The 57671-nt window shown below is 72.2% G+C and carries 44 protein-coding genes (2 of these 44 running past the window's edge); 27 read left to right on the forward strand and 17 right to left on the reverse strand.

Features of this window, described 5'->3' with window-relative positions:
- The 5 genes from ACI2K4_RS02790 to ACI2K4_RS02810 form a co-directional block, all read right to left on the reverse strand.
- Positions 1-169 carry the 5' end (the start) of a glycosyl hydrolase family 95 catalytic domain-containing protein gene (locus tag ACI2K4_RS02790; RefSeq protein ID WP_404508202.1) on the reverse strand. It extends 2618 nt beyond the left edge of the window, so only the first 169 of its 2787 coding nucleotides appear in the window; it begins with the start codon at positions 167-169; its stop codon lies off the left edge, out of view.
- Positions 170-243: 74 nt separating this feature from the next.
- The gene (locus tag ACI2K4_RS02795; protein WP_404508203.1) at positions 244-2976 is read right to left on the reverse strand and encodes a hypothetical protein; all 2733 of its coding nucleotides are present in this window, start codon (positions 2974-2976) and stop codon (positions 244-246) included.
- Positions 2973-3809: a carbohydrate ABC transporter permease gene (locus tag ACI2K4_RS02800; protein ID WP_404508204.1), complete on the reverse strand. Its 837-nt coding sequence runs from the start codon at positions 3807-3809 to the stop codon at positions 2973-2975. Before ACI2K4_RS02800 ends, ACI2K4_RS02795 begins: the two co-directional genes overlap by 4 nt.
- The gene (locus tag ACI2K4_RS02805; RefSeq protein WP_404508205.1) at positions 3806-4699 is read right to left on the reverse strand and encodes a carbohydrate ABC transporter permease; all 894 of its coding nucleotides are present in this window, start codon (positions 4697-4699) and stop codon (positions 3806-3808) included. The genes ACI2K4_RS02800 and ACI2K4_RS02805 overlap by 4 nt, the downstream gene beginning before the upstream one ends.
- Positions 4700-4787: 88 nt before the next feature.
- Positions 4788-6056, reverse strand: a complete 1269-nt coding sequence (locus ACI2K4_RS02810; RefSeq protein ID WP_404508206.1) for an ABC transporter substrate-binding protein — start codon at positions 6054-6056, stop codon at positions 4788-4790.
- Between the two features lie 207 nt (positions 6057-6263).
- On the opposite strand from ACI2K4_RS02810, the gene ACI2K4_RS02815 reads away from it, so the two are divergent.
- Complete coding sequence (locus ACI2K4_RS02815) at positions 6264-7292, forward strand: LacI family DNA-binding transcriptional regulator (RefSeq protein ID WP_404508208.1); 1029 nt, start codon at positions 6264-6266, stop codon at positions 7290-7292.
- 130 nt (positions 7293-7422) lie between these two features.
- Positions 7423-9108: a CocE/NonD family hydrolase gene (locus ACI2K4_RS02820; RefSeq protein WP_404508209.1), complete on the forward strand. Its 1686-nt coding sequence runs from the start codon at positions 7423-7425 to the stop codon at positions 9106-9108.
- Between the two features lie 52 nt (positions 9109-9160).
- Here ACI2K4_RS02820 and ACI2K4_RS02825 read toward each other — a convergent pair whose 3' ends face one another.
- Both ACI2K4_RS02825 and ACI2K4_RS02830 read right to left on the reverse strand, forming a co-directional pair.
- Positions 9161-10366, reverse strand: a complete 1206-nt coding sequence (locus ACI2K4_RS02825) for a monooxygenase (RefSeq protein WP_404508210.1) — start codon at positions 10364-10366, stop codon at positions 9161-9163.
- A gap of 218 nt (positions 10367-10584) precedes the next feature.
- A complete protein-coding gene (locus ACI2K4_RS02830; RefSeq protein WP_404508211.1) occupies positions 10585-11895 on the reverse strand; it encodes a D-arabinono-1,4-lactone oxidase in 1311 nt (436 codons plus the stop codon).
- A 251-nt stretch (positions 11896-12146) separates the two neighbouring features.
- Between ACI2K4_RS02830 and ACI2K4_RS02835 the strand changes: the two genes are divergently transcribed.
- From ACI2K4_RS02835 to ACI2K4_RS02890, 12 genes are all read left to right on the forward strand, one after another.
- On the forward strand, positions 12147-12713 hold the full coding sequence (locus tag ACI2K4_RS02835; RefSeq protein ID WP_404508212.1) for a general stress protein: 567 nt from the start codon (positions 12147-12149) through the stop codon (positions 12711-12713).
- 229 nt (positions 12714-12942) lie between these two features.
- Positions 12943-14031, forward strand: a complete 1089-nt coding sequence (locus tag ACI2K4_RS02840) for a sugar transferase (RefSeq protein WP_404508213.1) — start codon at positions 12943-12945, stop codon at positions 14029-14031.
- The gene (locus tag ACI2K4_RS02845) at positions 14024-15589 is read left to right on the forward strand and encodes an oligosaccharide flippase family protein (protein ID WP_404508214.1); all 1566 of its coding nucleotides are present in this window, start codon (positions 14024-14026) and stop codon (positions 15587-15589) included. Before ACI2K4_RS02840 ends, ACI2K4_RS02845 begins: the two co-directional genes overlap by 8 nt.
- Positions 15586-16506: a methyltransferase domain-containing protein gene (locus ACI2K4_RS02850; RefSeq protein WP_404508215.1), complete on the forward strand. Its 921-nt coding sequence runs from the start codon at positions 15586-15588 to the stop codon at positions 16504-16506. The genes ACI2K4_RS02845 and ACI2K4_RS02850 overlap by 4 nt, the downstream gene beginning before the upstream one ends.
- Complete coding sequence (locus ACI2K4_RS02855) at positions 16503-17357, forward strand: class I SAM-dependent methyltransferase (RefSeq protein ID WP_404508216.1); 855 nt, start codon at positions 16503-16505, stop codon at positions 17355-17357. The genes ACI2K4_RS02850 and ACI2K4_RS02855 overlap by 4 nt, the downstream gene beginning before the upstream one ends.
- Positions 17354-18697, forward strand: a complete 1344-nt coding sequence (locus tag ACI2K4_RS02860; RefSeq protein ID WP_404508218.1) for a glycosyltransferase family 2 protein — start codon at positions 17354-17356, stop codon at positions 18695-18697. The genes ACI2K4_RS02855 and ACI2K4_RS02860 overlap by 4 nt, the downstream gene beginning before the upstream one ends.
- Entirely contained in the window at positions 18690-19967 is a 1278-nt protein-coding gene (locus tag ACI2K4_RS02865; protein WP_404508219.1) for a glycosyltransferase, read from the forward strand. Before ACI2K4_RS02860 ends, ACI2K4_RS02865 begins: the two co-directional genes overlap by 8 nt.
- Positions 19964-21409, forward strand: a complete 1446-nt coding sequence (locus tag ACI2K4_RS02870) for an O-antigen ligase family protein (protein WP_404508221.1) — start codon at positions 19964-19966, stop codon at positions 21407-21409. Before ACI2K4_RS02865 ends, ACI2K4_RS02870 begins: the two co-directional genes overlap by 4 nt.
- Positions 21406-22557 (forward strand): glycosyltransferase family 2 protein, encoded by a 1152-nt coding sequence (locus ACI2K4_RS02875; protein WP_404508222.1) that lies wholly within the window; start codon positions 21406-21408, stop codon positions 22555-22557. The genes ACI2K4_RS02870 and ACI2K4_RS02875 overlap by 4 nt, the downstream gene beginning before the upstream one ends.
- Entirely contained in the window at positions 22545-23867 is a 1323-nt protein-coding gene (locus ACI2K4_RS02880) for a glycosyltransferase family 4 protein (protein WP_404508223.1), read from the forward strand. The genes ACI2K4_RS02875 and ACI2K4_RS02880 overlap by 13 nt, the downstream gene beginning before the upstream one ends.
- Entirely contained in the window at positions 23864-25444 is a 1581-nt protein-coding gene (locus tag ACI2K4_RS02885) for a hypothetical protein (RefSeq protein WP_404508224.1), read from the forward strand. Before ACI2K4_RS02880 ends, ACI2K4_RS02885 begins: the two co-directional genes overlap by 4 nt.
- A 61-nt stretch (positions 25445-25505) precedes the next feature.
- Positions 25506-26369 carry a TylF/MycF family methyltransferase gene (locus ACI2K4_RS02890; protein ID WP_404508226.1) on the forward strand — a complete coding sequence of 288 codons (864 nt, stop codon included), beginning with the start codon at positions 25506-25508 and terminating at the stop codon, positions 26367-26369.
- On the opposite strand, the gene ACI2K4_RS02895 is transcribed toward ACI2K4_RS02890, so the two are convergent.
- The 5 genes from ACI2K4_RS02895 to ACI2K4_RS02915 all read right to left on the reverse strand — a co-directional run bounded on the left by ACI2K4_RS02895 (position 26366) and on the right by ACI2K4_RS02915 (position 37863).
- Positions 26366-26629 carry an acyl carrier protein gene (locus ACI2K4_RS02895; RefSeq protein ID WP_404508227.1) on the reverse strand — a complete coding sequence of 88 codons (264 nt, stop codon included), beginning with the start codon at positions 26627-26629 and terminating at the stop codon, positions 26366-26368. The two genes, ACI2K4_RS02890 and ACI2K4_RS02895, sit on opposite strands and share 4 nt — an antisense overlap.
- Positions 26626-29811 (reverse strand): amino acid adenylation domain-containing protein, encoded by a 3186-nt coding sequence (locus ACI2K4_RS02900; protein ID WP_404508229.1) that lies wholly within the window; start codon positions 29809-29811, stop codon positions 26626-26628. Before ACI2K4_RS02900 ends, ACI2K4_RS02895 begins: the two co-directional genes overlap by 4 nt.
- Entirely contained in the window at positions 29808-31352 is a 1545-nt protein-coding gene (locus tag ACI2K4_RS02905) for a class I adenylate-forming enzyme family protein (RefSeq protein ID WP_404508230.1), read from the reverse strand. The genes ACI2K4_RS02900 and ACI2K4_RS02905 overlap by 4 nt, the downstream gene beginning before the upstream one ends.
- Positions 31342-36885 carry an amino acid adenylation domain-containing protein gene (locus ACI2K4_RS02910; RefSeq protein ID WP_404508232.1) on the reverse strand — a complete coding sequence of 1848 codons (5544 nt, stop codon included), beginning with the start codon at positions 36883-36885 and terminating at the stop codon, positions 31342-31344. Before ACI2K4_RS02910 ends, ACI2K4_RS02905 begins: the two co-directional genes overlap by 11 nt.
- A 516-nt stretch (positions 36886-37401) precedes the next feature.
- Positions 37402-37863, reverse strand: coding sequence for a DUF1348 family protein (locus ACI2K4_RS02915; RefSeq protein ID WP_404508234.1), 462 nt, complete (start codon positions 37861-37863; stop codon positions 37402-37404).
- A gap of 156 nt (positions 37864-38019) precedes the next feature.
- Here ACI2K4_RS02915 and ACI2K4_RS02920 point away from each other — a divergent pair, with 156 nt between their 5' ends.
- The 5 genes from ACI2K4_RS02920 to ACI2K4_RS02940 all read left to right on the forward strand — a co-directional run bounded on the left by ACI2K4_RS02920 (position 38020) and on the right by ACI2K4_RS02940 (position 43453).
- A complete protein-coding gene (locus tag ACI2K4_RS02920; RefSeq protein ID WP_404508235.1) occupies positions 38020-39273 on the forward strand; it encodes an MFS transporter in 1254 nt (417 codons plus the stop codon).
- A gap of 172 nt (positions 39274-39445) precedes the next feature.
- Positions 39446-39997, forward strand: a complete 552-nt coding sequence (locus tag ACI2K4_RS02925) for a hypothetical protein (RefSeq protein WP_404508237.1) — start codon at positions 39446-39448, stop codon at positions 39995-39997.
- Positions 39998-40046: 49 nt separating this feature from the next.
- Positions 40047-41102, forward strand: coding sequence for a zinc-dependent alcohol dehydrogenase family protein (locus tag ACI2K4_RS02930; protein WP_404508238.1), 1056 nt, complete (start codon positions 40047-40049; stop codon positions 41100-41102).
- A 55-nt stretch (positions 41103-41157) separates the two neighbouring features.
- The gene (locus ACI2K4_RS02935; protein WP_404508240.1) at positions 41158-41631 is read left to right on the forward strand and encodes a GNAT family N-acetyltransferase; all 474 of its coding nucleotides are present in this window, start codon (positions 41158-41160) and stop codon (positions 41629-41631) included.
- Positions 41632-41827: 196 nt separating this feature from the next.
- Entirely contained in the window at positions 41828-43453 is a 1626-nt protein-coding gene (locus ACI2K4_RS02940) for an amidase family protein (RefSeq protein ID WP_404508242.1), read from the forward strand.
- Positions 43454-43729: 276 nt separating this feature from the next.
- Here ACI2K4_RS02940 and ACI2K4_RS02945 read toward each other — a convergent pair whose 3' ends face one another.
- Positions 43730-44341, reverse strand: a complete 612-nt coding sequence (locus tag ACI2K4_RS02945; RefSeq protein WP_404508243.1) for a TetR/AcrR family transcriptional regulator — start codon at positions 44339-44341, stop codon at positions 43730-43732.
- 126 nt (positions 44342-44467) lie between these two features.
- On the opposite strand from ACI2K4_RS02945, the gene ACI2K4_RS02950 reads away from it, so the two are divergent.
- Both ACI2K4_RS02950 and ACI2K4_RS02955 read left to right on the forward strand, forming a co-directional pair.
- Positions 44468-46303: an MFS transporter gene (locus ACI2K4_RS02950; protein ID WP_404508244.1), complete on the forward strand. Its 1836-nt coding sequence runs from the start codon at positions 44468-44470 to the stop codon at positions 46301-46303.
- A 671-nt stretch (positions 46304-46974) separates the two neighbouring features.
- Positions 46975-48828 carry a discoidin domain-containing protein gene (locus ACI2K4_RS02955; protein ID WP_404508245.1) on the forward strand — a complete coding sequence of 618 codons (1854 nt, stop codon included), beginning with the start codon at positions 46975-46977 and terminating at the stop codon, positions 48826-48828.
- A gap of 68 nt (positions 48829-48896) precedes the next feature.
- Here ACI2K4_RS02955 and ACI2K4_RS02960 read toward each other — a convergent pair whose 3' ends face one another.
- Positions 48897-49871, reverse strand: a complete 975-nt coding sequence (locus ACI2K4_RS02960; RefSeq protein WP_404508246.1) for an acetylxylan esterase — start codon at positions 49869-49871, stop codon at positions 48897-48899.
- A 272-nt stretch (positions 49872-50143) separates the two neighbouring features.
- On the opposite strand from ACI2K4_RS02960, the gene ACI2K4_RS02965 reads away from it, so the two are divergent.
- Positions 50144-50935: a putative protein N(5)-glutamine methyltransferase gene (locus tag ACI2K4_RS02965; RefSeq protein ID WP_404508247.1), complete on the forward strand. Its 792-nt coding sequence runs from the start codon at positions 50144-50146 to the stop codon at positions 50933-50935.
- Between the two features lie 30 nt (positions 50936-50965).
- On the opposite strand, the gene ACI2K4_RS02970 is transcribed toward ACI2K4_RS02965, so the two are convergent.
- Positions 50966-51898, reverse strand: a complete 933-nt coding sequence (locus ACI2K4_RS02970) for an FAD:protein FMN transferase (protein ID WP_404508248.1) — start codon at positions 51896-51898, stop codon at positions 50966-50968.
- Positions 51899-52125: 227 nt separating this feature from the next.
- Between ACI2K4_RS02970 and ACI2K4_RS02975 the strand changes: the two genes are divergently transcribed.
- Both ACI2K4_RS02975 and ACI2K4_RS02980 read left to right on the forward strand, forming a co-directional pair.
- Positions 52126-52872 (forward strand): response regulator transcription factor, encoded by a 747-nt coding sequence (locus ACI2K4_RS02975; protein ID WP_404508250.1) that lies wholly within the window; start codon positions 52126-52128, stop codon positions 52870-52872.
- Positions 52850-54346, forward strand: a complete 1497-nt coding sequence (locus ACI2K4_RS02980) for a sensor histidine kinase (RefSeq protein ID WP_404508251.1) — start codon at positions 52850-52852, stop codon at positions 54344-54346. Before ACI2K4_RS02975 ends, ACI2K4_RS02980 begins: the two co-directional genes overlap by 23 nt.
- Here the strand turns inward: ACI2K4_RS02980 and ACI2K4_RS02985 are convergent.
- A complete protein-coding gene (locus ACI2K4_RS02985; RefSeq protein ID WP_404508252.1) occupies positions 54343-54777 on the reverse strand; it encodes a hypothetical protein in 435 nt (144 codons plus the stop codon). The genes ACI2K4_RS02980 and ACI2K4_RS02985 overlap by 4 nt on opposite strands.
- Here ACI2K4_RS02985 and ACI2K4_RS02990 point away from each other — a divergent pair.
- The 3 genes from ACI2K4_RS02990 (at position 54764) to ACI2K4_RS03000 (ending at position 56753) form a co-directional block, all read left to right on the forward strand.
- Entirely contained in the window at positions 54764-55339 is a 576-nt protein-coding gene (locus ACI2K4_RS02990; protein ID WP_404508253.1) for an alpha/beta hydrolase-fold protein, read from the forward strand. The two genes, ACI2K4_RS02985 and ACI2K4_RS02990, sit on opposite strands and share 14 nt — an antisense overlap.
- Positions 55340-55856: 517 nt before the next feature.
- The gene (locus ACI2K4_RS02995; RefSeq protein ID WP_404508254.1) at positions 55857-56177 is read left to right on the forward strand and encodes a hypothetical protein; all 321 of its coding nucleotides are present in this window, start codon (positions 55857-55859) and stop codon (positions 56175-56177) included.
- A gap of 105 nt (positions 56178-56282) precedes the next feature.
- Positions 56283-56753, forward strand: a complete 471-nt coding sequence (locus ACI2K4_RS03000; protein WP_404508255.1) for a hypothetical protein — start codon at positions 56283-56285, stop codon at positions 56751-56753.
- Positions 56754-56878: 125 nt separating this feature from the next.
- Here ACI2K4_RS03000 and ACI2K4_RS03005 read toward each other — a convergent pair whose 3' ends face one another.
- A protein-coding gene (locus ACI2K4_RS03005) for an ABC transporter ATP-binding protein (RefSeq protein ID WP_404508257.1) crosses the window boundary here: on the reverse strand, positions 56879-57671 show its 3' portion. 227 nt of this gene lie beyond the right edge of the window; only the last 793 of its 1020 coding nucleotides appear in the window; its start codon lies beyond the right edge, outside the window; its stop codon occupies positions 56879-56881.

Raw genomic sequence — 57671 nt, forward strand, 5'->3', positions numbered from 1 at the left:
GCCCCTTGACCCCGGCCAGCAACTGCTGGATCGCGGCCCACTGCTGTTCCGGGGTGGGCGGTGCCGCCTGCGCCGGCGCGGGCACCACCACGCCGATCGTGCCGGCGACGGTGAGGATCAGGGCCGTGGAGAGGGACCTTCGGTACTGCTGTTGCCGTTTGCTGGTCACGGAATGTCCTTTCTGGGACGGGCGGGTCTTCCGTGCCCACCGGGCCGACGCGGGGGCGCCGGACCGGTGAGGTCTTAGTGGTACGGCTCCGTCGCCGGCCGTACCGGTGCGACGTTCAGGTGCGAGAGCACGCCGACGCCGGGGCGGCGGACGACGCCCGGCCCGACCACGGCACCGCCGAGGTCGGCGAAGGTCGGGTTGACGTCGAACAGGGCGGAGAGGACCGCCTCGGCGGTGGCGGCACCGGCGATCGAGTCGCGGTTGGAGACACCCCGCTCGGCGACCCGGACCCGGATGTTCGCGGGGTCTCGTCGGTCCGGCCGTCCGGACCGGTCCGGATCCCGGTCGACGATCTCCATCGCCTGTCCCCAGAGCCCGCCGGAGGCCGCGTCCGGGGTCGCCCGCAGCACCGCCACGGCCAGGTCCGGGCGGCCGAGTTTGGCCAGCCCGTGCGCGGTCACCCCGGGCCAGGCACCGAACGCCCCGCCGGCACCGTGGTCCGGCCGGTCGGAACTCGCCGCGACCGGGTCGTCCAGGGACAGGGCACGCATCCAGGCGCCGGTGAGCAGGTGCTCGCTGACGAAGTCGACCATCTCCGCGCGCTGGGTGGGGGAGAGGTCCGCGTGCATGGCCGAGGCGACCAGGCCGAAGTCGAGCACGTGCCCGATGGTGTCGGTGTGCTCCGGGTGCCGTACCGACCAGCGCCCGCCGGGGACGTAGAGACCGAGCACGCCGGCCGCCAGCGCCCCCGCCTGCTCCAGTGCCCGATCCGCCTCCTCCTCCCGGCCTCGCAGCCGGAACAACTCGGCCAGGGAGCGCATCATCGCCACGTACCCGGCGTTGAGCGAGGCGATCACGTTCAGGTAGTTCGGCACGCACTCCAGCACCCGCCAGGCGTCGTCGCCGAAGTCGGCCAGCACCCCGCCGGTGGCGGCCCGACGCCGGTCCCGCCAGCCGTGGGCGAGCCGCTCCAGGTGGCCGCCGACCGTGTCCGTACCGGCCGGCTCGTCCAGGAAGGCCAGCTCACCGGTGACGCAGACATAGTGCTCCACCAGCCGGAACAGGGCGTAGTCGGTGGAGGCGTACTCGTTGCCGAGCGGGCCGCCGTGCCGGGTGTCGAAGCCGAACGAGTCACGGTACGGTCCGGCCAGCGCCCGTAGCAGCCACGCCCGCAGTCCGCTCGGTTCGAGCAGCGCGTACATCCGGCTCCACTCGGTGTGGTCCCAGTAGAACGTGGTGGTCGGGCCGAGGCGGGGGCCGCCGGTGAGGAAGACCGGTTCGGTCGGGCTGGCCCGCACGGTGCGCATGTAGAGCACCAGGAGCGCACCCATGTAGTAGGCGCGGCCCAGCTTCGGGTCGTCGGGCTCGAACGTCGGCAGGTGCCCGCTGAAGTCCTCGTTGCCGGGAGTGAACATGTTCCGCCACAGCCGGCGCGTTCCGTGCTCGGTCTCGTCCAGTGCCTCGTCGAAGCCGGCCGCCGTACGGGTCGCCACATCCAGCACCTCGTCGGCGTCGGTGCCGTACGCGCAGACCACACCGATCGTGCGGGTCTCGCCCGGGGCGAGCGTCAGCGACCAGGTCGCGCGTGCCCCGGCGCCGAGTCCGGTCAGTTCGGTCGGGGCGGTCGAGAAGGCGTACGCCGCCCGAGCGGCCGAGCGGCCGTCGGCGGTCCGGACGGTGTTGTCGACGACCGTGGTCCGCCAGCGGTCCGACCGGGTCCAGTGGCCGGTCCGGGCCACCGGCCAACCGTCGAGCAGCAGGGTGGCCTGGTTTTCGCTGAGGACCACCGCGATGGTGTGCCACTCGCCGGCCCGCAGCGGGGTGTCGGCGTAAGCGGTCTCGCCGGAGATGCCGACCCAGAGCCCGTCCGCGTCGATCCCGAGTTGCAGTGAGTCCGGGTGGTTGCCGTGGGTCAGGATGACGCCCGGTTCGGTGAGCGTCTCCGGTCGGAACTCGAAGCTCACCAGCAGCCCGTCGCGCAGTTCGAACTCGTCCAGGTCGACTTGGGTGTCCGGGGCCAGCTCCACCGGCCCGGCGAGGTCGAGGAGGGTGCCGCCCTCCTCGTCGGTGCCGCAGCGCAGGTTCCGCAGCACTCCCGGAACGGCGCTCCGGTGTGGGTAGACGGTGTCCTGGCTGACGTGTCGGGGCAGCTCGTAGCGCATCAGCATCGGGGAGCTGTCCTCGTCGCGCTGGATGCCGGGCAGTCGGGGCCGCCCCAGCCGCACCCGCCGGGGACCCGGCCCGAGCAGGTACGGTGACCCGTCCCGGCCCGGTCGGGTGTTGTCCCGGATCCGTTCCAGGGTGATGAAGTCGTGGTAGTCGCCGTTGCTCCAGGGCACGTCGTAGAGCCAGCCCCAGCCCACCTCCGCCTCGCCGAGCAGGGCGAACAGCTCCTGGTCGAGCTGGTACGTGACCGCCTGCGCCTGTTCGTTGGTCACCTCGACCCGCCAGAGCAGCAGGTCGCGGCCGAGCGCCATCCGGGTGTCGGTACGGACCGACACCTCGGCGTCGCGGTGCTCACGCTGCACGCCCCAGGGCTTCCAGCGGAACCGGTGCGCGTCCAGCACCGTGCCGTCCAGTCGCAGTACCCCGGTGTGGTAGCCGAACGAGTACGGCGGAGCCGCCAGCCAGGAGAGCGAGGTGAGGTCGTGGTTGACGTGTCCCTGCCCCCGCTGGTTGCGCAGCGACGGCAGGTGGGCGAGGTCGTCGGCGTCGACCCACTCGCCGGTCACCTCGTCCAGGTCGGGTACGCCCACCGGCCGGTCGTCGTGCGGCGTACGTCGGGCGGTGTCGGCGGCGGCGGTCACTTGCTCGACCCCGCGGTCAGCCCGGCGATGAACTGCTTCTGCACGGCCAGGTAGCCCAGCACCGGCACGATCGCGGCGAGGAACATGATGCCGAACAACTGCCCGTAGTCCACGGAATACTGTCCAATCGTCAGGTACAGGCCGGTGGTGATGGTCTGGCCCTGCAACGGGCCGAGGATGAAGAGCGGGTTCAGGAAGTCGTTCCAGATCCAGAGCGAGGAGAAGATCGCCACGGTCGCGGTGGCCGGTCGGACCAGCGGCATCACGATCTGCCACCAGATCCGTACCCCGCCGGCCCCGTCCAGGCGGGCCGCCTGGATCACCTCCTCGGGGACCGAGCGCATGAAGCCGACGTAGACGAAGACCGCGAAGGAGAGGTAGCCGCCGCCGAGGTTGGACAGGATCAGGCCGGGATAGCTGTGGTCCAGCCCGAACCAGGTGAGGATCTTGATGGTGGGCAGCAGGATCACCTGCGGCGGGATCATCAGCCCGGCGGCGAGCAGGGCCAGCACCGCCGCCCGCGCCCGGGTGCGGCGGCGGGAGAGGTAGAAGCTGAACGCCGCGCTGAGCGGGATCAGCAGGGCCACCGAGCAGACCACGGTCACCAGCGAGTTGCGCAGGCCGAGCTGGATCAGGTTGTCCGGCCGGCTCAGCGCGGTGCCGAGGTTCTGCCAGGTCGGCGGGAGCGGCGGGGCGACCGGGCTGCGCAGGATGTCCGGCTGGGCCTTGAAGGCGTTGACGATCATCAGGTAGATCGGCGCGACGAAGACCAGGATGACGGCGGCCGCGACGACGACGCGTACCCGGGGTCGCAGCCGGCGGATGGCGGTCACAGGTTCACCTCTCGGCGGCGCAGCGTGTTGGTCACCGTCAGCGCGATCACCGCGGAGAGCACGAGCAGTACCATCGCGACCGACGAGGCGTAACCGAAGCGGTCCGAGGTGAAGGCGAGCTGCACGATGTAGAGCGCGGTGGACTGGGTGGAGTTGGCCGGACCGCCGCCGGTGAGCACGGCGATCACGTCGTAGAGCTTGAGCACGGTGATCAGCGAGATGGTGACGCTGATCGTGGTCCCCGGCGCGAGCATCGGCCAGGTGACCCGGAAGAACCGCTGCCGGCGGTTGACCCCGTCCATGGCGGCCATGTCGTGCAGTTCGAGCGGGATGTTCTGCAACGCCGCCAGGTAGACCACGGTGGTGAAGCCGCTGAGGATCCAGGCGACCACCACGCCGATCGAGAAGAGCGCGGCGTTCGGGCTACCCAGCCAGGCGAACGGCTCGTCGATCAGCCCGAGCCGCTGGAGTACGTTGTTGAGCAGGCCGTCCTGGGTCAGGATGGTCTGCCAGACGAAGCCGACGATCACCCCGGAGAGGACCTGCGGCAGGAAGGCCACGGTCCGCATCACCCGGTAGCTCAGGGTGGTCCGGTTGAGCATCAGGGCGAACAGCACGCCGATCGCGTTCGCCGCCAGCGTGACGCCGACCGCCAGGACGAGCGTGAAGACCAGGCTGGCCCGGAGCTGCTCGTCCCCGTACGCCTCGCGGTAGTTCTCCAGTCCGACGAAGCTGCTCGTCGCCCGGAGCGGGTTCTCGTTGGTGAAACTGCTGCGCAGGCTCAGCAGGAGGGGCAGTACGAGAAAGCAGACGTACAGTCCGAAGGCGACCGCGGCGATGCCGAAGAGGCCGCTGTTCTCCCTGCGTGCTCGACTCGTCCGAGGCCGCATCTCACTTCCTTAACCCGGGCCGGGGGTCCAGCTGTTCTCCCCCGACCCGGTCGTCGCTGTTACCAGGGGGTGTGGGCGCGCGGTGGCGCTACTTCGTCGCGGTTTCCCAGGACTTGTCGAGCTTGGCCAACTCGCCCTTGACGTCGTCGCTGGTGAACAGCGCCTGGCTGGCGGCGTAGAAGTCGTTGTTGACCCCGGGTGGCAGGGCGTCGTCGTTGGTGGCCCAGCCGATCGAGCTGACCTTGGTGTTCTGGTCGGTGACGTACGCGTACGACTCCTTGAAGACCTGGGTCACGGTCACGCCGTAGTCGTCCAGGGTCTTGTCCTTGAGCATCGGGAAGGCGCCGTCACCCTCGATCAGGGCCTTGAGGTTCTTCGGATCCAGCGACCACGCCTGGGCGAACCTGGTGGCGCCAGGGATGTCCTTGCTCTTCGCGCTGATCGCCATCGAGCCGCCGACGGTGAACGGGACGACCAGCGACCCGTCGTCGGTGGGCCAGGGGAAGACGCCGAAGTTCGCCGCCGTCTCCTTCGGGACCGAACCGAGGAACCAGCTCCCCATCGGGTACATCGCGGACTTGCCGCCGGTGAACCGGGTGATCGAGTCGGCGTACTTGACGCCGAGCGCGCCCTTGTCGAAGTAACCGTTGCCGACCAGGGTGCGGTACTTGTTCGCGGCGGCGACGACGTTGTCGTCGGTGAACTTGACCTTGCCCGCGTACCGGTCCTGGAGCCAGTTCGGGTTCTTGCCGAGCACGTCGGCGCTGATGATGCCGACCAGTGGCATGCCGGCCGCGAACGGGTCGGCGCCGCCGAGCTCGATCGGGTTGATCCCGGCCGCCTTGAGCTTGTCGCAGACGGCCAGGAACTCGGCCCAGGTCTTCGGCGGGGTGGCGTTCGCCTTCGCGAACAGTTCCTTGTTGTAGTAGACCTGTGGGATGACCTGCGAGTTCGTCGGCGGGATGTACACCTTGCCCTCGAGGGCGTTGCCCTGCGGCAGCAGGAAGTTGGCGTCGACCCAGGTCTGGTCGTACGGCTGGAGCAGGCCGGCGCCGACGAAGTTGGCCGGGGTGATCGACTGCAACAGGTCCGGGAACTGACCGGAGGCCTGGAGCTGCTTGGCGTACGCGTCCCGGTCGGTGTTCGGCGAGGTGATCCGGTTGATCTTCACCCCGGCGGCCTGTCCCTGGGCGGCGGCGATCGAGTCGTTCCAGAAGGTGGAGGTCAGGCTCGGGGTCTCGAAGGTCAGGTAGGTGAGCGTGCTGTCGCCACCGTCGCCGGTGCCGTTGCTGGAACAGGCGCTGGTGAGGGCGAGCGCGCCGACGAGGCACGCCGCCAACAGGGGCTTGCGGATCAAGGTGGTCCTCCTGGCGATCGTGGTGTGCGGGGTGGTGGGGTCCCGGGCCGACGGGCGGGAGACCCCGGAAGGGTTCCAGGATGGCGAGTCGAGATAACGTTGTCCCGAGGATAGGAAGTTTCCGGGTCGTGTCAAGACTGTTGCCCTGATCGAAACTGATCGGGTGCGGGCGGCACGGCCCGGATCGGGAGAGGGAGAATCACGGCGATGACTGAGCGCACGGTGCAGGGCACCGCCGGGCACCGCCGCCGCAAGCGGCCGACCATGCGGGACGTGGCCCAGGAGGCCGGGGTGGCGTTGCGCACCGTCTCCCGGGTCGTCAACGGTGACCCCACCGTCGGTCCGCACCTGGTCAGCCGGATCCGCGCGGCCATCGCCGCGCTCGACTACGAGCCCGACGAGCGGGCCCGGCAGTTGCGCCGGGGGGTCAGCGGCACCATCGGCGCGGCGGTCCGCAACCTGGCCGACGCCCACCCGGTGCTCAGCGCCGTCGACCAGACCGCCCGGACGGCCCAGCTCACCGTGCTCGCGATGTCCACCGAGGACGAGGAGGAGCGGGAGCGCGAGGCGGTGATGTCGATGTGCCGGCGCCGGGTGGACGGGCTCATCCTCGAACCGGTCGGCGACAACCACCAGTACCTGGCCGCCGAGGTCGCCGCCGGCCTGCCGGTGGTCGCGGTGGACCGGCCCACCGGCGGGCTGGCCGCCGACTGCGTGCTCTCCGACAACGCGGGCGGCATCGGCCTGGCCTTCCGCCAGCTCGTCCTCCACGGTCACCAGCGGATCGCCTACATCGGCGACCACGAGCGCATCTTCACCGGCCGGGAACGGGCCGCCGCGTTCCGGGCCTGCGTCACCGCGCACGGCGGTCCGCTCGACGGCATGGTGCACCCCGGCGCGCTCGAACCGGCCCGGATCGCCGCCGCCCTGGAGACCGCGCTCGGCGGTACGTCGCCCGCGACCGCCCTGATCACCGGCAACGCCACCGCCACCGTGGAGGTGTTGCGGCGGCTCGGCGCCGACGCCGGCCGGCTCGCCATCGTCGCGTTCGACGACTTCCTCCTGGCCGACCTGCTCCGCCCCGCGCTGACCGTGGTCGCGCAGGACAGCGCCGCGATCGGGCGGACGGCGATAGAGCTGCTGCTGGCCCGGTCCGCCGATCCGACCCGGCCGGTGCAGACCGTGACCGTCCCGGTCGAGTTGGTGCCCCGGGGTTCGGGCGAGCTGAGGCCGTGACCGGGAGGTGCCGGGGGAGGTGCCGGGGATAACGTTATTCTGACGGCGTCGACCGACATCGCCTATGATCTCGTCCCGGCCGGCGTGCGGCGCCGGCCCGCAGACCGCACCGGGTGGAGGGGACGCGACCATGGCCGACGTACGGATCGAGTTCGACGTACCCGCGCGGATGCGTGACGGTGTTGTCCTGCGCGCCGACGTGTTCCGCCCCGGCGGCACCGGACCGTGGCCGGTGCTGCTGGTCCGGACGCCGTACAACAAGCAGGATCCGGGCATCCTCGCCACCCTCAACCCGCTGGCCGCCGTACGCCGGGGTTACCTGGTCGTGCTCCAGGACACCCGGGGACGTTACGCCTCGGAGGGGGAGTGGGAGCCGCTGCGCCACGAGCAGGCCGACGGTTACGACTCCGTACGCTGGGCGGCCCGGCTGCCCGAGGCCAACGGTCTCGTCGGCATGTACGGCCCGAGTTACCTGGGCAACGTCCAGTGGATGGCGGCGGCCGGCAAACCACCGGAGTTGAAGGCCATCGTGCCCGCGTTCACCTGGTCGGAGCCGTTCGACGGGCTGTTCGCCCGGGGCGGCGCGATCGAGCTGGGGCTCGGCGGCAACTGGTCGCTGCAACAGGGGGCGAACCAGCTCTCCCGACGCTTCCGGGACGACCCGGTCGAGCTCCGTCGCCGGCTGGTCGCCCTGGTCGCCGAACTGGACACGCTGGACCGGACGGGGTACTGGGAACTGCCCGCCGACGCGTTCCCCGCCTTCACCCGGCACGGGGTCCCCGACCTGGGCTACCAACGCGCGCTCGCCGACCCGGAGGCGGTCGCCGCCTGCCGGGTCGCCGACAAGTACCACCAGGTCGACGTGCCCACCCTCAACATCGGCGGCTGGTACGACGTGTTCGTCCAGGGGACCCTGGACAACTACCAGGGGATGAGCGAGGCCGGTCACCCCGCCGCGCTGATCGTCGGACCGTGGTCGCACCGCAGCCAGGGCGGCCACCAGCAGGGCGAGCTCAACTTCGGACTGGCCGCGAACGAGCGCAGCCTCGACCTGGCGGCGACCCTGGCCGACGTGCAGCTCGACTGGCTCGACCGGTGGCTCAAGCCGGGAATTCCGGACCCGACAACGGAACTGCCGGTACGGCTCTTCCTCACCGGGATCAACCGTTGGCGGCACGAACCGACGTGGCCGCTGGCCCGTGCCGTCGACACCCCGCTCCACCTCGGGGCGGGCGGTCGTCTGCGGGCCGAGCCGCCGGGCCCGGACGAGGCACCGGACACCTTCCGGTACGACCCGACCGACCCGGTACGCACCCACGGCGGACAGATCCTGATGGCGAGCGAGTATCCGCCGGGACCGTTCGACCAGCACCGGGTCGAGCGCCGGCCGGACGTGCTGGTCTACACCGGCGAGCCGCTCGACGCCGACCTGGAGGTGACCGGCAGGGTCAGGATGGTGCTGGTCGCCGCGTCGAGCGCGCCGAGCGCCGACTGGGTGGCCCGGCTCTGCGACGTCGACCCGGACGGCGTGTCACGCAACCTCACCGACGGCATCGTCCGGGTCCGGGTCGCCCCCGGCCAGCCGGCGGAGCACGAAATCGACCTCTGGTCCATCGCGCACGTCTTCCGTCGGGGCCACCGGCTGCGGGTCCAGGTCACGTCGAGCAACTTTCCCCGCTGGGACCGGAACGTCGACACCGGCGCGACGGACGCCGAAGGTCTGGCGGTCGCGGACCAGACCGTCCACCACGATGCCGCGCGACCGTCACGGATCATCCTGCCGGTGGTGCCGGCGGGGGAGCCGGACCTCGGCTGACCCGCCGCGCCGGGTCCCGGCGGCGACCGCCGGCCGGGACCCGGCGCCGTCCTCAGGCGGCCGGGTGGGACTCGACGATCAGCCCGAGGCACATCTCGTCGCTGGTGCCCTCGCCCCAGACGACGTACCGGGGCGGCAACGGTTGGAGCTGCGGCAGTTGCCGTCGCAGGCCGGCGTCGTGGGTACAGGTGACCCGGTAGCGGTCGCCCGCCTCGACCGTGACCGGTGTGGTCAGTGGCTGGATCGCCTGGGCGTCGAAGTCGTACGCGGGAATGTCGAGCAACGTACGCGCCCGCGGTGTGCCCGGGTTCAGCTCCACCTTGATCGCTCGGCCGAGCAGGTGCATGTGGCCAGCCAGCGCGTGCAGGGTGGCCTTCTCGCGTACCTCGTGGTCGCAGTGCTGGGTGGTGCCGGCCGCCGGCGGCCGACCGTCGTTGCAGTACTCGTTGAGTTCGCCGACCGCCTCCCGCGCCTCGGCGCCGAACCGGGTCGCGACGTCGCTGACGGCGGCGGCGCGGTCGCAGAGCGGCCCGGACTCCTCCGCCGTGCAGGGCAGTTCCACCGGCGCCGAGATCAGGGTGGTGTGCAGCGGGACGAAGTCCGCGCCGCCCTCGGTGAGCCGCAACCGGATACCGGACCGGTCGGAGCCGACCGCCCCGGCCGGCGCGCCGAGCAGGTTGTAGTGCACCTGCATCACCAGTTGGCTGCCGGGTGTCAGCTCGTAACCCAGGTTCGGCGCGAGCAGCGTCTCGTTCGCGCCCGGTGCCCAGTGGGCGATCCAGGCGGCGTCGTTGCCGATCCCGCTGTTGCCGAAGCAGGTCCACCCCTCCCCGGGCGTACGTTCGTCGAGCGCGCGGGCGGCGGTGGCATCGGTCGGACCGATCCGGAAGAAGATCGCGTGGTGCACCAGGTCGACGTTCTGCGGCAGGAACTGGCTGCCGGTGAGGAAGGCCGAGCCGGTCAGGCCGGGGTCGACCAGGAAGCACCGGTACTCGTCGGTGCCGCCGTTCGGTGCCGCCGGGGTGTACGGCCGGGGCATGGTCAGGTTGACGAACCGTTCCCCGTCCCGCAGCGGTGCCGGCGACGGTGGGTCGAACCGGCTGTCGTGGCCGCCGTGTCCGGCGCCGCTGGGTGACGGGCCGCCTCGGTCGGCCTCGCCGCGATCCGGTCCGGACGTGCAGGCGGTGAGCACGAGCAGGACGGCACCGAGTACGGCGATCGGGCCGAGGGAGCGCTGAACGGGTCGGGCGAATTCCATGGCTGCCTCCGGTCGGCTGGGAATCCGCTCGGCAGGCCCGAACGGATCAGGCGCCACCCGCTGTGAGCGGGCAATGGTTATCTGTGACCGGAAGCCAGCCTACCGGGGTGATATTCGGCTAATCCCGGACAACACCCTGTGATGTCGGAGATCAGACACAATGGAGGCGAAGGTGAAATTTCTCCGCGTACGACTCGGCGGTGTTAGCGGCGGCAGGGTCAGCTTCCGGTCGGGAAGTAGTGGTCCGTCCACTCGTTGCGGAAGGTGCCGGAGGGGTCGTACTCACGCCGCAGCCGGCGGAAGTCGGACCAGCGCTCGTACCGTCCGGCCAGCACCCCCGGGTCGACGCCGTGCAGCTTGCCCCAGTGCGGCCGGGCGGCGAACGGCGCCAGCCGCTCCTCGATGGCGGCCAGCACCGGGCGCACCGCCGTGGTGTCCTTGACCCAGGTGAAGTGCAGCGCCACGCTGTCCCGCCGGTAGCTCGGGCTCAACCAGAGATCGTCGGCGGCGACCGCCCGGATCTCCGAGATCTGGAGCACCGGTGCGATGTGCTCCCGGATGCCGGCGAGGGCGTCGAGTGCGGCGAGGGCGTCGGCCCGGTCGACGAAGTACTCCGACTGAAGTTCCTCGCCGCTGCTCGGGGTGAACTCCAGCCGGAAGTGCGGCAGCCGTACGTGCCACGGTCCCGGTACGCCCAACTGCTCGGTGCAGTTGACCGCCGACATCCCCGGTACGGGGTGCAGCGGCCGGTCGGCCGGGGTGGCGCCGTACCAGTCCGCGGTGGCCGGCGATTCCTCCCCGTCGGTCGTCCGGCACTTGCGCCAGACCTGGTCGACCGTGTCACCGGTCCAGTCGGTGAACAGGCTCACGCTGTACCCGCCGCCGAGGATGTCGTCCAGGTGCGCGTGCCACCGCTCGGCGGGAAGGTTCTGGTAGACGTACTGCCGCAGGTCGTAGGTCGGCTCGATCCGCAGCGTCAGCGCGGTGACCACGCCGAGCGAGTCCAGATTGACGACCATGCCGGCGAAGCGGTCGCCGTCGGTCTCCCGGTTCACCGTGACCAGCTCCCCGTCGGCGGTGACCAACTCCATCGCCTCGACGGCGGTGGCGAGGTTGCCGTTGTGCACACCCGAGCCGTGGGTCGCGGTGGCGCACGCGCCGGCCACCGAGATGTGCGGGAGTGAGCCGAGGTTGTGCAGCGCCCAGCCCCGGGCGTGCAGCCGGGCGGCGAGTTCGCCGTAACGGATGCCGGCGTTCACCGTGACGGTGTGGTGCACCGGGTCGACCTCCAACCGCTGCGGCAGTCCGGCGACCGAGACCAGGTCGCCGGGGGTGTCCGCGATGTGGTTGAACGAGTGTCCGGTGCCGAGCACCCGCACCCGGTCGCCGGCCGCGACGATCCGTCGCAGCTCGGCCAGCGAGGAGGGACGGTGCCGGCGTCGCGCACCGAAGGTGATGTTGCCGGCCCAGTTCGTCCCGGCACCGGTCGCCGGTGCGGGGGTCGGTCCGGTGGGCGGCGGGGACGTCATCGGCGGTCCTGTCTGCTGGGCGCGGCGGCGGTGCGGTGGTGCGGCGGCGCGAGGGTGCGGTGGTGCGGCGGCGGTGTGGCGGCACACCGTACCAACATTGCCCGGTGGGCAGGTGCGGGCCAACCGCCACGGTGACACGATCACCGGGCGGGCATCGGATGACCGGCCGTACCCGGACATCCCGGTGCCGGCGGTCCCTCGACCGTCGACCCCGAGCGCGTACCCCGATCGACCTCCCTCGAAAGAAGGTTATGGTGACCACACCCTCGACCCCCGGAGCCGGCGACCTGCCGCCGGGACCGGCCGGCAAGCCCGTACCGCCCGCGGCCGGGGGCGCCGTACCGGAACTCGCGCCACCGACCGTGACCGTGGCGACCTATCCCGACTACGCCGCCGCCCAGCGTGCCGTGGACTACCTCTCCGACAGCGGCTTCCCGGTGCAGCACACCGCGATCGTCGGCACCGGCCTACGCCTGGTGGAGAACGTCATCGGCCGAATGACCACCGGTCGGGCGGCCTCGGCCGGTGCTGCCAGCGGCGCCTGGTTCGGACTCTTCATCGGACTGTTGTTCGGCATCTTCAGCAGTTCGAGCTGGTTCGGGGTGCTGATCGCGGCCGTCGTCATCGGCGCGGTCTGGGGTGCGATCTTCGGGGCGAGCGCGCACGCGATGACCCGGGGGCGCCGTGACTTCACCTCGCGCAGTTCGTTGCAGGCCGAGCAGTACGCCGTCGCGGTCGACGCGGAGCACGCCGAGGAGGCGCGTCAGTTGGTCGTCCGGCTGAACTGGCGGACCAGCGAGGGTTCGGCCGGCCAGTAGTCCGCCGTACCTCCGGCACCTCGGGGCCGCGCGACCGTCACGGTCGCGCGGCCCCGCTGCGTCTCCGGGGTACGGCACCAAGCATTCCCCGTCGAATTCGTCTACCCCTGATCGACGTGTTGCGTGCTTTTGTACGTGTCGAGTAGTCCATAGTGATTCAGGAAATATCGACGCTTAGTACACGATTGTGCTTCGGATTCGTATTTCGCGTACGAGGGGTTTGGGGAAGTTGAGAAAGGTCTCGGTCCGGCCGGCCAGCTTCGAGACCGGAGCGGCCCAGCTCGACAACGCGGCGCGTGAGCTCCTCGCCCCGCCCGGGGGTCAGCACGACGATCTGGTCGCGGTGATCCGTGGCCTGGCGGAGAAGGGCGACCCACGACTCGCCCCGCCGCCCGCCCGGACCGCCGGGCCGCCCGCCCGTGGCCTCACCCGTGCGGTGGTGGTGGAGTCGGCCGGCGAACCCGCACCGGCGGACCGGCTGGACGACGAGTTCGACGTCATGGTCCGGATGCCGCTGGTACAGGCGGCGGACCGGCTGGACGCGGCGCTGACCCGTCACCGGCCGAAACTGCTGCTGCTCAAACACTCGCTCGACAGCGTCGACGAGCGCCTGATGGCCGCCTGCCTGGCACACGACGTCGAGATCTGGGTGCTCGCCCGACCGGTGTACGGGCTGCTCCGCCCGGCCCGGCTACGCCGGTTCGGCGGACTGCCGTGGCTGAGACTGCAGTGGAGCACCCGCTGGCCCGGCAAGGAACCGGCGAAGCGCTGCGTCGACCTGGCGCTGGCCCTCCTCACCGCTCCGCTCTCGGTCCCGGTGATGCTGCTGATCATGGCGGCGGTGAGTTGCAGCGGTCCGCCGCTCTACTTCCAGACCCGGGTGGGCGCCGGTGGCCGGCTGTTCCGGATGGTGAAGTTCCGGACCATGCGGGTCGACGCCGAACGGGAGACCGGACCGGTGCTGGTGGCCGTCGACGACAACCGGATCACCCGGGTGGGCCGGCTGCTGCGCCGGTCCCGCCTGGACGAGTTGCCGCAGTTGTGGAACGTCCTGCGGGGAGAGATGAGCCTGGTCGGCCCCCGCCCGGAGCGGCCCGAGTTCGTCGCCGACTTCCGCCGCCTGCCCCACTACGACCTGCGCCACCGGATCCGGCCGGGAATGACCGGCATCGCCCAGCTCACCGGCGGGTACGCCGCCACGGTCGAGGAAAAGCTCCGCTGCGACCTGCTCTACCTCAACTGTCGATCGGTCCGGCTGGACCTGACCCTGCTCACGCTGACCGTGATCGACCTCTTCCGGGGGTTCCCCCGTGGCTGAGACGACCGCGGCGGCCGGGCGCAGGGTCACCCGGAACACGGTCAGCCTGCTCGGCGCCCGCGCGATCACGGCCCTGGCCGGCCTGGTCTCGCTCCCGATCGTCTACGACCGGCTCGGAGCACGCGAGTTCGGTGTCTGGGTCCTGCTCAACGGTCTGGTCGCGGTGCTCGCCCTGGTCGACCTCGGACTCGGCTCCGCCCTGGTCCGCGAGGTCGCCGCGAACGGCGCCGGCACCGACCAGCGGCGGACCCGGGCCGTGCTCGGTCTCGGTCTCGGCTGGGCCGTCTGCCTCGGTGTCACCGCGCTCGCCGCGACGGTGGCCTGCTGGCCCTGGCTGGTCCGCCTGCTCAATTTCGGTGACCTGGCCGTCGAGGCCCGGCAGGCGGCGGTGGCGCTGCTGGTCGGGCTCCTCTTCGACGGGGTGGCGCTGCCCTGGCGGGCGCTGCTGGAGGGGTCGCAGCGGTACGGGCCGATCGCCTGGACCACCGGTGGCACCGCGTTGCTCGGCGCCGGCCTCGCCGTCGCCGTGGTACGCCTCGGCGGTGGTCTGGCCGCGCTCGCCGCGTCGGCGGCGGCCACCAGCGCCGTACGGACGCTGCTCCTGGTCGCGGTCGCCCGGCGCCACCAGCCACGACTGTCGCCCCGGCTGCGGGACCTGCGCCGGACCGACCTGCGCGTGGTCAGCGGCTACGGCCTGCGGGTGCAGGTGACCAGCGCGGCCGGCGCGGTCAACACCGACCTGGACCGGTTCGTCCTCGGCGGCTTCTTCGGACCGGCCGTCGCGGGTGGCTTCGAACTCGGTGGACGGCTGCTCACCCTGCTCCGGCTGGTGCCGGGGTTCGTGCTGCTCGCCCTCTTCCCGATGGCCGTCGACCGCGCCGCCCGGGAGGGGCCGGGCTGGCTGGACCGCTTCAACCTGACCACCACCCGCTACCTGAGCCTCTTTGTCGTGCCGGGCGCGGCGGCACTGATGGTCTGCGCCGACCCGCTGGTCCGGCTCTGGCTGGGGCAACCGGTCGCCTGGGCGGCGCTGAACATCGTCATCCTGGCCCCCTGTTACGCGCTCAGCCTCGCCGTCGGGGCGACCGCCATCGTCACCCGGGTCGAGGGCCGGCCCGGCCTGGAAACCACCTACGCCGTCCTCTCGGTGCTGCTCAACCTCACCCTCACCATCCCCCTGCTGCACCTGCTGGGTCCGGCCGGGGTGCCCACCGCCACCGCGCTAGCGGTCCTGCTGAGCACCGCCTACTTCCTGGTGCACTTCCACCGCCGTACCGGTCGGGCGATCGGACCGTTGCTGCGGGTCGGCTGGCCGCCGAGCGTGGTCGCGCTCGTCGCCGGCCTGGTCGGCGCGCTCGCCGCCCCGTACCTGCCGGACGGCCCGGGACGGCTGGACGCGGCACTGGCCGTGCTGACCCGGGGCGGGCTCACCCTCCTGGTCGCCGCCGTACTGCTCGCCGCCGTGGGGGCGGTGGGCGCGGGCGACCGGGCCCGGCTGCGTACGCTGCTGCGCCGGGTCGACCCGCCGGTGGCGCCGAGCCGGGTGGGTGTCGGATGAGCGCCCCCGGACTCTCGCCCGCCCCGGGCACACCGTCGACCCCGGGCGCACCGCCGACCCCGGACACCTCCCCGGCCGCGCTCGCGACCTGCCTGTTGTGTGGGCGTCGTGGTGGGCATCGGAGTGTGTTGGGTGGGGTGTTGTGGCGGTGTGGGTCGTGTGCGTTTTCGTGGACGGCGGCTGATTCGCCGCCGCCGGTGGAGTTGTATGACGAGTCGTATTTCCAGGGTGAGGGTTATGAGGACTATTTCTTGAGTGGGCCGCGTCGGTTCGAGTCGGGTCGGCGGTTGCGGTGGTTGTTGTCGGTGGCGCGGCCGTCTTCGTTGGTGGAGGCGGGTTCGGCGGGTGGGTTTTTTGTGGAGGCGGCGCGGGGGGTGGGGATCGCGGCGGAGGGTGTGGAGGTTTCCGAGTCGGCGGCCCGGTTCGCGCGGGAGCGGTTGGGTGTGCCGGTACGGGTGGGTTGTTTCGAGGTGGTGGCGCCGGTTCGTTCGGTGGAGGCGGTGTGTGCGTTCCATGTGTTGGAGCATGTGGAGGAGCCTCGGGAGTTTCTGCGGGCGGCGCGTGATGCGTTGGTGCCGGGTGGTTGGTTGGCGTTGGAGGTGCCGAACATCGCTTCGGCCGCCGCCGGCCGGCTCGGCCACGCGTGGCCCGGCCTTCAGCCGCGTTACCACCGGTGGCACTTCAGTCCCGAGTCGTTGACCCGGCTGGTCCGCGAGTGCGGTTTCCGGATCGTCCGCCAGGACACCGCGGTCTTCCGTTACTACATGCCGGCCCGATACCGCTGGCGTCACCTGCACCATCTGCTCCCCGCCGACCTGGTGGGCATCCGCTCGCCCCGGCTCACCCACCCCCGCCTCGGCGACCTGCTGCGGGTCGTCGCCCAACTACCGACCAGCACCCGGAGGAGAACGTCATGATCGGTCAGACCGGTCAGGTGGAACTGGCCCGCTGTTTGTTGTGTGGGCGTCGTGGTGGGCATCGGAGTGTGTTGGGTGGGGTGTTGTGGCGGTGTGGGTCGTGTGCGTTTTCGTGGACGGCGGCTGATTCGCCGCCGCCGGTGGAGTTGTATGACGAGTCGTATTTCCAGGGTGAGGGTTATGAGGACTATTTCTTGAGTGGGCCGCGTCGGTTCGAGTCGGGTCGGCGGTTGCGGTGGTTGTTGTCGGTGGCGCGGCCGTCTTCGTTGGTGGAGGCGGGTTCGGCGGGTGGGTTTTTTGTGGAGGCGGCGCGGGGGGTGGGGATCGCGGCGGAGGGTGTGGAGGTTTCCGAGTCGGCGGCCCGGTTCGCGCGGGAGCGGTTGGGTGTGCCGGTACGGGTGGGTTGTTTCGAGGTGGTGGCGCCGGTTCGTTCGGTGGAGGCGGTGTGTGCGTTCCATGTGTTGGAGCATGTGGAGGAGCCTCGGGAGTTTCTGCGGGCGGCGCGTGATGCGTTGGTGCCGGGTGGTTGGTTGGCGTTGGAGGTGCCGAACATCGCTTCGGCCGCCGCCGGCCGGCTCGGCGGAGCCTGGCCCCACCTCCAGCCCCGTTACCACCGGTGGCACTTCAGTCCCGAGTCGTTGACCCGGCTGGTCCGCGAGTGCGGTTTCCGGATCGTCCGCCAGGACACGATCTTCTCCCGGTTCTACTGGCAACCCTGGGGTCGACTGCGCCACGCCCGGGGGCTGCTGCTCGCCGACTGGGTGGCGAGCGGGTCGCCCCGGGTCAGCCATCCCACCCTGGGCGACGCGATCCGGTTGGTCGCCCGCCACGACGCGGGAGCGACCGCGTGAACCGGCAGCCGGTCACCGGGGAAGCGCAGCAGCGTAGGCCACTGGTCTCCGTACTGCTGGTGAACTGGAACACCCGGGACGAGACCCGGCGCTGCCTGGAGTCGTTGCGGGCCACCACCGGCCCGGGACAGCGCTTCGAGGTGGTGGCGGTCGACAACGGTTCCCGCGACGGCTCGGCCGAACTGCTCGCCGCGCAGCCGGACGTGCGGTTGATCCGCAACCGGCGCAACGTCGGCTTCGCCGCCGCGGTCAACCAGGCGTACCGGGAGGCGACCGGGGAGCTGATCCTGCTGCTCAACAGCGACGTGGTCTGTCACCCGGGCGCACTGGACACGATGGTCGAGTTTCTGGGCGAGCATCCCGACGCGGCCGGGGTCAGCCCGCTCTACCTCAACCCGGACGGCACCTTCCAGCAGCACTACGTGCAGCTACCGAGCTTCGCCGCGACCATCGCCCTGGTCACCGCCGCCCGCCGGATCCCGGTGTTCCGGCGGGCGCTGCACACGTTCCAGATGCGCGGGCAGGACTTCTCCCGCCCTCGGCCGCTCGCCTCGGGTAGCTGCATGCTGCTGCGCCGCTCGGTGCTGCCGGCCGACCACATCTTCGACGAGCGGTTCCCGATCTACTGGAACGACGCGGTGCTCGCCCGTACGCTCCAGGGCGCCGGGCACCAGCTCTGGATGATCCCGGACGCGGTGGTCACCCACACCAGGGGCGCCTCGTGCCGACTGCTGGGGCCGTCGGTCCGGTTCCGCCACCTGCTCGGCAGCCTGGTCTGCTACCTCCGGCTGACCGAACCGGCCTACCGGCTGCCGATCTTCCGGGCGGCGGTCTACGCCGACCACGTGATCAAGCGGATCTTCGGCCGTCCGGTGACGCTCGGCTTCGCCGACCTCCGGGCCGCCCTCCGTGGCGACGTCGGCCCGCTGCCCGACGGCGACATCCGTGACTGGGTCGTGCTGGCCAGCGCGGACCCGTGGACGCAGACCGGTCGGCACCGCGCGGTGCTGGTCGAGGCGCTGGACGCGGACCGTCGGGTCCTCTTTGTCGACCCACCGGCGCGGTTCGTCCGGTGGCGGTCGGTGATCCGGCCGGCCGGGGAATCGGTCTGGCAGGCGAGCCTGCCGACCGTGCTCCCGTTCGGTCGTCGGCTGCCCCTGGCGGACTCGGTCAACCGCAGGGTCGCGGCGGCGCTGCTGCGCCGCTGGCTCGACCAGCGTCCCGGCGCCCGGATGCTGCGGGTCGACGACCGGGCGGTGGCGCTGGCCGGGCGGCTCGGCGAGGACGCGATCCTGCCCGGCACCCCGGACATGCCGGTGCTGGAGCCGTCCCGTGGCTGACCGGGCCGACCCGGACTGGGTGCTGATGTTCAGCGGGAGCCCGTGGCGGGCCGCCGCGCACCGGCAACACGCGCTGGCCCGGCAACTCGCCGCCGACCACCGGGTGCTCTTTGTCGACCCGCCCGGCAACCGCCCGCACTGGCGATGCGGCGTACGGCCGGTGGCGGACTCCATCTGGCACGCGGTGCCGCCGAGCCCGCTCCCGTACGGCCGGCAGTTGCCCCCGGTCAACCAGCTCACCCGGCGGCTCACCTCGACCTGGCTGCGCCGCTGGCTCGACCGGCGGCCCGGACCTCGACTGCTCTGGCTCGACGAGGACCTCGCCGCGCCGGTCGTCGGAGAGCTGGGCGAGCGGGCGGTCGTCTACGACGCCACCGACCTCGACTGGACCTTCACCCGCCGGTGGAACCGCTGGCACCTGCGGCGCGGGCTGCGGGACGCGGTCGGCGCGGCGGACCTCGTGCTCGCCTCCTCCTCCGCACTGCCCGAGCGGCTGCCGCCGTCGCGTCGACCGGCGGTGGTGCTGCCGAACGGCTGTGACCCGGACCGGTTCACCCCCGACGGGCCGAGCGCGAGCTGGCTGGACCGGCTGCCCCGACCCCGGCTCGGCTACCTCGGCGCGATCGACAGCAGGGCGTTCGACGCCGAACTCGTCGCCGGTGTCGCCCGGTCCCGACCCGACTGGACGTTCGTCCTGGTCGGACCCGCGACCCCGGCCGGGTACGCGCCGCTGCGCGGGCTGGCCAACGTACGGCTGTTCGACGCCGTGCCGTACGCCGACGCGCCGGCCGTGTTGCGGGGCTGCGACGTCGGCCTCATCCCGTACCGGGTCGGTGGGCTGATCGACTACGTCCACCCGAAGAAGTGCTACGAATACCTGGCGGTCGGCAAGCCGGTGGTCGCCACCCCGCTGCCGGCCCTGGCACGGCTGGCGGCGAGCGCGGCCGGTCCGGTCCGGCTGGCCGGTGACGTCCCCGCCTTCGTGGCGGCCGTGTCGGCGGCGCTACGCGAGGCGCACCACCCGGACGAGTTCGCCCGCCGTCGGGCGGTGGCCGTCGCCAACAGTTGGTCCGTACGCGGCGACCAGCTTCGTGGCCTGCTCACGGAGCTGAGCGCGGGACCCGGCACCGGACCCGAACCAGCCGGATCGTCGGGACCAGCCGGATCGTCGGGACCAGCCGGACCGTCCGAACCGTCCTGGCCGGGCGGCGGGCCGTCCGGCGGCGCGGCGCGTCCCGGCGCCCCGGCCGAGCCGGTGGTGACCCGGTGATCGCCGCGCGGGTGGTCCCGCCCGGCGTGCTGATCGCCGGCGCGGCCGGTGGCGTGGCCGTCGTCCTGCCGCTCGTGGGCCTTCCCGGCGACCTCGGCCTGACCGCCGCCTGCGGTGTGCTCTGCCTGATCGGGTTCACCCTCTGGCCGTGGGCGGTGCTGCCGTTCGGCATCATCGGCGGCACCATCGCCGGAGTCTTCCTCGGCGACGGTGGCATCCGCTCGGTCATCATCATGCACACGCTGATCCTGCTGACCGGCTGTGCGGCGGTGGTGGTCCGGCGGATGCTGCTACCCGGGGAGCGGCCGAAACGCACCAGCACCGACACCGCGATGCTGGCCCTGGCCGCGCTGACCGCGCTCGCCGCGATCTACGGTCTGGTCCGGGGAAACGTGCCGATGTACGTCATCGTGGCCGCGTACCAGATCTCCATCATCCCGGGTTACTTCTTCGTCGCCACGCACACCCTCGCCGACGCGCGGTCGCTGCGCGCGGCCGGGCTGCTCTACCTCGGTACGGCGACCGTGCTGACCGCCGCCGAACTCGCCACCCCCGGGCGGCACGGCGGACTGCTCTCCTCGCTGGCCCTGCCACCGCTGATGGTGCTCGTCGGACGGACCCGGGGCTGGCGCCGGATCGCCCTGGTGCTCGTCGCCGCCGGGTTCGCCGCGGATGTCGTCCTCGCCTCCTACCGTTCGATCTGGCTGGCCGCCGGACTCGCCGTCGCGATCATGGTGATCCGGGGCGGGCCGGTGATCCGGCGCGGTGTCGCGACCACGGCCGCCGTCGGCATCCTGCTGCTGGCCCTGCTCAGCCTCTCCGCCGGCGTCCGGGAGCGGGCCTTGGTGATCACCTCGGCGCTCGGCCGGTCGGCGGGCCACCGGGCACCCGAGGCGTCCGTCGGGGTCGACGTCTTCTCCACCCAGCCGTTCGCCGGTGCCGGGTTGGGGCAGTCCACCCAGGGCATATACCTGCCCGGCATGGGCATGACCGACGTCGGTCCGATCTACCACGCGTTCTACGTGCTGGTCCTGGCCAACCTCGGGCTGATCGGGCTCTGCGCGGTGCTCTGGCCGGTGCTGCGTACGCTCCGGGTGGGATTTGCGGAGCGGGACGGCATGCCACTTGCCTTCGCCGCTCTGACCTGCGGGTTCCTTCTCGGCGCGTTCTTCGCCGGGCCGACCGAGGGACACTGGGAGCTGGGTCTGTTGCCGGCCCTGACCCTGCTCACCGCCCGAGCCACCGGGCTCTCCAACGGCCGGGTCGACCTGCCCGCCGCCGAACGCGTCCCCCAAACCACCGGACCGCCCGGTACCGCCCCGCCCTCGGCCGAAACGTGGTCGGGGCAGGCGCGCCCGCGCGAGTTGGTCCGCCTCACCCCGTCGACCGTCCCGGGTGGCGGGTCCGTCTGGGTGGTACGGGAACCGGCGGTGCCGCGATGACCAGGTACCCACAGGACCAGGCCGCCCGGCCGGGCACCGGCGCGGCCGGGGCGACGACCGGCGCGCCGGCCACCGCGATCATCGTCACCCACAACTCCGCCCGCGAGTTGGCCCGCGCACTCGACCCGCTGCTGCGGGCCGGGCTCGCGGTACGGGTGGTCGACAACGCCTCGACCGACGGCACGCCCGCGATCGTCGCCCGCGACTTCCCGGCCGTGCACCTGACCGTGAACGAGGTCAACGTCGGCTTCGCCCGCGCGGTCAACCAGGCGTTCACCGGGGTAGGGACGGACGTCGTACTGCTGGTCAACCCGGACTGCGAGGTCCCGGCGGAGACCGCGTACGAACTGGTCGGGCTCCTGCGCCGGCGTCCGGAGGTCGGGATCGCCGGTCCACGGCTGCTCGGTCGGGACGGTCGGGTGGCGATCAGCGCCCACCCGTTCGAGTCGCTGACCAGCGTGCTGGCCTCCCGGTTCGGTGGTGCCCTGGTGCCGGTCGCGCTGCGCCGGCTGGTCAGCGGGCGCCGCCGCCGCGACGCGTACGACGCGTGCCGCCGCCCGGCCGCCCCGGTCCCCGTCGACTGGCTCTCCGGTGCCTGCCTCGCCGTACGGGCCAGCGTCCTGCGCGACATCGGCGGCCTCGACGAGGGCTACTTCCTCTACTACGAGGACGAGGAGCTGTGTCTGCAGGCGTGGCGCCGGGGCGCCGAGGTGGTCTACCTGCCCACCGTGCGGGCCACCCACGTCGGCGGTGCCAGCAGCGCCGACCCGAGCTGGATCTGGCCCCACCTCTACCGGAGCCTGCTGCGGTTCTTCGCCCGCCACCGACCGCGCAGCTACCCGTTGGTGCGGGTCGCCGTCCTGCTCCGCGCGGTGCTCGGGATCGGACTCGCCGGCATCCGGCTGGGCATGCGGCCCCGCGCCGCCGCCACCCGGGCCCGGGCCTGGACGGGCGTGGCCCGGATCGCGCTCACCGCCGACCCCGAACGGCTGCGTGCCACCGCCGACCCCGTTCTGCCGCCCGCCACCGCCGACCCTGAACGGCCGCACGCCACCACCGTTGCCGACCGGCCGCACACCACCACCGTTCCCGAACGCGTCACCGCCACCCCCGAGCTTCTCGAAAGGCGGCCTCCATGCACGTCCTGATAACGGCGGCGGGCAAACGTACCGAGCACTGGACCGCGCTGTTCGCGGCCCTCTGCGACCGACCGGAGGTCACCCTGACGGTGCTCGCCGCCGACGTCTCCGCGCCGACCCACCGGGCGCTGGACCGGCTGGCCCGGCAACGGCCGAACCTGCGCTACCACCTGGTGCCACACCTGCTCGGCGAGGACCGCACCGGGCACATGGCCTCGGTGCTGTTCCGGCCGGGCACCGGGCGCCTGCTCGGCGGCCAGCGCCCGGACGTCGTACACGTCATCGGCGAGGCCGCCTACCTGACCACGTGGCAGGCGATCCGGATGCGCCAGCGGTACTGGGCCGGCACCCCGATCACGCTCTACGCGGCCCAGAACATCGTGATGCGCTTCCCGGTCCCGTTCCCGCGACTGGAACGGCAGGCGTACGACACCGTCGACCACGCCTTCCCGATCACCCCCGCGGCGCTCGGTGTGCTGCGAGCCAAGGGTTACCGGGGGGCGGCGACCATCGTTCCGTTGGGTGTGGACACCGCTCTGTTCCGCCCCCGCGCGTCGCCCCGGCCGTCGTCGGAGCGCTTCACCGTGGGCTTCGTCGGACGGCTGGAGCCGCACAAGGGCGTGCGTGACCTGCTCCGGGCCGTCGACTTGCTCGACTGTGACCTGCTCGCGGTGGGTGGGGGCAGCCTGCGCCCGGAGATCGAACGGCTCGCCGACAGCCGACCCGGACGGGTACGCCTGCACGGCTGGACCGACCACGCCGACCTGCCCAGGCTGCTCTCCCGGATGGACGTGCTGGTGCTGCCGTCGATCGAGGTGATCCAGCGCAACCTGGTCCGATGGATCGGCATCCCGCTCCGGGAGCAGTTCGGCCGGGTCCTGGTGGAGGCGATGGCGTGCGGGGTGCCGGTCGTCGGCAGTGACGTGGGGGAGATTCCGTACGTGATCGGCACCGCCGGGTTGACCTATCCGGCCGGGGACGTGCTGGCGCTGACCGATCGGCTGGCCCGGCTGCGCGACAACCGCGACTTCGCCCAGCGGCTGGCCACCCAGGGGGTGTCCCGCGCCACCACCGAATTCAGTTGGACGGGTACGGCCGACAGCATGTGCCGGGTCTGGCGGCAGTTGACCGGGGGCGCGAGTCCCGAACCAGCGTCGACCGGTGCCGGCGGTGCGGTGGGCCGGCACGAGCCGGCCGGCGGTGCGGTCGGCCACCACGACCCGGCCGGCGGTGCGGTCGGCCACCACGACCCGGCCGGCGCTCCGGCGGGCACATCGGGCCGGTCCGTACCGGACGCGCAGAAGGCGAGAACGTCATGATCCGACCAGCGGTTTCCTGGGCATTCCTGCGCGCCGTCCGGCGGCGCGCCGGACTGCCCCTGCTCGGCCTCTGCGCCGGGCTCGCCGGGGCGCAGGTGGTGACCATGTTCACGCCGCCGACGTACGAGGCGACCGCGACCATCATGGTCGTCGCCGGCACCCGTAACGACGAGGGCGGGGTCGCCCAGGCCGACATCGCGCTGGCCCAGAACCTCGCCCCGACGATCGCCCGGCTGGCCGAGTCCGGCGAGGTGGCCCAGGACGCCGCCGCCGCGCTCGGGCTCCCCACGAAGGCCGTGAACGGGAAGATCGAGGGCGGCTTCGAACTCGGCCTCCAGATCGTCACGGTCACCGCGAGCGCGAGTTCGGGCGTCCGGGCGGCGACGATCGCCAACGGCGCGGTCGACGCGGTCACCCGGCAGATCACCCGGCTGCGGATCGCCGGTCAGTCGGCGGTCTCCGCGCAGCCGCTCGACCGGGCCGGGCCGCCGTCCCGGCCGACCTCGCCGAAGCCGTTGCTCAACATCGCCCTCGGTGCGCTGGCCGGGCTGTTGATCGGACTCGGGCTGGCCTCGCTGCGGGAGCGGCTGGACGGGCGGTTGCGCGGGCTCAGCCGCATCGAGGCACAGCTCGGCCTGCCGATCCTGGGTGTCTTTCCCCGGCTGCCACGCCGGTTCCTACGCGGTCGGGCCCGGGTGGTGTACGCCCGCGCGGACGTGCGGGCCGCGACCGACGCCGCGGTCGCCGCGGTGAGCGTCCTGACCACCGCGTTGCCCCGGCGACGACTGCTGGTCGCCGGCGTCCGTGAGGACGACCGGACCGCGCTGGTGACCGGCATCCTCGCCCTGGGGCTGGCCGGTCAGCAGGAGCGGGTCACCCTGGTGGAGGGGCACCTCGCCAAGCCGGTCATCGCCGGCTACTTTCCCGACTCGCCCGGCTCCACGATCCAGGAGGCGGTCGCCGACGGGCTGCTGCCACAGACCGGTAACGGCCCGGGTCTGACCGTGCTGCCCGCCGACCCGGTCGGGCTGCACCTCAACTCCCGATCCGTCCAGATCGGGCAGGTCGGCGCGCTGCTCGACGTCTTCGCGGCCCGGGGCGACCTCGTCATCTGCAACGCGCCACCCGTGCTGGCCGGCCGGGAACTGGCCGCACTCGCCCAGCACGCCGACGGTGTGCTGCTCGTGGTCTACCCGGACAGCACCGGGCAGGCGGAAGCATCCCGGGCGGCACTGCTGATCCAACGGCTCGGGGCGCCCCTGGCCGGCGTACTGGTCGTGGGCGCGGCCGGGGAGCGGGCCGAGGCGCTCCCGTCGGCCTGGCCGGCGATCACACCGAGGAACCCGGTCATCGGACGGTCGGCACTGCCCAGCGGGGCCCGGCGCGACGACCTCGCGGTCACCGGGGCCTGGCGGGACGGCAACACCACCGTCCTGCCGGCGATCGGATCCGACGGCAGCGGCATCGGCTACCGCTTCGGCGAACTCGACGACCTGCTCCGCCCCGGGCGCGGCCGGACGGCGGTCGGCGGCCGGGCCAGTCACCACGTACTGCCGGAGAAGCAGCCCGAGGAGTGATCCCCCGTGGGCTCCGCGCGACAACCAACGAGTGAAGAAGCATCCCAGTGAAGGAAAGAAGATGAGCGATTACCTGTCCCCGGCGCGGGTCGCCGAACCGAGCCTCGACGACCCCCGCCAGCTTTACTGCGACCTGTTGAAGAAGACCCTGACCCGGTACGCGTTCGGCGAGACCTGGACCCCGTTCCAGCCGCGCCGCCGGTCGCTGCGGGGAGCGGTCTACCGGCGGGGACAGCGGCTGCTGCACCAGCGCGGCATGGAGTTGGTGCTGCGCTTCCCGTTCAGCGCCGAGGCGCGCGAGGACGGCCGGGACTGGCCCCCGGAGGCGGAGACCATGATCGGCCTGCGTCGGCTGGACAACCTGGAGTCCTGCGTACGTGACGTGCTCGAACGCGGCGTGCCCGGTGACCTGATCGAGACCGGGGTGTGGCGGGGCGGCGCCTGCATCTTCATGCGCGCCATGCTCAAGGCGTACGGCGACCGGGACCGCCGGGTCTGGGTCGCCGACTCGTTCCGTGGCCTGCCCAAGCCGGACCCGCGCCGGGTCGAGGACGTCGAGGACGCGCTCTGGAGCGTGCCCTTCCTCGCCGTCTCGCTGGACCAGGTCAAGGGCAACTTCCGGCGGTACGGTCTCCTCGACGACCAGGTCGTCTTCCTGCCGGGCTGGTTCGAGGACACCCTGCCGAAGGCGCCGGTCGACCGGATCGCGGTGATGCGGCTCGACGGGGACCTCTACGACTCCACCGACGTGGCGCTCCGGTCGCTCTACCCGAAGCTCTCCGTCGGCGGTTACGTCATCATCGACGACTACCACGCCGTACGCGGCTGCAAGCAGGCGGTGGACGACTTCCGGGCCGAGTTCGGCATCACCGACGAACTCCACCAGGTCGACTGGACCTGTCGTTACTGGCAGCGCACCCACTAAGCGGTCGAGCCCAGGTGGGCGGTGAGGTGGTCGGCGAGGTCGTCCAGGGTGGCCAGCGCGTAACCGCCGGCGGTCAGATCGAGTTCGACGTCGTACTCGACCTCGATCGCGTCGATGAGCCGGAGCAGCCCCAGCGAGTCCACGCCCAGGGCGACCAGCGACGCGCCGTCGACCAGCGCGTCGTCCGCCCCGACCGCCCCGTCGGTGACCTCGTTGACCAACTCGGCCAGCCGTCGACGCAAAATGTCGTCGCCGCTCACCGTCCACCTCCCGACTCTCGTACGAACTCGGCGATCTCCGCGATCGTCGGTGTGTCGAAGAAGACCTCCAGCGGTACCTCGACGCCCAGCCGCTGGTGGATCCGGCCGCTGATCCGGGTGATGGTGAGCGAGTGTCCACCCAGGTCGAAGAGGTCCTCGTCGAGCGCTATCTCGCTGATCTGGAGCACGTCCTGCCAGATCGTCCGGATCTGCCGGACCACCTCGTCGGTCTCGTCGTCCGGGTCGCCGGGCAGCACCTCGCCGTGCGCCCCGGCGCCGGGGGCCGCGGTCCGGTCGGGTGGCGGCGGGTCGGGCAGGGCGGCCCGGTCCAGCTTGCCGTTCGGGGTGAGCGGCAGCCGGTCCAGGAAGACCCAGGCGTTCGGCAGCACGGCCGAGGGGAGGGTCTGCGCGAGATGGTTGCGCAGCCCTCCCGGCTCCGGCGCGGCACCGACCGGTACGACGTACGCCACCAGCCGTGCCTCGGTGGCTTCGCCGCGCAGCAGCACCGCCGAGGCGAGCACCCCCGGATGGGTCGCCAACCGGGCCTCGACCTCCCCCAACTCGACCCGGTGGCCCCGGATCTTGACCTGCTGGTCGGTCCGGCCGACAAAGTCCAGCCGGCCGTCCGGCAGCCGGATCGCGAGGTCACCGGTGCGGTAGAGCCGGGGCGGCGGACCGACCGGTCCGGCGGGTACGAACGGGTCCGGCGGGAACCGTTCGTCGGTCAGTTCCGGCTGGCGCAGGTAGCCGACGGCCACGCCCCGCCCGCCGAGGTACAACTCGCCGGGCACACCCACCGGCAGCGGACGCATCCGGTCGTCCAGCACGTACCCGCGCGTGTTCGGCAGCGGCGTCCCGATGGTCACCCGCTCCGGCTCCTCGGCCAGGTCGTCGGCGGTGGCCCAGATCGTCGCCTCGGTCGGTCCGTAGAGGTTGACCAGGCGGGCGACCCGGGCCCGCAGTTCCCGGGCCAGCGGCAGCGGCAACGCCTCGCCGCCGGCCAGCGCCACCACCCCGCCCGCGCCGGTGGGCGCGACCGCAACGCTTCCGCCCGCGCCGGCAGGCGGGACCGCCCCGGGCGAGCCGCCCGCGCCGAAGCCGGCGTCGAGCAGGATCCGCCAGCCGGACGGGGTGGCCTGGACGTGGGTGACCCCGTGCTCGCGGATCAGCCGGCACACCGCCGGCCCGTCCGCCGCGTGCGTACCGGCGGCGACCACCACGCTCGCACCGGTCAGCAGCGGCAGGTACAACTCGACCCCGGAGATGTCGAAGGACAGCGAGGTCAGTGCCAGCCAACGGTCCTCCGGCCGACTAGCCAGCAGGTCACGCAGGCCGAGCAGCAGGTTCGCCAGAGCGTCGTGACGTACCGCCACCCCCTTCGGGCGGCCGGTCGAGCCGGAGGTGTAGATGACGTACGCCAGGTCGCCGGCCTTGACCGGCGGCGGCGATTCGGCCGGAGTCGACGCCGCCGGCCCACCGGGTTCGAGGTCGTCCACGGTGAGCACCGGGTGCCCCGGCTCCAGGCCGGCGGCGACCGGTGCGGTCGTGACGACCAGCGCTGGCCGGGCGTCGGCGAGGATCATCGCCTGCCGCTGGGTCGGATAGGCCGGGTCGACCGGCAGGTAGGCGGCCCCGGCCCGCTGTACCGCCAGCAGGGCCGCGACCGCCTGCCAGGACCGGTCGAGCACGACCGCGACCAGCGCGCCGAGGCCGACGCCCCGGCCGCGCAGCACCGTGGTCAGCCGGCCGCTCACCGCGTCGAGATCGGCGTACGTCAGGCGTCGGTCACCGTCGACCACCGCGACCGCCTCCGGTGCCAGGCGCACCCGGTCGGCGAAGAGGGCCGGCACGGTGACGCCGGTCGGATAGTCGCGCGCGGTGTCGTTTGCCAGCAGCACCACCTGGGCGTGTTCGTCCGGCGGCAACAGTGGCAGCGTCTCCACCGGCCGGTCCGGGTCCTCGACCACCGCCGCCAACACGGTGCGCAGGTGCCCGGCGATCCGTCGCACCGAGGCGGTGTCGACCGCCGTCGGACTGTGCTGGAGGCTGACCCGCACCTCGTCCGGGCCGTCCACGACCTGCACGTGCAGCGCGTTGCGGGCGGTGCCGTTGAACATCGTCCAGGCGACGTCGACGGTGGTGCCGGGGAACTCCGGTGCGGCGGTGCGGCGCCGGTAGCCGACCGACACCGGGGTCAGCGCGGGTGCCGGACGCAGCCCAGCCACGGCTCGGGCCAGTGGCACGTGCCGGAAGCGGTAGACCTCGCGTACCCCGGCCCGGACCGCGCGGACGTAGTCCCGGAAGCTGCCCGTCGGCGCGGGCGGGTGCAGCGGCAACTCGTTGACCAGGAGCCCGACCTGCCCGCCGGTGCCGGGAGTACGGGTGGACAGCGCGACGCCGACCGGCAGGTTCCGGTTGCCGTACCGGTCGAGCAGTGTGTGCACCGTGGCGAGGAGCAGTTCGAACCGGCTCACGCCGACCAGCTGGGTGACCCGGTCGACTCCGGCGACCAGGTCCGGCGCGAGGGCGAACTCCACCGTGGCGCCGGGTTCGGCGGCGGTCGGCACCCGGTTCAGGCCGGGCAGGACCACGTCGACCGGCGGCGACCAGCGGTCGGCCCAGAACCGCCGGGCGGCCGGCAACTCCTCGGCGACACGGTCGGGTTCGGCCACGGGTTCGGTCGCGGCGGGCCCGGCGTACGGCTCGACCGGGCCAATGTCCCACGGCTCGCCGGCCACCGAGGCGGCGTACGCGGTGGCCAGGTCGGCGAGGAGCACGTCCTTGGACATCCCGTCGAAGACCAGATGATGTGCCGTGACCAGGAGCAGGTGCCGGTCCGGTGCCCCGGAGAGCAGGGTGAACCGGGCCAGTGGACCCCGGCGCAGGTCGAACGGCCGGGCCAGTTCCGCGCCGACCCGCTCGTCGGTGAGCGCGCCGGTCTCCAGGGAGATCTTCTCGCTGGCGGGGACGAGCCGGGGCTCGCCGTCCGGCCCCGGGTCGACCGCGAGGCTCAGCACCTCGTGCCGGTCGACCACGGCCGCGCACGCCGCGCCGAGCGCGACCCGGTCGAGCCCCGCCCCGAACCGGACCCCGAGCGCCAGGTGGTAGCCGTTGCCCGCGACGCCGGCCTGCTCGGTGAACCAGACGGCGTGTTGGGCGTACGTCGTCGCGGTGTCGTTCACGGGCCCTCCGGGATCTGGGTGTCGGCGAGTTGGGTCACCAGTTGGCGTTTGAGCACCTTGCCGGCCTCGTTGCGGGGCAGCTCGTCGACCACCAGCACCCGGGCCGGCAACTGGTAGTCGGCCAGGCGGGCGGTGAGGAACGCGCGCAGCGCGGGCAGGGCCAGTTCGGTGGCCGGCGTCCGTGGGTGCGGCACCACCACGGCCGCGACGGCGCTGCCGAGCACCGGGTGCGGCACCCCGACCACGGCCGTCTCGGCGATTCCCGGGTGCTCGTACAGGGCGGCTTCGATCTCCAGGGTGGAGATCTTGAACGCGCCGGACTTGACCACGTCCCCGTCCCGGTCGGCGAGGTAGAGGTAACCCTCGGCGTCGATCCGTCCGATGTCACCCATCCGTACCCACTCGCCCCGGAACGTCGACCGGCTGGCCTCCTCGTCCCGGTAGTAGGCGCGCGGGTGGCGGCAGCGCAGCCAGACCTGCCCGGTCCCGCCCGCCGGCACCGGCCGTCCCCGCTCGTCGGCGATCCGCAGCGCACCGGGGCTGGCCCGGCCGACCGCGTCCGGCCGACCCGGGTCGAAGATCATGGCGGTCTGCGCGGGCGCCGCCTCGGTCGAGCTGTAGTAGTTGACCACCACCGCGTTCGGGAACGCGGCGGCGAGCCGGGCGGCGACCACGGGCGCGAGCGGCGCGGCGGTCGATCCGACCAGGTGCACCCGGGACAGGTCGCGCCCGGCCAGCGCGCCGGAGTTGAGCAGCTCGATCGCCATCGACGGGACGACAAAGACGGTGCCGGTGCCGGGGGACTCGATCAGGCGGGCGAACCGGGCCGGGGTGAACTGCGGCAGGGTCAGCGCGGTCGGTCTGGCGGTGAGCGCGTTGAACAGCATCGTCTGGGCGGCGTTGGTGCCGATCGCGAAGGCGTGCGCGAACCGTTCGGAGTGCCCGAGGGCGAGCCGGCGCGGATTGCCGGGCGCGGATTCGGTCAGGTTCGCGTGGGTCGCGCCGACGCCCTTGGGTCGCCCGGTCGTGCCGGAGGTGTAGAGGATCTGTGCTAGATCGCCGGGACGGACCACGTCGACCGGCACCGGGGTCCCGGCCCCCTCGGCGACCAGGTCCGGCACGGACACCGTCGGCACCGGCACAGCGGCGGTGGTACCGGCGCCGTGCACCAGGAGGGTCGCCGAGCAGTGCTCCAGCGCCTGCCGCACCTGGTTGGCGGCCAGCCGGTCGGAGAGCGGTACGGCCACCCCGCCGGCCCGCTGCACCCCGCAGTACGCCACCGCGAACTCCGCCCACCCGGGTGCGCCGAAGAGCAGACCGACCGGGTCACCGGTACGCAGCCCGCGCTGGCGCAGCGCGGCGGCGACCGAGGTCGCGTCCCGCTCCCACTCGGCGAAGGTCAGGGTCGCCACCCGGTGCACCTCGATCGCGACCTGATCCGGGTGTGCCGCCGCCCGCCAGCTCAACACCTCCGGCACGGTCCGGCCGCCCGGATGCCGTCCACCAACCCCGGCGCCCGGCCGGCTGGTCTCAGTTGCCACCGGTGCCCGCCCTCGCCTGCCGTGCCTCGATGCCGAGTACGTCGTCCGGCGGAGCGTCCGGCACCTCGTCGTCGAACCGCGCCAGCACCCGGGTCCGCAGCGACACCACGGCGGTGACCACGATGCAGAACCCGAAGGCGACGTAGAGCAGCCCGATGCCCCGACCGGTCCCGACCCCGATCACCGCGCCCACCGTCGACGCCAGCGCTCCGCCGGGTTGCAGCAGCGGTTCCACCCACCGCGAGGCGAGTGGTGCGATCACCCCCCAGCCCAGCGGCAGGGTGGACCAGGCCACCATCTGGTTGAGCGCGAAGACCCGGCCGTGGAAGAGGTGCGGCACCTTGGTCTGCACCACCGTGGCGTAGACGCCGTTGACGACGCCGAGCGCGAGGTACATGCCGAACGCCCCGACCGCGACCACGGTCAGGTCCGCCCGCAGACCGGTGACCACACAGGCGAGGCCGAGCACGACGGTGCCGATCAGCACCGTACGCATCCGGCGGTGCCGGGGACCGCCCCAGACCAGCATCACCAGTCCGCCGGCCGCCCCGCCGAGCCCGCCGACCAGTGCGGTCCGGGCCACCTCGGGCAGCTCGGCGAAGCCCAGCACCAGCGGGGAGAGCAGGAACAGCGCCGGGAAGAGGAAGAGGTTGAGCAGGGCGAAGAAGACCAGCATCGCCCGGAACTCGCGTCGCTGCCACGAGTAGCGCAACCCGCCGGCGATCTCCGCGCCGATGCTCTCGCGGCGGCGCAGCGCCATCGTCGCCGGGAACCGGATGGCCAGCAGCACCACGATCGCGAAGCCGTACGCCACCACGTCGATGACCAGGATGCCGCGCAGCCCGACCGCCTCCAGCAGCGCCACCGCGACCAGCGGCACCATGAACTGGGTGAGCCCGGTCGCGGTCTGCGTCACGCCGTTGGCGTGGCCCAGGTAGCGCTTCGGCACGAGTTGCGGTACGGCCGAGACGAAGGCCAGTCGTTGGAACGCCAGCGCCACCGAGAGCCAGCCGACCAGCAGGTAGAAGTGCCACACCTCGGACCGGTCGGCCAGCAGCGCGGCGGCCACCAGGAGTTTCGCCCCACCGGCGGCGCAGCAGGCCAGCAGGATGATCCGACGGCGGCTGCTGCGGTCGATCAGCGCACCGGCGACCGGCGCCACCAGCAGCCCCGGCACCAGCCCGAGTACGGCGAACAGGGCGAACCGGGCCAGCGACCCGGTCTCCAGGTAGATCCAGAGGGGCAGGGCGAAGTTGGTCAGCGCGGTCCCGCTCATGGTCACGATCTGGCCGACCGCGACCAGGGCGAACCGCCGCATGCTCGGCTCGGGTCGCCGGGTCGACACCCCGACCGTCCCGTGCGCCGCCGTGCTGCCCCGTGCCGCCGCCGGATCGGCACCCGCGACCGGCGTACGCGAGGAGACCTCGGCCAGTCGCCAGGCCGGGTCCGGTGACGACGGCTCGTCCACCGGCACCGGTGGCTGGTCCAGCCGGCGGTCCACGGTGGTGACGATCTCGGCCAGCTCGGCGGCCCGGTACTTCAGGAAGTAGTGGCCGCCCTCGTCGATCACCGCCAGGGCGGTGCGGTCGCTGAGGAAGTGCCACTCCCGGAACCGTTCCTCGGCGTACTCGGTGCCCCGGTCGCGGTCGCCGACCACGGAGACGACCGGCGCCCGCAGCCGATCGGGTCGCTGGTGCACCAGCGACGTGAAGTAGTCCTCGGAGACCCGGGCGTCGTGCCGCATCGCCCGGATCAGGAACGCCGCCTCCTCCGGGTCGAGCGCTCCGATGTCCGCCCCCTGTGCCTGCAACCAGGTGCGGTAGATCCGGTCGCTGCGGATCCGCTCGGCCAGCCGCAGCCGCAGCAGCGGCCCGAGTATCCCGCCGACCGGACGGGCGAACGGGAACACCCCGCCGAGGTAGAGCGCGTCCAGTTCGCGGCCGGCCGCTTCGAGCAGGCGGGCCACCTCCACCGCCAGCGCCCCGCCCGGACCGCAGTGCCCGTAGAGCGCGAGCGGGCCGTCCACCGTGGCCAGGATCTCGTCGGCGACCTCGCGGGCCACCTCCGGGATCGGCCGGGGGTCGTCGGCCAGACCGATGTCGTGCCCGGGTACGGCCACCGCGTAGAGCCGGTGTCCGGGTGGCAGCGCGTCCGCGAGCGGCTGGTACACCACCGCGCTGCCGCCCCCGTACGGCACGCAGACCAGTGACCGTACCCGTTGGTCGGCCGGCACCGGTCGGGTCAGCTCGTGCAGCAGCCCGCCGTCCGGGCCGGCACCATCGGCGACCAGTTCGGCCAGCTCGCGTACGGTCCGGTGCTTGAACAGGTCCATCACGGTGATCGGCGGCAGCGGTCCGGTCGTGGTCCCCGGCAGGTCGCGCCGGAGCCGGGCCACCACCTGGGTGGCGAGCAGCGAGTGCCCGCCGAGGTCGAAGAAGTCGTCGGTGGCGCCGACCTCCGCGATGCCGAGCACGGCCTGCCAGACCCCGGCGATGACGGTCTCCACCGGACCCCGCGGCGGAGTCCGCGTACCCGTGCTCGGGTTGTCGGCGGGCGCGGGCAGTGCCCGGCGGTCGACCTTGCCGTGGTCCTGCAACGGCAGCCGGTCGAGCCAGACAAAACGACCGGGGATCATGTACTCCGGCAGCCGGTCGGCGAGCGCCCGGCGCAGCGCCGCCGGCTCCGCGTCGCCGCCGTCGGCTCGCCGCTCCAGGTAGGCGACCAGCCGGTCGTCGCGGAGCAGCACCGCCGCCTGCACCACCGCGTCGTGCTCCCGCAGCGCGGCCTCCACCTCGCCCAGCTCGACCCGGTAACCACGGATCTTGACCTGGTGGTCGCCCCGACCGAGGAAGACCAGTTGCCCGTCGGCCCGCCACCGGCCCAGGTCGCCGGTGCGGTAGAGCCGCCCACCGGGCGCCCCGAACGGGTCGGCGACAAAGCGTTGCGCGGTGAGTCCGGGTTGGTTCAGGTAGCCCCGGGCCAGCCGGTCGCCGCCGAGGTAGATCTCCCCGACGGTGCCGACCGGCACCGGACGCAGTCGGTGGTCGAGCAGGTGGACCCGGGCGTACGGCAGCGGCGTGCCGATCGGCGCCGTCCCCGGACCCGTCGCGGTCGCCGGTACGCGGTACGTGGTGACGCCCACCGTCGCCTCGGTCGGCCCGTAGTGGTTGAACACCGCCGTGCCGCCACCGGCCAGCCCCGCCGCCCAGGCCAGCTCCGACGACTCCCCGCCGAGCAGCAGGGCCCGCCGGGGCAGCAGCGCGCCCGGTGGCACGTCGGCGGCGAGCGCGGCCAGGTGCGACGGGGTCATCTTCAGGTAGTCGATCCGGTGCGTGCGCAGCTCGTCGGCGAGTTCCGCGCCGGTGCAGCGGCGGGGGACCAGGTGGACCGTGCCGCCGGTGGCCAGGGCGAGGTAGAAGACGGTGACGCTGAAGTCGAACGACATCGACTGGAGCAGGGCGTACCGGCCGGCGGGTGTGACCTCCAGACGGTCCGCGACGCCGTCGAGGTAGTGACGCACCTGCCGGTGGGCCACCGCCACCCCCTTCGGCGTGCCGGTGGAGCCCGAGGTGTAGATGACGTACGCGAGGTTCTCCGGTCCGACCCCGGTGCGCGGGCGCTCCGCCGGCTCGGCGGCGATCTCGGCCCGGACCAGGTCCAGGCAGCTCAGCGGCGCGTCGGTCACCGGCTCCAGGTGCGCCCGCAGGGTGGTGTCGGTGAGGATCAGGGCCGGTCGGGCGTCGGCGAGCATGGCACGGAGCCGGGCGGATGGCTGTTCCGGGTCCAGCGGCAGGTACGCCCCACCGGCCCGGAGCACGCCGAGCAGCGCGACGGCTAGCTCGACCGACTGTTCGAGGCAGACCCCGACCAGCGAGTCCGGCCCGACGCCCCGCCCGCGCAGGTACCGGGCGAGACGGTTGGCCCGCCGGTCCAACTCCCGGTACGTGACCGAGTCACCCCCACAGACCACCGCGAGCGTCTCCGGGGTGGTCCGCGCGTACGGGCTGACCAGGTCGGCGAGGGTCGGCCCGGCGGTCGCCCGGGTCCCGCCGAGGCTCGGCGGGACCGGTGCGGACGCGCCGAAGCCGAGCACCCGGTCACGTTCGGCCGGGCCGAGCAGGTCGAGGTCGACCACCGGCAGGTCCGGTCGGGCCACCGCCGCGCGCAGCAGGTTGCGGTAGTGGTCGGTGAGGCGGGTCATCGTCTCCGGGTCGAACAGTGCGGTGTTGTACAGCACGCTGCCGCGCAGACCGTCGTCGGACTCGGAGAGGTAGACCGCCAGGTCGTAGCGGGCGCTGCTGATGCCGGTGCCGAAGCTCTCCGGGACCAGCCCGCCCGGCCAGGCGTTGGCGCCCCGGGCGTAGTTCTGCAACGCGAACATCACCTGGAAGACCGGGGCGCGGCTGACGTCGCGGGGCACGTTCAGCTCCTGCACCAGGCGTTCGAACGGGACCTCCTGGCGGGCCAGCGCGCGGATCGCCACGGCCCGGGTACGCCCGAGCACCGTCGCGAAGTCCGGCTCGCCCGCCGACCCGTTCCGGGTCGACCCGGCGCCGGTCGGGTCGCCGCCGGGCGCCACCGACAGGTCGGCGCGGAGCGCGATCGTGTTGATGAACAGGCCGACCAGACCCTCCAGCTCCGGCACCACCCGACCGGCCACCGGGGAGCCGACCGCGAAGTCGCGTTGCCCGGACCAGCGGAACAGCAGCGTCTGCAACCCGGCGAGCAGCGTCATGTAGAGCGTCGCGCGCTGGCTCCGGCCGAACCGACGCAGCTCCTCGGTGAGCGCGGCGTCGAGCGTGAACCGGTGGGTGGCGCCCTCGTGTCCCTGCTCGGCCGGGCGCGGCCGGTCGGTCGGCAGCTCCAGCGGCGGTACGTCGGCCAGGGCCTGGCGCCAGTAGTCGAGTTGGCCGCGTACGGCCGGGCCGTCGACGCGTTCGCGCTGCCAGGCGGCGTAGTCGCCGTACCGTACGGCAGGCGGGGCCGGTGCCGCCCGTCGGTCGAGCTGTCCGGCGTACTGCCCGGCCAGCTCACCGAGGAGCAGGTCGAACGACCAGCCGTCGGTGACGATGTGGTGGGCGGCGAGGTGCAGCACGTGGTCGGTCTCGCCGAGGCGGACCAGCAACCCACGCAGCAGCGGTGCCTCGGCCAGGTCGAACGGTTGCCGCGCCGCCTCGGCGACCAGCTCGCGGGCCCGTTCGGCGTCGTCCGCGTCGACGGTCACCAGCGGGACGGTGACCGACGCGGCCACCTCCACGGCCGGCGTGCCGTCGACGGACTGGGTGAACCGCATCCGGAGGCTGTCGTGCCGCGCGGCGACCGCGTCGAGCGCCCGGCGCAGCAGGTCGTGGTCGAGGGGTCCGCGCAGGCGCAGGGTAGCCGGGATGACGTACGCGGCGGTGCCGGGGCTGAACTGCTCCATGAACCAGAGCCGTTCCTGCCCGAAGGAGAGCGGGGCGGTGCCGTCGGGCCGGCGCGGGATCACCGGCGGCGCGACGGTGGTCGGCCTTGCCGGTAGCTCGACCTCGGTCACGTGGACTGCCTCGATTCCGCCGAGAACGGGAGGGGAGGGTGGTCGGGTTCCTGCCGCGCGGGTTGGCCGAACCGTCGCTCAGCGTTAGGTCGGCGTTCCGATTCGCAGTGTGCCCGTTGCGCGTCGCCGCCGGGGATCGGCCGAACGGGGCACCGGATTGGAGCCGAACCACGGCCGGATTGAAGCCGAATCACGGATGGCATCTACATAGGACCGACAGTGCCGGGAATGCGCTTTCCCCGTGCTCGTCCGCGTTGTAGCGAAGGGCACCTTCTCGTCGTTTTCGGTAGCACACGAGGCGCTTGTCGGCCCAAACGTGACCGCTGCCGGACGGCGCCGCTCCGAGCGGGCGATCGCCTGCTGCTCGCCGTGACCGCCGCGCTGACCATTGGCGACGACGCCCCGGAGGGCCGTCGCGCTGCTGCGCGGCGTCGAGGAGCTGCTGCTACGGGCGGCGTACGAGGACGTGCCGTGGCCCTGGTCTGCCGACCCCGGCCCGCCCGGGTCCTGACGGCCTCACAGGCCCAGTTCGGTCAACCCCGGGTGGTCGTCGGGGCGGCGGCCGAGCGGCCAGTGGTACTTCCGCTCGGACTCGGCGATCGGCAGGTCGTTGATGCTGGCGAACCGGACCCGCATCAGCCCCTCGTCGTCGAACTCCCAGTTCTCGTTCCCGTACGAGCGGAACCAGTTGCCGGAGTCGTCCCGCGACTCGTAGGCGAAGCGTACGGCGATGTGGTTGCCGTCGAACGCCCACAGCTCCTTGATCAGCCGGTACTCGAGTTCCTTCGCCCACTTCCGGGTGAGGAACGCGACGATCTCGTCGCGGCCGTTGACGAACTCGGCCCGGTTGCGCCAGCGCGAGTCCGGCGTGTACGCCTGGGCCACCCGCTGGGGGTCACGGGAGTTCCACCCGTCCTCGGCCATCCGGATCTTCTGGATCGCGGTCTCCCGGGTGAACGGGGGAACCGGTGCGGGCATCGCTGTCTCCTCCGCGACGGGGGATCGACCCTGCTCTAGATCATCCCGTCCGGCGAATATAACAGCGGATCACGTTCCGGTGCGGCCGGTTCGACCCCTTCACCTGGTCACACTCCTGGCGACCGGGACGCCCTCGCGGCGGACTAGGTTGGAGACATGCATGATCGTTCCGGGTCGGGCGCCGGCCCCGCCGTGCCGACCCGGCCCGGTACGCCGGCACCGCCGCGCCCGGCACCGGTGACGATCCGTTCCCTCGGACCGACCGTCTACCTGCCGACAATCATCTACAGCCTCGGCCAGGGAGCGGTCGCCCCGGTGGTGGTCCTCTCCGGCACCGCGCTCGGCGCCTCGGCCAGCGCCGCCAGCATCCTGGTCGGCCTGATCGGAATCGGACAGATTGTCGGTGCCGTGCCGGCGGGCGCCCTGATCGCCCGGATCGGGGAACGCCCGGCGATGGTCTGGTCGACCGCGCTGGTCGTGCCGGCGCTGCTCGGCTGTGTCCTCGCCACCTCGGTCTGGCTGCTCGGCGTGGCGGTGGCCGCCGTCGGACTGGCCGGCGCGGTCTGGGGCGTGGCCCGACAGGCGTACGTCACCGAGGTCGTGCCGTACGGGTTGCGGGCCCGCGCCCTGTCCACCCTCGGCGGCGCCGGTCGGATCGGCGCCTTCGCCGGCCCGTTCGTCGGGGCGGCGGTGATGACCGTGCTCGGCACCGACGGCGCGTACTGGGTCCACGCGGTCGCCGCCGCGGTGGCGGCGACGGTGCTGCTGGTCCTGCCCGGCCTGCCGGTCGACCGGACCGCCGGTACGGGCACCGCACCGGACCGGGTGGCCACGCTCGCGGTGATCCGGCAGAACCTCTCGGTGCTGCGTACCCTCGGTCTCGGTGTGCTCCTGATCGGCGCGCTGCGGGCCGCGCGGCAGACCGTGATCCCGTTGTGGGGCGCCCACCTCGACCTCGACGCCGCCACCCTCAGCCTGGTCTTCGGCCTCTCCGGAGCGGTCGACATGCTGCTCTTCTACCCGGCGGGCAAGGTGATGGACCGGTGGGGCCGGCGGCTCGTCGCCGTACCGTCGATGCTCCTGCTCGGCCTGGCACACGCGCTGCTGCCGCTGGCCACCACCGTCGCCGGCCTCGCCGGGGTGGCCATGCTGATGGGGGTCGGCAACGGGCTGAGCAGCGGCCTGATCATGACATTGGGTGCCGACATGTCACCCGTGCGTGGTCGCGCGCAGTTCCTCGGCGCCTGGCGGCTCTGCGCCGACCTCGGCAGCGGCGCCGGCCCGTCGCTGATCGCCGGGGTGCTGACCGTCGGGTCGCTGACCGCCGCCGTGCTCACCATGGCCGGGGTCGGCGCGCTGGCGGTCGCGGTGCTGTACCGCTTCGTGCCTCGTTCGGTGACGCAGGGTTAGCGTTGTCGGCCCGGGACCGACGATTGGTGCGATCCCGCGTCCATCCCACCGGGAACCGGGCTGCGCCGGGCAGACCCGGCCCGGCATGCTGGGCGGACGACCAACGGGGGAGGCGTTTGGTGTGCGTGGTGCGGTGGGAAGGGTTCGGGCCCGAGCGGCGACCGTGTTCCTGGTGGCCCTACTGGCGTCGGCGGGTTGCGGCGGCGAGCCCGAGGAGCCGAAACCGGATCGACAGACCCGGGTCGACCAGGCGTTCCAGCGGTACGCCGACGGTCTCCAGGATTCGGCGGGCGTCTCCGCCGCACCGACCCAACACCTGCTCGCCGGCAGCGACCAGCTCGCCAACCGCACCCGGGTCAGCCTCTGGGTGACCGACCCGGAGGCCAGCGCCCACCTGTCGTCGCGCTGCTACTACCTCGACCTCGAGGACCCGAGCGGCGTCGCCAGCGGGTTCGGCGGCTGCGGCGGCACCGACGACCAGGTCACCGTCCACCTGGACAGCGGGATCGCGTACGGCACGGTGGGGACCTGGCCGGCCCGGCTGGTCCGGATCGGTCGGGGCGGACCACCGACGGAGGTGCCGGTGACCGGCGGTTGGTTCCTGGTCCCGCAGTCCCTGACCGGCGGCGCCAGCTACTCGATCGAACTGGTCGGCGCCGACGGCGAGACCCTGTGCACCGTACGCGACCTGACCCCACCGGGCAGCGTCACGCCGGTGACCTGACCGACGCTGCCCCGGACGGCTCGTCCGCCGCCGCGCGCCCTGTGCGACGATGCACGCCGTGCGCGCGGTGGTGTTCGACGAGTACGGCGGTCGGCCCGAGGTCCGTACGGTGCCCGACCCGCGTCCGCCGGTCGACGGGATCGTGGTCCGGGTCGAGGCCACCGGCCTGTGTCGCAGCGACTGGCACGGGTGGCAGGGGCACGATCCGGACGTACGGGTGCCGCACGTGCCCGGTCACGAGTTCGCCGGGGTGGTCGCCGAGGTCGGCGCGCAGGTCACCGGCGTACGGGTGGGCGACCGGGTGACGGCACCGTTTGTCTACGGCTGTGGTCGGTGCGCCGAGTGTCTCGCCGGGCAGCAGCAGGTCTGCGCCGCCCAGACCCAGCCCGGTTTCACCCAGTGGGGATCGTTCGCCGAGTACGTGGTGGTCGACCACGCCCCGGTGAACCTGGTGCCCCTGCCCGACGAGGTCGACTATCCGGTGGCGGCGGCCCTCGGCTGCCGGTTCGCCACCGCCTTCCGGGCCGTGGTCGGCCAGGGCCGGGTGGCGGCCGGTGAATGGGTGGCGGTCTACGGCTGTGGGGGAGTGGGCCTGAGCGCGATCATGATCGCGGCGGCCGGCGGCGCCCGGGTGGTGGCGGTCGACCTGGCCGAGCCGGCGCTCGCCCTGGCCCGCGAGTGCGGCGCCGCCGCCACCGTGAACGTCGCCGGACTGGCCGGACCGGCATCGGTCGCCGAGGCCGTACGCGACCTCACCGAAGGCGGTGCACACCTGTCGGTGGACGCGCTGGGCAGCCACGACACCTGCGTGGCGGGGATCCGGAGCCTGCGTCGACGGGGTCGGCACGTCCAGGTCGGGCTGCTGCCGGCCGTACTCGGCGCACCGGCGCTGCCGATGGACCTGGTGATCGGCGCCGAACTCGAGATACGCGGCAGCCACGGCATGGCCGCGCACGCGTACCCCGCGCTGTTGGGTCTGATCACCGGCGGGGTGCTGGACCCGGCCCGCCTGGTCACCCGGACCCTGACCCTGGACGAGGCGCCGGAGGCGCTGACCATGATGGACCGACCGGGCAACGCCGGCATCCGCCTCATCCGACCCTGACCCGCCCCTCGGGTCCCGCCGGCCCGGGGCGGCGGCCGACGAACGGAGCGACCCGATGCGGCTCCCCGAGCGGTGGACGATCGAGACCCGGCCGTGGGACGACCCGGCGGGCCGGGAGCTGCGGGAGCGGCAACGCGCCGAGCTCGACGCGCGGTACGGCACCGACGACCACGAGCCCGGTACGCCGCCGACCGAGTCCGACGTCGAGGTCTTCGTGGTCGCCCTCGACGCCGCCACCACCGCCCCGATCGGCTGCGGCGCGCTGCGCCGGCTCGACCCGGCCACGGCGGAGATCAAGCGGATGTACGTCGTCCCGGACGCGCGCGGGTCCGGTGTCGCCACCGGCCTGCTCCGGGCACTGGAGTCGGCCGCCGCCGGGGCCGGGTGGACCACACTGCGGCTCGAGACCGGCACCGCCCAGCCGGAGGCGCAGCGCTTCTACCAGCGGGAGGGCTACCACCCGATCCCCGCCTTCGGCCCGTACGTCGGGTCGGAGCTGTCGCTCTGCTACGAGCGCCGGCTGGGCTGACCCGAGCGACCCGCCGAATCCACTGTGGATTGACGGGAAAGCCGCTACGGGCAAGCAAAATCGTTTACCGAGTGGCAATCTCTGTGTCGCACGACCACAACAGCGGGATCGTGTGCTTCTCCGAGATCGACATCGTCTCGAGATCCGTTCCGCGCCCGGCCCCCACCGGGCGCGGCCCCATCGAAGGGTCGTACAGGTGCGTCTAACCCTTGCGCTGCCCCGGCCGCGACACGCGTCCCGGCTCGCCCTGCTCACCGCCGTCGCCGCGGTCACCGTCGCGGTCGTCGCCGCGTCCCTCGGCAGCACCCCCACCGAGGCCACCGGCCGGCACCGGCCGTTCCCGATCGACCTGGAGCGCGCCAGCATCCCGCAGTTGCGGGCGGCGCTGGACGCCCGACGGGTCACCTCCGAGGAGCTTGTCGACGCGTACCTGGAACGGATCCGGGCGCTCAACAGCAACGGTCCCGGACTGAACGCGGTCCGGGTGCTCACCCGGGACTCGGTCGAGCAGGCCCGGCAGGCCGACGCCGACCGCCGCAAGGGCCGCGCCCGTGGCCCGATGCACGGCATCCCGGTGCTGGTGAAGGACAACATCGACGTCCGGGGGCTGCCGACGACGGCCGGTGCGCTGGCGCTCGCCGACTCGTACCCGTCGAAGGACGCCTTCCTGGTCACCCGGTTGCGGGCGGCCGGCGCGATCATCCTGGGCAAGACCAACCTGACCGAGTTCGCGAACTTCACCACCAACGGCATGCCGTCGGGTTACAGCGGCCTGGGCGGCCAGGTGCTCAACCCGTACGACGTGAGCCAGACGCCGAGCGGCTCCAGCTCCGGATCGGGTTCCGCCGCTGCCGCCGCCCTCGCCGCCGTCACCGTCGGCACCGAGACCTCCGGCTCGATCCTCAGCCCCTCGGCGGCGAACTCGCTGGTCGGGGTGAAGCCGACGGTCGGCCTGGTGAGCCGGACCGGGGTGGTCCCGATCGCCGCCAGTCAGGACACCGCCGGCCCGATGACCCGCTCGGTGTACGACGCCGCCGCGCTCCTCACCGCCCTCACCGGGATCGACCCGGAGGACCCGATCACCTCCACCAGCGGCGGCGTGGTCGGCACCGACTACACCCGGGTGCTCTCCACCACCGCGCTCGCCGGTAAGCGGATCGGGGTGGCGAGCACCCCCACCGGCAACCAGGGGATCGTGTTCAACGAGGCACTGGACGTGCTCCGGGCCCGTGGCGCCACCGTCGTTCCGGTCACGGTGAGCACCGGTGGCCTGCCGCCGGGCATCCTCGACTACGAGTTCAAGCGGGACCTGAACGCGTACCTGGCCCGGCTGCCGCGCAGCGCGCCGATGGACACCCTGGACGACGTGGTCCGGTACAACCTGGCCCACGCGGCCGAGGGCACGATCAAGTTCGGTCAGACCCAACTGGTCACCTCGAACGACATCGATCTGACCGACCCGGTGGCGAAGGCGGCGTACGAGACCAACCGGGACACCGGCATCGCCACCGCCCGGGACCGGATCGACTCGGTGCTGCGGGCACAGACCCTGGACGCGATCGTCTTCGTCGGCAGCGGCTCCGCCGGCATCGGCGCCCGCGCCCAGTACCCGTCGGTCGCGGTCCCGATCGGGTACGACCCGGCGAACGGCCGCCCGGTCGGCATGACCTTCCTGGGCACCGCCTACACCGAGGCGTCCCTGCTGGCGCTCGCCTACGACTACGAGCAGGCGTCGAGGAAGTGGCTGCCGCCGTCGCAGGTGAACCCGTCACTGTTCCGGTGCAGCTCGCTGGAGCGCCGCGGCACCACCTGCGCCCCCTGATCATCCGTCCCTGATCATCCGTTTCTGATCAACCGCTGCGCGATCGGCCCCGCCGACACCCTCCCGGTGTCCGCGGGGCCGATCCTGTCCGCGGCCAGCGGTCGCCCATGCCGGGGCAGCCGTCCTCTCGCTGGCGCCGATTGCCCTCGCTGGCGTCGGTGATCTGTCGACGACGTACACGAAAGAACATGTGAGTACACGTTCTTTCGTGTAGAGAAATTCGACGTTGTCGCTTCCGGCACGGCCGCCCCGGCGCGCTTCGGTCGTCGCCCCGGGTCAGGCGGGTCGGGCGGGTGCCAGGAGTCCGTGGAACAGGTCACGTAGCGGCCCGACGAGATCCTGTTCGCCCGCCGAGCCGAGCGGTTCCAGCGCCGTGGACGACCGGAGCAGGGCGATGCCGAAGGCGGCGGCGAGCGCGACCTGGGCGCGAAGGATGAGCCGGTCGGCTTCGGCGTCCTCGGGTCGCCAGCTGGCGGTCGCCGCCAGGCGTTCGGCGAAGGTGCGCAGGGTGTCGAGCCGGATCTGTTCGGCGCGCTCGTCGCCCGACGTGCGCAGCAGGAGCAACAGCCGACTCGGGGGCATGTCGCTGGTGTCGCCGGTGAGCTGCCGGGCGATGGCGTACGGCACCTGGTCGAGGGTCACGTCCTCGTCGACGGAACGGCCCAGTTCGTCGACGGCGCCGGTGAGAGATGCCCGGAAAAGGCCCTCTTTCGAGCTGAAATACCGGTTTATCAGTGCGACGTTGACGCCGGCCTCGTCGGCGATGTCCCGCACGGTGGTGGCGGCGTAGCCGTCGTAGGCGAAACGGCGGCGGGCGGCGTCCAGCAGGAGTTGGCGGGTGCCGGCGGCGTCACGGCGGCGGGCGGGCTGGGGGGCGGGCGTTGTCATGGCTTCCTTTCGGTCCGTTACCAGGGTAGTGGCCGCCGAGTGTGATGTAAACAATCGTTGACTTGGTCGCCGGACGGGGCATACTGGGCAAGTCAGCAACTGTTTACATCTAGCTTCGAGGAACTCATGACACAAACCATCGAGGAGCCGGCTCACCTCGGCTCCGACGCGGGCGTGGGTCGGCCCACCGGGCGATCCGCCAACAACGCCCTCCTGGTGGTGTACCTGTCGTTGGGCGGCCTGGCGTTCGCGGTTCTCCAGTCACTGGTGGCGCCCGCCATGTCGACCATCGCCCAACACCTGAACGTCTCGACCGGGGACATCAGCTGGATCCTCACGGCGTACCTGCTCTCGGCCTCGGTCCTGACCCCCATCCTCGGCCGGCTCGGCGACATGGTGGGCAAGCGCCGGGTCCTGATCGGGGTCCTGGCCACCCTTGCCGTGGGCACCCTGCTCGCCGCCCTGGCCACGAACCTGACCGTGCTGATCGTCGCCCGCGCGCTCCAGGGCGCTGCCGGGGCGATCCTGCCGCTGTCGATCGGCATCGTCCGCGACGAGCTGCCCCGGGAACGGGTCGGCGTCACCGTCGGCCTGCTGTCGGCGATCTTCGGGGTCGGCGCCGGTGTCGGCATCGTCGGCGCCGGTCCGATCGTGGAGCACCTCTCCTGGCACTGGCTCTTCTGGTTGCCGCTGGTGCTCGTCGTCGTCGCCCTGCTCGGCGCCGTCTTCGGCATGCGTGAGTCGCCGGTACGCACACCCGGGCGCCTCGACGTGCTCGGCGCGGCGATCCTGTCGGTCTCGCTGGTGTCGCTGCTGCTGGCGATCAGCAAGGGCCAGAGCTGGGGCTGGGGCGCGGCGAACACCGTCGGCCTGCTCGCGCTCGGCGCGGTCGCGCTGGTCGCGTTCGTCCTGGTCGAACTCCGGGTCCGGGAGCCGCTGATCGACATGCGGCTGATGCGGATCCGTGGCGTGTGGGCCACCGACCTGGTCGCCCTGATCCTCGGTTTTGCCATGTTCGGGACCTTCCTGCTCGTCCCGACGTTGCTCCAGCTCCCCGCCGCCACCGGGTACGGTTTCGGCAAGTCGGTCTCCGAGGCGGGACTGTTCCTGCTGCCCACCGTCCTGATGATGGTGGTCTTCGGCCCGCTCGCCGGGTCGCTGGACCGCCGGTACGGCCCCAAGGTGCCGATGTTCCTCGGTGCCGTCGCGGTTGTCGTGGCGTTCGCGTTGCCCGCGCTCGCGCACGACGCCGTCTGGCAGGTGCTCGCCTCCGGCGTCCTCACCGGGGCCGGCATCGGCCTCGCCTTCGCGGCGATGTCCAACGCCATCATCGAGAGTGTTCCGGCCGCGCAGACCGGTGAGGCCACCGGTGTCAACACCATCGCCCGGACCATCGGCAGCAGCGTCGGCACCGCCGTCGTCGCGGCCGTCATCTCGTCCAGGAGCACCGCGCGGGGCCTGCCCACCGACGCGGCGTTCACCTCCGGGTTCTGGGTCTGCGCGGGGGTGGCCGTGCTCGCCGTACTGGGCCGCGCTCGTCCTGCCCTCGGCCCGGCGCCGTCACGACCAGGCCGTCGCGGCCGGCGTCGACGACCTCCCGCCCGAGCCGGTCGAGCTGCACCTGCCCCACCCGCACCGGAACGGGGTCTCGCACGCCTGACCGGGACCGACGGGTCCGTACCGGCCGCGGCCGTGGCCACCACCACCGGTGGCCACGGCCGCGCGGGCGTCGGTGTCAGTGCTCGCCGGTCACCAGGTAGGTCAGCTCGACCAGCCGGAACGTGTGCGGGGCGGTCGAGTCGGCGGCGAACTCGTGGATCTCCCCGGGCGCGAGATAGTGGACGCCGTCCTGTTCGGGGTGGGACAGGCCGATCACGACCGACGGGACGTGTCCCGCCCGCCAGCGGTGCCGGGCACCGGGTGCGACCTCGACGCCGAGGACGCGTACCTCGTCGTCGGTGAAGACCTCGGCGGCGTCGAGACCGTCGGTCTCGGCGGGCAGCGGGGACAGCCCCGGATCGGGTACGCCGGACGCCTCCTCGCCGAGGTCGAGCAGCTCAACGATCCGGTTGCGGTAGTTGGCGTCGCCGTGGTTCGTCAGCATGTGCACCGGCGAGACCGGTCGGTGCACCACGTTGCCGACGGTCTCCGAGAGGAACCGGGGCGGGCTGCCGTCGAGCCAGTCCATCCGGCACGGTGAGGTCTCCAGGCAGAGCACCACGTACGGGTTGTGGTGCAGGTGCCAGGGCTGTGACTGCCCGGGGGCCAGCTCGACGTCCCAGACGCGTACCCGGGGGTTGTGCAGCAGTACCCGCTGGCCGATCTCGCCCAGCGTGACCGGGGTTCCGTCCGGGGCCTGCACGATGGATCCTGCGCTCACGTCGACTTCCTTCACCTGCCGGGGGCAACCGGCGCCCATCATCGCCCAGCCGGCCGTCGAAGATCCACCCAGGTCCCCGTGAGCCGGTGCGGATTGGTGGCCACATTGACTCGGATCGCTGACGGTGGAACTATTTCCGAGTGGGCAGAGAAATGGTCCGTTAATTCGAGTAACTCGAATTAACGGACCGCAGAAAGATGGCGATCGGCGCGCCAGTCACTCTTTCCCGGTCGAGTGAAGGGTCGTAGCAATCATGCACAGCGAAAGCAGCGGCGTCAGCCGCCGAACGGCCGTGGCCGCGTGGACCACGGGCGTCGTACTGCTCGGGTCGATCGTCGTACCCGGAAGCGCCCAGGCTGCCCCGGCGGACCGTGCCGGCACCACGGACGTCGGTGCCCAGGCGGCCTGGAACCTGCTCTACTCCGAGGACTTCTCCAACCCGCTGAACCCGGGCAACGCCCCCTGGGTGCGGGAGACCCACAGCAATCCGTTCGACACCATCATGGACGACTCCGGACAGTGGTACCGCAACGACTACGGGCCGGACTGGACCACCGCCTTCAACTCCTTCGACACCTATCGGAAGGAGTTCCCGGTCGGTCAGAACGGCTGGCTCACCGCCTCCCTCTCGGCCCGCGACTGGGACAAAAATGGTGCCATCGAGGCACCGCCGTCGATCACCACCCAGGCCCAGGGCGGCGGCAACGTGGCGGTGCTCAACGTGCCCGACCACACCGGCGGTGCGATCTTCCGGCCGACCAACAAGCTGCCGTCCCAGTACCGGATCGAGTACAAGCTCAAGACCATCGACTTCGGCGGCAAACGCAACGGCACGATCGAGTACGGTGGCCGGGTCAACGGCTACAGCACCCAGGGCTGCAAGACCCAGCACCCGTGGGGCGAGGGGTCGAACAGCCCCGGCTGGTCCGGTGACGCCTCGGTGCCCTACTGTGAGTGGCAGGACGTGCGCTCCGGCCCGTACGGCTACAACGGCTTCCACTTCCTGTCGATCGTGGACTTCGCCAACCCGGCACCCCGGAACAACCACTTCTGGCACTACCGCCGCAAGGTGCTGATGGACTCGTTCTCGCAGCACCCGGACCGGGTCGGCAGCGGCACCGGCGGCCGGGTCTGCAACTCCAACACCAACCAGTACTACAACTACCGCGACGGCAACTTCAACACCGTCAACATGTGGATCAGCGGGCTGCCGAACTGGAACCCCGGGCCGGGCGGACTCGCCGGCAACTCCCAGTGGTTCATGACAAACTGCTCCGGCGGCGTCGCCGAGCAGCAGCTCTCCTCGGCGGCCGAGCTACAGCCCGAGTTGATGCCGAACCAGTTCTACACCTTCGCGATCGAGCGCGACGCGACCGGCTACACCCTGGAGGCCAGTGGCAACTTCGCCCGGGTCGGGCAGAAGACGATCCGCTTCCACCGGCCGTTCATCGTCAACAACGCGCCGATCTGGCACTACAACAGCGAGCCCGGCGAGTACGACGGCCGTTACAACAACAACCTGGTGCAGAACGACAACCACGGCAGCACCACCTGGCCCAACCAGTGGCCGGCCGGCTCGGCGTACCCGGACTACTTTGTCATCGGCGACCTCTACACCAACGTCTACGAGGGCAGCGCCAGCCTGACCGACATCCGCCTCTACACGCCCGCGCCGCCGAGCACCACCAACCTCGCGCTGAACAAGCCGGCCACCGCCGACAGCCAGTGCGCGGCCAGCGAGGCGCCGGCCAAGGCGGTCAACGGAAGCTGGACCGCCGGCAACTCGGACAAGTGGTGCTCGCTCGGCGCCGCCAAGTGGCTCCGGGTCGACCTCCAGTCCAACCAGCAGGTGGGCAGGCTGGTGCTGCGGCACTCCGGTGCCGGTGGTGAGAAGCCGGCCTGGAACACCCGTGACTTCGACCTCCAGGCGAGTACGAACGGCACCACCTGGAGCACGGTCGCGGCCGTACGCGGCAACACCGCGAACGTCACCACCCACACCTTCACCCCGGTCACCGCCCGATATCTCCGGGTGAACGTGCTCGCCCCGACCAACGACAGCGACACCGCCGCCCGGATCTTCGAGTTCGAGGCCTACACCGGCTGAGCAGTGTGCAGTGTAAGGAAGGGCCCCTTGTTAACGCATAGCGTTAACAAGGGGCCCTTCCTTACACCTCAGGCGGCGAGCAGGTCGCGCAGCCAGCGGAACTGGGCCCGCTGCTGGAAACCGGCCCCGCCCTCGTGCCCGTTGTACGGCCACACCTTGATCTCCTTCGCCGCACCCGCGTAGTGGTTGTACGCGGCGAATACCGTCGACGGCGGGCAGACCGCGTCCATCAACGCGACCGAGAAGAGTGCCGGCGCGCTGGCCCGGGTGGCGAAGTTGACCCCGTCGAAGTAGCCGAGCGTGTCGAAGACCCGCTCGACGCTGTCCCGGTGCGTCCTCAGGTACGTCACCAGTTCGCCGTACGGCATCTCGTCACTGATCTCGGTGGCCCGCCGGTGGTGGCAGAGGAACGGCACGTCCGGCATCACCCCGGCCAGCCCGTCGACGAGCCCGGAGACCGCGATCGAGATTCCGCCGCCCTGGCTGATCCCGGCGACCACCACCCGTTCCGGGTCGACCGCCGGGTGGGACCGGGCCGCGTCGACCGCGCGTACGCCGTCGGTGAAGACCCGCCGGTAGTAGTACTGCTCCGGGTCGGTGATGCCCCGGGTCATGAAGCCCGGCGTCTGCGGCAGCCCGGCCTGGTCCGGGTCGGGCGTTTCACCGACCAGTGTGCCGACGCTGCCCTGCCCCCGGGTGTCCATCACCAGGTGCGCGTAACCGGCGGCGCTCCAGGTCAGCCACTCGTGCGGCAGGCCCCGTCCCCGCCCGTAGCCGAGGAACTCCACCACGCAGGGCAGCGGGCCGGCGGCGTCGCGGGGGAGCAGGAACCACCCGCGTACGGGCTGACCGGCGAAGCCGGGAAAGGTGACGTCGTACACCCGTACCGTGGCGAGGCCGGCGTCGACCGGCTCGAACCGCGCGGGGGTGTCGACGGCTCGGGCCAGCGCGAGGGTGCCGGCCCAGAAGGCGTCGAAGTCGTCCGGTTCGGTGCGCGCGGGCAGGTAGTCACGGAGTTGGTCCAGCGGCCAGTCGACGAACATGAGGGATGTCCTTCCGTGGGGGCGGCGGCAGCCAACATGATCTACCACCACCGCCCGGCGCCGCGCCCCCACCGGCCGTCGCGACCCCCGGGTACGCGAGTACGGAGACGGAGGGTAACGTTGCCGTACTCAGTCCGCTGCTGCCCGAGGAGGTGGGTCCGATTCTCGTCACGATTGGCGGGTGCTCCCACCACGCGGCACCATGGCTGCCCTGACCCCGGTCGAGGGACGGTAACCGCGGGAGCGCCCACAGGCGTCCCGAAGGGTCACACATGTCGACATCCCGCTCCATCCCGGCACCGAGCCGGAACACCGTTGTCAGCGAACTCCGCGCCGCCGGATGTGTCTTCGCCGAGGACGAGGCCCGTCTGCTGATCGAGGCCGCGGCCACCCCGACCGCGCTCCGGTCGATGGTGCGACGCCGAGTCGCCGGCCTGCCCCTGGAACACATCGTCGGTTGGGTGGACTTCTGCGGCCTGCGGATCTCGGTCGACCCCGGGGTCTTCGTACCGCGCCGACGTACCGAACTCCTGGTCGACCGGGCGGTGGAACTCGCACCCGACGGCGCGACCGTCGTCGACCTGGCCTGCGGCTGCGGTGCGGTGGGGCTTGCCGTCGCGGCCCGAGGCAGGGGCGTGACCCTGCACGCGACCGACATCGACCCGGCGGCCGTACGCTGCGCCGGGCGCAACCTCGAGCCGTACAACGGCCACGTGTACGCCGGAGACCTGTACGACCCGCTGCCACCCGGACTGCGCGGCCAGGTCGACGTGCTGGTGGCCAACGTTCCCTACGTGCCCAGCGCGGCGGTCGACCTGCTGCCACCGGAGGCGCGACTCCACGAACCACTGGTCGCGCTCGACGGCGGGGCCGACGGTCTCGACATCCTGCGTCGGGTCGCCGCCGACGCCGCCGACTGGCTCGCCCCCGGCGGCCACCTGCTGCTGGAGACCAGTGTGGACCAGGTCGACGCCGCGCTCGCCGCGCTGGCCGGCGCCGGGCTCACCCCGGCCGCGACCCACGACGAGGAGTTGGGGGCCACCGTCGTCATCGGCCGCCGCTGACCCGGGACCGGGAGCAGGGGGCGACCCTCGTCACCGGCCGCCGCTGACCCACGCCGGCATCGGTTCGCTCGCCCGTCCCGCGAGTACGTGCGTCGCCGTGCCACGCCCGGCAAGCGCGACGAGTGGGCCGGTGCCGACCGTGGCGACGGTGCCGTCCGGCGCGACCAGCCGGGCGTCGACCCCGAGCCTGGCCAGCCACGGTCCCGCCCCGGTGCCGCGTACGAACGCGGCGACGCTCAGCGCCTTCGCGACCACCGGGTCGCCAGCCGCCACGGTGACCCGGCGCCAAACCGGTGCCGGCGGGCGGCCGGTGCGAGGATCGACGATCGGCCGGGTCGGGCCGCCACCCGTCGCGCGGGTGGTGGCGAGCGCACCCCGGTCCAGGCCGAGCACGGCACCGTCGAGCGGCACCCGCCAGCCACCCGGCGGTGGCGGCCCGGCGGTCGCGACACATCCGCCGATCGCCACCAGCGCGCCGTCGGCGCCACGCGCCGCGAGCTGGTCGGCGCAGCGTCGCGCGGTGACCGCCCGCGCGGTCGCCCGGAGATCGAGCAGCAGGGTCGCCGGCAGCGTCAACCAGCCGTCGCCGAGCACCACCTGACGCCACCCGGCCGGTCGCGGCACCGGCCGTGACGTCGGACCGTAGACCGGCAGCCAGCCGGGTCCGGTGCGGGACAGCCGGAGCAGGGCGGCACCCACCGTCGGGTCGACGTCGCCGCCGGTCAGCTCGGCGGCGCTCAGGGCGGCGCCGACCAACTCGGCCAGCCGTGGACCGACCGGCACCGGGCGCCCGACCGAGCGGTGCACCCGGCACAGCTCGCTGCCGCCCCAGCGGGAGCCACAGGCCCGGTCCAGCCCGGCCAGCTCCGACGTGACCAGGCGGCGGGCGGTCCGTGCGGTCGCGTCCCCGGCGACCACCACCCGTACCTCGATGCCCCGATCCGACCAGCGCGCCTCCGCCATGGTGACCTCCCGATCTCGACGGCGGGCCGCTCAGCGCTCGCCGTGACCCTGCCGAACCACCCCGCTACCGTCGTCGGCCTCGCTGAGCAGGCGGTATGTCGCACCTGTGTGTCCGCTGTGAGCCCCGGTCGCTCCCCGCGTGGCCGACTCCGATCTCATGGCTGTTACACAGCCGGTACACAGGTAGCGATGAGGTGCGGCCCAGCTACCGGCCGCAACATAGGAGGATGACGACCGACGCACGCCCCAACGGCCGGCAGATCGAGCTGCGACGCCCCGACGGCGAACCCGTACGGGTGCTCGTCGTCGACGACGAGAGCGTGCTCACCGACCTGCTCTGCATGGCGCTGCGGTACGAGGGCTGGGAGGTGCGCAGCGCCGACACCGGCCGGGACGCGGTACGCCAGGCCAAGCACTTCCAGCCGGACGCGGTGGTCCTCGACGTCATGCTGCCCGACCTCGACGGGCTTGAGGTGCTGCGGCGGCTGCGTGGGCACGCCCCGACGATGCCCGTCCTCTTCCTCACCGCCCGGGACTCGGTCGAGGACCGGATCGCCGGCCTCACCGCCGGCGGCGACGACTACGTGACCAAACCGTTCAGCCTGGAGGAGGTCGTCGCCCGGCTGCGCGGGCTGATGCGCCGGGCCGGGGTCGGCGTGGCCAACGAACCGGAGGCGGTGCTGGTGGTCGGCGACCTGACCCTGGACGAGGAGAGCCACGAGGTGCACCGCGCCGGCCAGCTCATCGCGCTCACCAGCACCGAGTTCGACCTGCTCCGCTACCTGATGCGCAACCCGCGCCGGGTGCTGAGCAAGGCTCAGATCCTGGACCGGGTCTGGAACTACGACTTCGGCGGCCAGGCCAACATCGTCGAGCTCTACATCTCGTACCTGCGCAAGAAGATCGACGCGGGCCGGGAGCCGATGATCCACACCCTGCGCGGAGCGGGTTATGTCCTCAAGCCCGCCGCCTGATGCCACCGGCCTGCGCCGCTGGCTCGCCGGCCGCTCCCTGCGGGCCCGGCTGGTCGCCGCCGTCGTCGCCCTGGTCGCGGTCGTCTGCGTGCTGGTCGGCGGGGCCACCACGCTCGCCCTGCGCCACTCGCTGATCCGCCAGCTCGACCAGCAGGTGAGCGCGGTCGCCGGCCGCGCTCCCGGGCCGCCCGACGGGTTCCGCCCGTCCGGCTCCGGACCGGGCGCCGGATACCCCTACCAGCGCGGACAGCCGATCGGCACGCTCACCGCGATGATCGCGGACGGGGAGTTCGTGTGGGCATCCACCCTCCCGGCCGACGGCGACGCCGCGTCACAGCCGGTGCCGGACGCGCAGCGGGCCATCCTGGCCGACCTGCCGGCCGACCGCCGGCCGTACACCCGCACCCTCGGCGACCTGGGCGACTACCGGCTGGTCGCCCGGGAGTTGTCGGACGGCGACGTGGTGGTCACCGGCCTGCCGCTGGCCGAGCTGGAACAGACCGTCTGGCAGATGGCCGGCATGGCGGCCGGCATCGCCACCGCCGGGCTGCTCCTCGCCGGCACCGCCGGGGCACTGATCGTACGGGCGTCACTGCGACCGCTGCGCCGGGTCGCCGCCACCGCCGGCCGGGTCGCCGAACTGCCACTGGACCGGGGCGAGGTCGCCCTCGCCGTCCGGGTGCCGCCCGGGGACACCGACCAACGTACCGAGGTGGGCCAGGTCGGGGCCGCGCTCAACCGGATGCTCGGTCACGTCGCCGCCGCGCTCGCCGCCCGCCAGGCCAGCGAGACCCGGGTACGTCAGTTCGTCGCCGACGCCAGCCACGAACTGCGTACGCCCCTCGCCGCGATCCGGGGCTACGCCGAACTCACCCGACGGGGTCGCGACCCGGTCCCGCCGGACATCGCGCACGCCCTGCGCCGGATCGAGTCGGAGGGGACCAGGATGACCGCCCTCGTCGACGACCTGCTGCTGCTCGCCCGACTCGACGCCGGACGCCCACTCGCGTTCGAACCGGTCGACCTCAGCGCGCTCGCGGTCGACGCGGTCAGCGACGCGCACGTCGCCGGCCCCGACCACCGCTGGCGGCTCGACCTGCCCGACCGGGCGGTCTGCGTCGACGGCGACCCGGCGAGGCTGCACCAGATCCTGGCGAACCTGCTCACCAACGCCCGTACCCACACACCGCCCGGCACCACGGTCACCACCAGCCTGAGCACGATCGGATCGGACGGGGTCGCGCTCACCGTGCTCGACGACGGACCCGGCATCCCGGAGGCGTTGCAGGGCGAGGTCTTCGAGCGGTTCGCCCGGGGCGACACCTCCCGGTCCCGGGCCGCCGGCAGCACCGGTCTGGGACTGGCGATCGTGGCCGCCGTGGTCGAGGCGCACCGGGGAACGGTCAGCCTGACCAGCCGACCCGGACACACCGCGCTGACGGTCCGGCTGCCCCGACTCGCGGCGGACACCTAGGCCACACGCATCAGATGATCGTGTAGGCGGGCGTGGCGGAATTGGTAGACCGCACCGGCCTGGCGTAACACCCCTCGCTGGTGAGCGTCTTCGAGGAACGCGAGTACCGCCCAGGGCAGCCGCCCGGTAAGGGGAAGCCATATCCGGACGAAGACCACCCAGTGCCCCCACGCGGTGAGTGTGAGTACTACTCCGAGTCCGCCGCCGAGCGCGACGACAACACCGGCGGCGAGCGCGGCTCCGAGCCCGAACGTGAGTGGGCCGACGAGTCCCTGCAAGAGTTCGACCGCGGCCCAGAGGGCCAGTGCGACCATGAGCCCGAACAGGGGGCCGATCAGCAGCAGTTGGAGGATCACCAATCCCGGCCCGCTCACTCCCCAGAATTGGAAGACCTTCCACCTCGACCAGTTGATCCCGTTGATCGACGCCAACCTGAAGACCATCCCCGCCAGGTCGGCCAGGGCGATCTCCGGCCACTCGATGGGGGGTTTCGGCGCGTTCCACTACGCCGGGCACCGGCCGGACCTGTTCAGCTACGTGGGCAGCTTCTCCGGCGATCTCGACCTGATGAACCCGGCGATACGCGCCGCCGTGGTCGGCAGCACGCAGTCAGCGTCCTACGGCACCCCGACCGTGGCGATGAGCGCGATCTTCGGTCCGCCGGTGTGGCCACTGGACGGTGTCTGGGCCGAACGGAGTCCTGCCCAGCATGTCGGTTCTTTGCGCGGCATGGGCATCGCCATGTACTTCGGCGACGGCGGCAACCTGCTGGTCGACCCGATCCAGGCCATGGCCGAGGTGGTCGTCAGACAGACGGCCCTGGTGACCTCGGCCAACCTGACCGCAGCGGCCATCCCGCACCATCTTGTCGACTACGGCGACGGGAGTGCCTGGGCCCCCGGGTGCACCGGTAAGCACAACCAGGACGCCTGTCTACAGGCCGACATGGACCACTTCGTATCGTTGATCATGGAGCGGCTCCAACGCCCGTGACCTCCGTGTTCCTTCGAGAGGCAGCGATGAAGGACTCGACTCGATCCAGGTCTTCCGGTTGCAGGCCCCGGCTCGACGCGGGAGCTATCAGGAGTGCCCGGCCGTTGGCCGTCAACTCGTCACGCAGCCGGCCCGGTGCGGGCAGGGCCTCGTCGTCGGCCGGTTCACGTTGATGACCCCGTCGACATCCAGCAACCACACCGGGCGTTCGGAAGACAGGCCCGTTCTTGTCGCGTCACCGACGGGTACGACCATGGCAGCACGGTAGCGGAACCGGTGTGCCGTCCGAGCGGCATTTCGGCCGTGGGTGCTCACGCGGTCCGCGCTGGCTCAACCGCCGCTCGGTGGACCGTCGACTGTGGCGTGGACGACACCCGGGGCCTGAACCGTCCGCCCCCGCTTCCGTCTGTCGGGGTGAAGTCACGGACATTGAGAAGCTACTCGTGAGGACAGTCGTCGGGGCAGTGGCAACGAAGAATCCCGGTGCCGGCGGCGGTTCGACCCGGAGGAGAAGACGTTGACAACCACCGAAGCCAAGGCCCCCAGCAAGCACTTCGGCCGAACCCTCGGTATCGGCGTACTCATTCAGATCGTCGTGATCGTGGGGACGTACTTCGTTGTTCGTTTCACCTCGTTGGGGGACGACGGCCTGGTCGGCCTGGTGTTCTTCTTTGGGATCGTCGGCGCGCTGGATGCCCTCGTCCTCATTGTGGAGATCATCCTCGTCGCGATCCCTGCGACCCGGGCACGCATAGGGTCGGGACCGGGCCTGCTCCTGGGCTGGCTGCTCGGCTTCATCCTGCAACTGCTGCCGTTCATCATCATCAACCTCACCTGAGCCTCCCCGGAGACGGCGAGCTTGCTCAACCGTCTGCGTCACCCTCCCGAGCGGTTTGATCGGCGCCGATACGATGCCGGCGGACGACAGGTGAAGGAGTGGTCGATGGCCGACGACTGGACGACAGGGAGCTCCTCGGCGGGCGGGTCCCGGCCTCCACTGCGACCGCGCTACAGCAGACCAACACCGCAGAGGCCGACGACAAGACCCGGTTCGGTCTGGGCGGTCTTCCTCCTGCTCGTCCTGTTCGGTCTGCTCGGCGCGCTGGTGGGCGGGGTGCTGCTGGAGGACGCGGTCTCCCACGGCGAGGAGGAGCAGGTCATCGTCATGACGGTGATCAGCCTGCTGCTCTCCCTGGTCCAGGTCGCGGTCGGCATCGGCATCTTCGTCGGGAAGAGATGGGGCCGCAGCGGAGCGTTGGTCGTCTGCGCCGTCAACGTGGCCGTCATCGTCGTCGGGGCGGCGCTGGACCGGGTGGGTAACGGCGCGGCGTGGATATCCGTCGCCGTCAACGGTGCGTTGATCTTCATCTTGCTCGGCGAGAAGGTGCACACCTGGACCGGCGGCGACGCCTGACAACACGCCCGACAACACGCCTCACAAGGGCCTTACAACAGCTTCGCCGACAACGGTGCCGGTGCACCGCCGGCCGGCCGCTGAGGAGGACCGGCCGACCGGCGGTGGCCTGAGGGCAGGCCGGGTCAGCCGACGGCGGTCGGGGCCGCCCGGGCCTCCTCGGCGAAGTGGCAGGCGACGGTACGGTCCGAGCCGTCCTCCAGTCGTCGGGCGACCGGCTGTTCCGTACCGCAGCGGTCCTGGGCGAAGCGGCAGCGGGTGTGGAACCGGCAGCCGGTGGGCGGGTTCGCCGGGCTGGGCGGGTCGCCGATCAGCATGATCCGGTCGGAGAGCCGTCGGCGGCTCCGGTCGACCACCGGTGCCGCCGAGAGCAGCGCCTGGGTGTAGGGGTGCGCCGGCTGGTCGTACACGGTGGTGGTCTCGCCGACCTCGGCGAGCCGGCCCAGGTACATCACCGCGGTCCGGTCGGCCACGTGCCGGACCACCGACAGGTCGTGCGCGATGAAGAGCAGCGCGATGTTCATCCGTTTTTGCAGGTCGCGCAGCAGGTTGACCACCTGGGCCTGGACCGACATGTCCAGTGCGGAGACCGGCTCGTCGCAGACCAGCACCTCGGGGTCGAGGGCGAGCGCACGGGCGATGCCGATGCGCTGGCGTTGCCCGCCGGAGAACTGGTGCGGGTAGCGGTGCATCAGCTCGGGGGCGAGGTTGACCAGGCCGAGCAGTTCGGCGACCCGGTCGCGCAGGGCGGCGTTGCCGCTGACCCGCCTGTGTACGGTGAGCGGCTCGCCGATCAGCTCCAGCACGCTCATCCGTGGGTCGAGCGAGGTGTACGGGTCCTGGAACACCATCTGCACCTGCCGGCGCAGCAGTCGCCGGTCGCGTCCGCGTACCCGGGTGACGTCTCGTCCGTGGATC

Origin of the sequence: Micromonospora sp. NPDC050397 (assembly GCF_044901685.1) — a bacterium.
Lineage (GTDB): Bacteria > Actinomycetota > Actinomycetes > Mycobacteriales > Micromonosporaceae > Micromonospora_G.

Coding starts and splice junctions, on each gene's coding strand:
- ACI2K4_RS02805 (WP_404508205.1), bottom strand. CDS start 4,699: ATGCGGCCTCGGACGAGTCGAGCACGCAGGGAGAACAGCGGCCTCTTC.
- ACI2K4_RS02815 (WP_404508208.1), top strand. CDS start 6,264: ATGACTGAGCGCACGGTGCAGGGCACCGCCGGGCACCGCCGCCGCAAG.
- ACI2K4_RS02820 (WP_404508209.1), top strand. CDS start 7,423: ATGGCCGACGTACGGATCGAGTTCGACGTACCCGCGCGGATGCGTGAC.
- ACI2K4_RS02825 (WP_404508210.1), bottom strand. CDS start 10,366: ATGGAATTCGCCCGACCCGTTCAGCGCTCCCTCGGCCCGATCGCCGTA.
- ACI2K4_RS02830 (WP_404508211.1), bottom strand. CDS start 11,895: ATGACGTCCCCGCCGCCCACCGGACCGACCCCCGCACCGGCGACCGGT.
- ACI2K4_RS02835 (WP_404508212.1), top strand. CDS start 12,147: ATGGTGACCACACCCTCGACCCCCGGAGCCGGCGACCTGCCGCCGGGA.
- ACI2K4_RS02850 (WP_404508215.1), top strand. CDS start 15,586: ATGAGCGCCCCCGGACTCTCGCCCGCCCCGGGCACACCGTCGACCCCG.
- ACI2K4_RS02855 (WP_404508216.1), top strand. CDS start 16,503: ATGATCGGTCAGACCGGTCAGGTGGAACTGGCCCGCTGTTTGTTGTGT.
- ACI2K4_RS02875 (WP_404508222.1), top strand. CDS start 21,406: ATGACCAGGTACCCACAGGACCAGGCCGCCCGGCCGGGCACCGGCGCG.
- ACI2K4_RS02880 (WP_404508223.1), top strand. CDS start 22,545: ATGCACGTCCTGATAACGGCGGCGGGCAAACGTACCGAGCACTGGACC.
- ACI2K4_RS02885 (WP_404508224.1), top strand. CDS start 23,864: ATGATCCGACCAGCGGTTTCCTGGGCATTCCTGCGCGCCGTCCGGCGG.
- ACI2K4_RS02890 (WP_404508226.1), top strand. CDS start 25,506: ATGAGCGATTACCTGTCCCCGGCGCGGGTCGCCGAACCGAGCCTCGAC.
- ACI2K4_RS02915 (WP_404508234.1), bottom strand. CDS start 37,863: ATGCCCGCACCGGTTCCCCCGTTCACCCGGGAGACCGCGATCCAGAAG.
- ACI2K4_RS02920 (WP_404508235.1), top strand. CDS start 38,020: ATGCATGATCGTTCCGGGTCGGGCGCCGGCCCCGCCGTGCCGACCCGG.
- ACI2K4_RS02930 (WP_404508238.1), top strand. CDS start 40,047: ATGCACGCCGTGCGCGCGGTGGTGTTCGACGAGTACGGCGGTCGGCCC.
- ACI2K4_RS02935 (WP_404508240.1), top strand. CDS start 41,158: ATGCGGCTCCCCGAGCGGTGGACGATCGAGACCCGGCCGTGGGACGAC.
- ACI2K4_RS02945 (WP_404508243.1), bottom strand. CDS start 44,341: ATGACAACGCCCGCCCCCCAGCCCGCCCGCCGCCGTGACGCCGCCGGC.
- ACI2K4_RS02950 (WP_404508244.1), top strand. CDS start 44,468: ATGACACAAACCATCGAGGAGCCGGCTCACCTCGGCTCCGACGCGGGC.
- ACI2K4_RS02955 (WP_404508245.1), top strand. CDS start 46,975: ATGCACAGCGAAAGCAGCGGCGTCAGCCGCCGAACGGCCGTGGCCGCG.
- ACI2K4_RS02960 (WP_404508246.1), bottom strand. CDS start 49,871: ATGTTCGTCGACTGGCCGCTGGACCAACTCCGTGACTACCTGCCCGCG.
- ACI2K4_RS02965 (WP_404508247.1), top strand. CDS start 50,144: ATGTCGACATCCCGCTCCATCCCGGCACCGAGCCGGAACACCGTTGTC.
- ACI2K4_RS02970 (WP_404508248.1), bottom strand. CDS start 51,898: ATGGCGGAGGCGCGCTGGTCGGATCGGGGCATCGAGGTACGGGTGGTG.
- ACI2K4_RS02975 (WP_404508250.1), top strand. CDS start 52,126: ATGACGACCGACGCACGCCCCAACGGCCGGCAGATCGAGCTGCGACGC.
- ACI2K4_RS02980 (WP_404508251.1), top strand. CDS start 52,850: ATGTCCTCAAGCCCGCCGCCTGATGCCACCGGCCTGCGCCGCTGGCTC.
- ACI2K4_RS03000 (WP_404508255.1), top strand. CDS start 56,283: ATGGCCGACGACTGGACGACAGGGAGCTCCTCGGCGGGCGGGTCCCGG.